The sequence below is a fragment of the Consotaella aegiceratis genome (assembly GCF_036541425.1).
In the GTDB taxonomy this organism is placed as follows: domain Bacteria; phylum Pseudomonadota; class Alphaproteobacteria; order Rhizobiales; family Rhizobiaceae; genus Consotaella; species Consotaella aegiceratis.
Window position 1 is genome coordinate 286,338 of the sequence record NZ_JAZHFT010000001.1, and the last position, 57,671, is coordinate 344,008.

The window sequence follows — 57,671 nt, forward strand, 5'->3', positions numbered from 1 at the left end:
GGTTCTTTGGTTGGTGGGCCGACGGGTCGCCGGGGGGGGGGGGGGGGGCCGGGCCCCCCCCAAGCCGATGACACTATCAGCCCTGGATGTCTTCCAGTTCGTCGTTGAACTGCTCGATCATATCTTCAGCAGCATCCTCGGCGGTCATCTGACCGTAGGCGACGGCCTCGAGCGAATCCTTGAAGATCTCGCGGATATCCGGGTTCTCATCGTGCGGCGAGGCGGTCGGACCGGTCGCGTTCATGATGATCTCGTGGGCTTCCACGACCTTCGGATCGAAGGCGTCGGCCTTGCTGAGCGCCTCGAAGGCAACCTTCGAGGACGGAATGCCGCGCGTGTCCTTGAGGATCTCGTATCCCTCGGGCTCGTTCAGCAGGCAGTTCACGATCTGCGCCGCCGCTTTCGGGTTTTTCGAGTTCTTCGAAATCGAGAACAGCATAGACGGCTTGCGATAGACGCCTTCCGTCGTGGCGCCATCGACCATCAGCGGCTTCGTCGGGGCGAGATACTGATCGCCGAGCGGATCGGCGTACTTGGCGTAGGTCGAGTCCCACTCGTAGGTGCCGGCGATCTCGCCTTTGCCCCAGATCTGCGTTTCGAAGAGTTCAACCTTGCCGTCGCTCGCCACGTCCTTCCAGGACCGGATCGTGCCCGAATCGACCAAGTTCTGGTAGAACTTGATGCCGTCGGCCAGTTCTTCGGGCGTCCAGGCAACCATGCCGGTCTCCGGGTCAACCAGATCCTTGCCGGTCTTCTGGGTGACGACCAGCGACACGACGAGCACGGCGTTCAGCTTGGCGGCTTCGAACGGATAGTAGTCCTCGCCGAGCTTCTCCTTCATCACCTTGGCGTCCGCGGTCAACTCGTCCCAAGTGGAGGGAATGGCGAGGCCGGCCTTGTCGAAGGTGTCCTTGTTGAACAGGAACACGCGACCCGTTGTGGACACCGGGATGCCGTTCAGATGCCCCTTGACCTCGGCCGCCGCCAAATCGTCCTCGGAATACTGGCTGAGATCGATCGTGTCGGAATAGTCGCGCAGATCGGCAAAGCCCGTGCCGTCGGGCGACAGCAGCGGCAGCCACGGCCAGTTGACCTGCATGATGTCGGCCTCGGTGCTGCCCGCGATCTGCGTGGTCAGCTTTTCCTGGTGGCCGGAGAAGCCCGTGAATTCGGGCTTGATCGTATGGCCGTACTTCTCGCCGCAGGCCTTGAGGGCTTCCTGCGTGGCCTGATGGCGGCTGTCGCCACCCCACCAGGACATCCGGAGTTCGGCGGCCTGACCGGCCGTCGAGAGCGTCATCGCGGCGGCGGTGACCAGCAGCATCGACTTCAGTTTCATAGGGACTTCCTCCTCAGTTGAAAGTGCGCGTTAGTGGGTGACCGGCAGCGAGATGTTCTCGCCGGACGTCCGGTCGAAGATGTGGACGGAATTGAGGTCCGGCTGCAGCATCACGGCGCCCGAGGACCGGTCGGCAGCCTCGTATTCGGCGGCCGGCACCACGGACACGGCGCGGGCCGAGCCGAGGTCGACATGCAGCACCACTTCGTGGCCCAGGAACTCGACCGTGGAGATTCGGCCCTTCAAGCCGTCTCCGCCGGCCCCGACGGGCGTCAGATATTGCGGGCGAACGCCGAGCGTGACCTCCTTGGCCCCGCCGCGCGGCACCCGGTCGGCCAGCTCCCGGCCCAGGGCCACGGACTGGCCGCCGAAATGGAACACGGGTTCCGCATCGCCCTCAAGCCGGCCCTCCAGGAGGTTCATCTCGGGGCTGCCGATGAAGCCGGCGACGAAGATGTTGGCGGGCCGGTTGAACAGCGTCTTGGGGTCGGCGACCTGCATGATGTGGCCGTCCTTCATGACGCAGATCCGGTCGCCCATGGTCATGGCTTCCGTCTGGTCATGGGTGACGTAGACGACCGTCGACGACATGCCCTCCTGCTTCAGACGCTTGTGCAGGTCGGTGATGCGCACGCGCATGGAGGCGCGCAGCTTGGCGTCGAGATTGGACAGCGGCTCGTCGAACAGGAAGACTTCGGGCTTCTTGATCAGGGCGCGGCCCAACGCCACGCGCTGTGCCTGGCCGCCGGAGAGCTGCTTGGGCAGCCGGTCGAGCAGTTCCTCGATCTCCAGGATGCGGGCGACCTCGGCCGTCGCCGCCGCGATCTCTTCCTTGGGCTTGTGCTGAAGACGCAGGCCGAAGGAGAGATTGCTCCTCACCTTCATGTGCGGATAGAGCGCGTAGTTCTGGAACACCATGGCGATGCCGCGCTGGCCCGGCGCCAGCCGATTGACGATGCGCTCGCCGATACGGATCTCGCCGCCGGTAATCGACTCCAGGCCCGCGATCATCCGAAGGGTGGTCGACTTGGCGCAGCCGGAAGGGCCGACGAGCACCATGAACTCGCCGTCCGCGACGTTCAGGTTGATCCCATGCACCGCCTTGAAGCCGTTGCCGTAGACTTTTTCGACGTTCTTGATTTCGAGGTGAGCCATCGTTTCAGCCTTTCACACCGCCGGCCGAGATGCCTTCGATGAAGTATTTCTGAGCGAGGAAGAACACGATCAGCGCCGGCGCCAGCGCCAGGACCGACATCGACAGGATGCGGTTCCAATCGAATGCTTCGGTGGTGTCGATCGAGAGTTTGAGTGCGAGCGAGACCGGGAATTTCTCGACGGAGGAGATGTAGATGAGCGGCCCCAGGAAGTCGTTCATGGTCCACATGAACTGGAACAGGCAGACCGAGATGATCGCCGGCGCGAGCATGGGCACGACGATGTAGATCAGCGTCTGCAAAGAGTTGGCGCCGTCGACGCGCGCCGCCTCTTCCATGTCGCTCGGCAGAGCCCGCAGGAACTGCACCACCATGAAGACGAAGAAGGCGTCGCCGGCAAAGGCGGAGGGCACCCAGAGCGGCAGGAAGGTATCGAGCCAGCCGAGATCGCGGAACAGGATGTATTGCGGAATGCGCGTGACCACGTTCGGCAGCAGCAGCAGCGCGATCAGGATGGAGAACAGCGCCTTCTTGCCGGGAAAGTCGAACCGGGCGAAGCCGTAGGCGACCAGCGTGCAGGAGATGGCGGTGCCCACCACCTTGGGCGCGATGATCAGGAAGGTGTTCCAGAAGAATCGTGCGAAGGTGTAGGGCGTCGAGGTCTGCCAGCCCTTGACGTAGCCTTCGAGCGTCGGATGCGTCGGGATGAAGCCGGGATTGTTGAAGATCTCGGTGTTGTTCTTGAAGGACGCCCCGATCAGCCAGATCAGCGGATAGAGCATGATGAAGCCGACCACGAGAAGCGCGATGTAGCGGAAGGCGGCAGAGATCCTCTCGCGCCGGCGCTCGCGGGTCTGGATGGCGACCGGATCGTCGGCACCCAGGACGGGAAGGTCGAAAGCGACTTTGTCGTTGCTCGCGTCCATGACTCAGCTCCTCTTGTCGCCGGCGTAGTAGACCCAGTGCCGGGACGACCAGAACGCAACCAGGGTCAAGACCATGATGATGACGAAGAGCACCCAGGCGATCGCGGACGCATAGCCCATGTCGAACTTCTTGAACGCTTCCTCGTAGATGTAGAGAGGCAGCAGGTAGGTCGACTTCAGCGGGCCGCCTTCGGTGATCACGTATGGTCCGTTGAACTCCTGGAAGGCCTGGACCATCTGCATGATCAGATTGAAGAAGATCACCGGCGTGATCAGCGGCAGCGTGACGAAGATGAAGGTCGTGACCTTGCCGGCGCCGTCGATGGCCGCCGCCTCGTAGAGCGACTTGTCGACCGACTGCAGCGCGGCCAGGAAGATCACCATGGCCGAGCCGAACTGCCACATGCGCAGCAGCGTGATGGTGAACAGCGCGTTGGTCGGGTCGCCGAACCAGTTGACGGCGTCGAAACCCATGCCCACCAGGATCATGTTGACGAGCCCGGCCTCGGCGAAGATGTAGCGCCACAGCACCGCGATCGCGATCGATCCGCCGAGGATCGACGGGACGTAATAGGCGGTCCGGAAGAAATTGATGAATTTCAGCTTGTAGTTCAGGATACCGGCGATGAAGAGCGCAAAGGCCAGCTTCAGCGGCACCGTGGTAAACACGTAGATCAGCGTCACCGTCAGCGACTTGCGAAAGGTGCGGTCGCGGGTGAACAGATCGATGAAGTTCTCCAGACCGACCCACTTGGGCGCACTGACCAGCGGATAGTCGGTGAAGCTCAGATAGAGCGAGGCCAGGAACGGCAGGCCGGTGAAGACCACCAGGCCGATGATGAAGGGGGTGAGGTAAGCCAGCCCCAGAAAGCGGCTCTGACCCATCAGTCGGCTCCTTTCCGCGAGACCGTGGCGGCAGCCTGCGGCGCCGATCCCCGGTCTTGGCTGCCGATGTCGCGGCAGGAGTTCGCATAAGCCCCGGCCACGCCGGGCGTGATGTTCGGCAGGTGATCGTTCAAAGCATTGGCCTCCCGGCTGCTCCTGATCGTGAAGAGGTGACGGACCTACCCCATTCAAAGGCGGGTCAGCATGGCGCTCCGATCGAGCAAGCCCGGTTCATGTGTTTCCTCTGACGCCCGACCGGCGGCCCGGCCATTCCATGACAGGACTCCACCGGGTCCCGCGGCTCGTGGGGATCGGCCGACACCGTCTGGCTCGCCCCCGCAAGCCAAAACAAATATTGCTAGAGAGAGTCGAAATCGTGCATCATGTCGATCGTGATTGCCATCTGTCGATGCTGACAACTCGCCGATCCAGCGCCAACTTTCGCCGCACGTTGCGATTATCGACCTCCCTACTCTCCTTTTTCTTTCTTGTCGGCTAGTATCCTGAAACGATGGCGCGAAGCCAATTGACGAATCCGGACAAAAAGATGGACAAAAGTGAAGGTCATGTCCTGTCGGGTATTCCGGCCGCCGCCGTCACCCTGTCGCTGACGCGCTCGATCATCAAAATGGAGCATTCCCGCACCTGGATGATCGACAAGACCAACACGGTCTACGACCTGATCGTCTGCCTGGAAGGCGAGGCAGAATACCGCATCGGCAACCAGCATTTTCACCTGACGCCGGGCGACGCGATGCTGATCCCGAAGGATACCCGCTTCATCGGCTGGAATCCCGGCAAACGCATCATGATCGGCATCGCCCAGCATTTTTCGCTGGATCTGTTCAACCAGCACGACCTGATCGCCCAGATGGACCTGCAGCCCATGGTTCGACTATCGCGCTGGGCGATGCTGGAGCCGCTTGCCCGTCACTATCGCCAGATCTCGCCGCCGTCATCGACGACGCTGATGCAGTTCCATCTCTTCATGGTGCTGCTGATGGAATTCATCGACGATGCCTTCGTCGCCTGGAAATCGCTGAACGTCGGACCGATGAACGAAACGCAGGGTCTACCGCTGGCCGTCATGCTGGCCGCAACGCAGATCAGTGCCGCGCCGCTCGATCCGGAGATCACCGAGCGCGTCGTCAAGGCAGCCCCCTACAATGCCGACTATTTCCAGCGCGAGTTCCGCCAGCGGATCGGCCTGACGCCGCGCAAGTTCCAGGAATTCAAACGCATGGAGCGGGCTATGCAACTGCTCCAGGCCGGCCGCTCGATCAGCGAGACCGCGGCCGCGATCGGCTATGCCGACGTCTACTACTTTTCACGCATGTTCAGACGCTATATCGGCACCAGCCCGCGCGGCTATCAGCGGGCCATGCAGCAGCATCGCGACGGCCACTATCCGCGCGGCGAGGAAGACGGGCAAATCCTCTATCCGATCCTGCCGCATTCGAGCCAACGCTGAGCTCGGCGGACGCGGGAAAGGGCCGGCGGCCCGGGGATCGGGGGCCGCGCCCGTCGTGTCAGGCCGCTCGGGCAGACAGCAGCGAAGGATCGATTTCGCTCAAGGGGATAGCGCGCTCGAAGGCCCTGCCGTCAGTATCGAAGAGGTGGCAGTCGCTGCCGTGCAGGCCGAGTTGCAGCGGCGTACCCACACGGATCGGCGCGGCACCCGGCAAAAGGGCGGTGAAGACGGTGTCCTCGCTGTCGATCGCCGTATAGGCCACGGTGTGGATGCCCAGCCGCTCGATCACCGTCGGCCTCACGTCCAGCCGCGCGTCGCCGGCATCCAGCTGCACATGCTCAGGCCGGATGCCGAGCGTCAGGATCTGGCCCTCCAGACCAGGGCGCGCCTTCACCGGCACACGCAGGCTGGCGCCGCCATTCGGCAGCGCGACGGTGACCTCGTCCTCGGCGCTGGCGGTGCAGACGACCGGCAGAAGGTTCATCTTGGGGTTGCCGATGAAGCCCGCGACGAAGAGGTTGCAGGGCTTGTGGTAGAGTTCCAGCGGTGTCCCGACCTGGCTTATCAGGCCGCCGTCCAGCACCACGATGCGGTCGGCCATGGTCATCGCCTCGATCTGGTCGTGGGTGACGTAGATCATCGTCGCGTCGAGATTGGTGTGCAGCTTCGACAGCTCCACCCGCATGTCGGCGCGCAGCGCCGCGTCGAGATTGCTGAGCGGCTCGTCGAACAGGAATACCGAGGGTTCGCGCACGATGGCGCGGCCGATGGCGACGCGCTGGCGCTGGCCGCCGGACAGCTGGCTGGGCTTGTGCTGGAGGCGCTCGTCGAGCTTCAGGATCGCCGAGGCCCGGCGCACCTTGCGCTCGACCTCGTCTCTGGACAGCCGCTCCACGCGCAACGGAAAGGCGATGTTCTCGTAGACCGTCATGTGGGGGTAGAGCGCATAGGACTGGAAGACCATCGAGATCCCGCGCTTGACCGGTTCGACGTCGTTGACGACGGTGCCGTCGATCTGCACTTCGCCCGCGGTGATGTCCTCGAGCCCGGCGATCATCCGCAAGAGAGTCGATTTTCCGCAGCCCGACGGGCCGACGAAGACGACGAACTCTCCGTGCCGGATCTCGAGGGACACGCCCTTGATGACCTCCGTCTCGTCGAAGGACTTGCGGACGTCGACCATTTTCAGCTGACCCATCGGCCACCCCCTGTCGTCTTGGTTCTGCACTTCCACAAGAAGCGCCCCATGCATGAAACCTCGGGTTCGCGCGGCCCGCTCAATCGTCTTTGGTCAGGCCATAGCTGTCAAACGTCTCCCAGGTCGGCGTCATGTCGACGACCGAGCGGGTGCGGCGCGCCTCGTCCATCTTGAGGGCGGTCAGCCCGGCCTCCAGCGCGTCGAGCACGGTCACTTTCAGCGGCACGCCGCGGTCGATATAGGCGGCGATGTCGGCCGCCATCTGGTCGTCGGCGCCGTAGTGGTTGGCCCGGCTCGGACCGACATGGGCGTTCTCGGAGATCGTCTCGGCGGTGAACGCGTCGGTCAGCTTGAAGGTGTTGCGGATGAAATCGCCCTCGGCCATACCCTTGGTGCCCATGACGGCAAAGCGGCGAAATTCGTCCGGAACGTTCATGTTGGTGTGGAAGGTCATCGAGGCGCCGTCCTCGTATTCGACGATCGCGGTCTGATAGTCGACGATGTCGCCGTCGCTTTCGAAGTCGGAGTTGCCGCCGCCCCAGCGCGGCCGGAAGCTGTGCACCCGCCTGGCCTTGTCCGGCAGGAAGCGCTCGGCGATCGTATCGTAATCCGGCGCCACCTCCGGCCGGTTTTCCGGCACGAAGCTCTTGCGTCCGCCGAAGCTCGCCACGAATTTGGGGCGCCGCCCGACCACCCCCTGGTAAAGGTCGATGTCGTGGCAGCACTTCTCCAGCATGAAGCCGCCAGAGAACTGGGTGTAGCGGCGCCAATCGTGCATGAAGAAGCTGCCGTGATAGCCGCCGATATGCTCCGACGCCTCGATCGACACGATCGAGCCGAGCTGGCCCTTGGCCTGGGCCTCCTTGAGCATGACGTAGAGCGGCGAATAGCGCAGCACGAGACCGATCATGATGCGCCGGTGGCCGCCGTGATCGCGCAGCAACCCGAGCAGCTCGAAGGTCTCTTCCTCGCTGATCACCACCGGCTTCTCGGCGAAGATGTAGGGGATGTCGGCCAGGATGCCGGCGCGCAGGTGATCGAGATGCATGTGGTTGGGCGAGCCGACCATCAGGAGCTCCAGCTCCTCGTGCCCGATCATCTCGTCGAGCGTATCGTAAGCGCGCAACCGCGTGCCGAGTTCGCCTTCGAGATAATCGCGCCCCGCCGGGGTCGGGTCGGCGAAGGCGACAAACTCGTAGTCCGGCTTCGCCACCTTGAAGAGAGCCGCCACGTGAGCCATGCGGGCGCCGAGCCCGACAATGCCAACTTTCATCCGCGTTTCTCCAGACTCGTTGCGATCGAGGGTCCGGCAGCGGCGATCGGGCGCCGTGACGGCCTGTCGCGCATCACAGGCGCTCCAGCCCGATGCCGAAGAGCTCCTCGTGCATATGATCGACGGCGACGCCCATGCCGCCGATCAGGGCGGCCCGGTTGCCGAACTTGCTGATTTCGATGCGCGGCGGGTGCGGCGAGCAGCGAGGCAGGATGGCGCGGATGGCGTCCACCAGTTCCGCTCGGGCGCCGATGCTGCCGCCCATGATCACCAGTTCCGGATCGAGCATCGCGCCGATCGCGGCGATCGCCTGGGCGACCACGCGAGCGGTCTCCTCGATCGCGGCGATGGCCGCCGGCTCCCCCGCGTCGAAAGCCGAGAAGAGTTCTTCCACGGTGGCCCCTTCGGCGCCGCCGAACCCGGCATAGCGCTGGGCGATCGCCACGCTGCCCACCGCGGTCTCCAGCGTGCCCAGCGTAAAGCCGCGCGGGTCGAACGGATCGCCGCCGACCGGCAGATAGCTGATCTCGCCGGCTGCGCCACGGGCGCCGGACAACAGCGCGCCGTTGGCGATGATCCCCATGCCGATGCCGGTGCCCAGCGCGACGAAGGCGAAATTGCCCACGCCCGTCCCGTGGCCGCGCCATTGCTCGCCGCGGGCTGCCAGGTTCACGTCGTTCTCGATGCGGATCGGCACCTGCAGCCGCTCGGCGAGCAATTGCGGCACGTCGATCGCGTCGATGCCCGGGATGTTGGGCGCCACGCCGATATGGCCGGTCTTGGGATCCAGCACGCCGGGCGTCCCGACGACGAGGAGGCGAAGATCGGCGATCGAGGCTCCGGCCTCCGCCATCAGGCCGCCGATGACGGCCTCGAACTGATCGACCAGGGCCGCGCCGCCGCGCCGATCGGTCGGCACCCTGGTCTCCGCGACGACCGTGCCGAGCAGGTCGCCCACGGCGGCCGCGATCTTCGTTCCGCCGAGATCGATGGATGCCGCCAGCCCCGCGCCAGCATTCAACTCATAGGTGATGGCGCTGCGTCCCGGTCGACCACCGGTCTGGCCACTCTCGCGCAGCCAGCCCTCCCCCGTCAGGTCGCGCACGACATCGGAGATGGTCTGCTTGGAGAGGCCCGTCTGCTTGGCGATGTCGGCGCGCGAGATCGCACCGTTGGCGAGCACGGTCCGGATGACCGCGTTGGTCGAAATCTTTCGTGCGATCGGCGTGTGCGTCAAGGAATGGGTCATCGCAGCGCCAGCATCTCCGACCCTTTCGTCAAGGATCCATACCTAATTCTGTCACAACCATGCCAATTCACCTGCAATAACGTGGGGTTGCAGCCGGATAATGGCGATTTTTCAGGGTCGACCTTAGGCTCTATCAGGAAGTTTGTCTACGACCTTGACAAAAGTTCTGCCGCATAGGTAGGCTTGCCTGATCGTTGCTCTTTTTAAAGGCTTTCTGCCGATGGGAATGGAGTCCGACAGGAACGAGATGCCGGGTCGATCGCGGCCGCATCGACCTCTCCTGCTCGCCGATCCCGTCGCTATCCCGACGAATGCCGCCCGGCCGAACCGCGCCCATCGCCGCGCGGTCTGCCATGACGCCCCCGGTCCGATGGGAGTGCCGGCGTCATGCTGAGCCCCACGCTGGACGGCCTGGTGGAGGGCCGCGATCCCCTTCTCCTGCCGATCATGGCGCCCCGTCTGCAAGCCGATTGTCGGCCGGACGGCGCGATCGACCTTGCGCTTTGGGGTACGGGCAGCCTGGGCCGGCTGCGGTTTTCGCCGCTCGCCGGTCCGTTCGTCTATGGCCCGAACCGGGTCGTCGCCAAAGACGGGGGCGTGTTCGTGGCGCAATCGAAACCGGTGCTCCTGATCAAAGGAGCCACGGCGAAGAGGCTGTATCCGGCCCGCCGGTGCGCCTGGTGGCATACGCCGCCCGCCGACGCCGCCAAGCCGCATGTCGCGATCGAGGGCGGTCGGCAGATCGCCATGCTCGCCTGGGGCACGATCATCGCCGAGACCGAGGGCGGCGACATCCGGGTCGCGGTCGGCACCTCGCGCGAGGAGGCCGAGGCGGCGCTGGACCTTTCGAGCCAGGCGATCGTCGACGAGGCGAACGCCTATGTCGCCCGCTGCGACGCCATGCCGGACGCCGATCCCCTGTTGCGCAGCATGGTGGTGCAGGGCGTCCATGCCGCGCTCTCCAGCATTCGCCAGGACGAGCATGGCGCCTTCGCGGGTCTGGCGGCCGGGCAGGCCTACAGCGCGCCGGCCCGGACCTATTACCGTGACGGCTATTGGACGCTGCAGCCGCTGCTGACGCTTGCGCCCGATGCGGTTCGCGATGAAATCCGCCTCCTGGCCAAGGGGATTCAGCCCGACGGCGAAGCCCCGAGCGGCGTGATCCTCACCGGACCCGCGCAGACGGAGGCCTGGCAGCGCTTCGTCGCCCATTGCAAAGCCCACCCCGAAGAGCGGCGCGGCCGGGCCTTTCCGAGCTACCACAATCGCCCGCAGGATTGGTGGAGCGACCATTTCGACAGTCCGCTGTTCTTCGTCCTGGCCCTCGGCGACTATGTGCGCGCCACCGGCGACCATGCCGAAGCGATGCGGCATTGGCCGGTCGTGACCAGCGTCGTCGAGCGGTACCTCCGTCTCGCCGGTCCCGACAGCGTGTTGCCGCTGAAGCCGCGCAACGACAGGGACTGGGCGGACAATGTCTTTCGCGAAGGCCTGGTGTCCTACGATCTGGGGCTCTTCGTCGGTGCGTTCGACATGGTCGCCGAATTGGGTGCCGACCATGACCCCGACCTCGCCGAACGGGCCCGGCAGGTCGCGAAGCGTTCCCGCACTGAGATCGGAGACGGCCTCTTCGTTCCTGCTCGCGACGGCTATGCCGACTACGCCACGCCGGACGGCTTCGTCGAGGATCACCTGGTCATCGACAGCCTGACCCTGGCCCGCTACGGCGCGATTTCCGAGGATCGCGCGCTCCGCCTGCTGAAGGCGATGGAAGCCACCCTGGAATCGCGCAACAATGCCGAACAGCCCTATGGCGACTGGGGCGTCCTGTGCGCCTATCCACCCTACAAGCGTCCCCGCGACCTGCGCGCCAAGACCGCCTTCGCCTTCCGCTATCACAACGGATCGGACTGGCCCTATTGGGATGGGGTCTACGCCGAGGAACGGCTGCGCCGCGGGTTGGGAAACGTCCGCTACGCGCTGACGCGCTGGTGGCAGAGCTGCCTCGACAATGGCTGGGTCGGGCCCGTCGAATATTTCTCGCCGCCCTTCGGGCGCGGCTCGCTGCTGCAAGGGTGGAGCGCCATGCCGGCGGCCACCGCGCTCAAATACGGCCTCGCCGCCGTGAACGCCGGCGCGACGCCATGATGAAGGCGGCTCGGAAGACAGTGTCTGCCGTCCGCGCCGCCGCGCGTCGCGCGCTGAAAGAGATCGAAGCCATCGACGGGCGGACGAGTTTCGCACGATACGCCGGCCCGCATATCGGAACGGCGCGGAAAACGACCGGCGCAGACGGCGCGAACGCGCCGGTCGGCAATACCCAAACAGTGCCAACACCAACCGGGATGGGTAAGCCAATGCTACGAGATACACTGCACCAGGTTCTGTCGCCGACGCTCAGAAAAGCGGGAACGGCGGCAGCCGCGATGGCCATCGGCCTCAGCCTGTCGGCTGCGGCTCGCGCGCAGACGCTCGATGTCTGGGACGACTACACCTTCGCCGAACAGAGCGAAGTCATGCAGCAGCTCAACGCCAACTTCGCAGAGGCTCACTCAGGCGTCACGGTCAATCGCACCCAGCGCACCTTCGACGACCTCGCGCTGACGCTGAAGCTCGCCGTCTCTGCCGGCGACGGACCGGTGGTCACCAAGGTGAACCAGGGCGTCGGCGACATGGGCACGATGGTCAAGGAAGGCCTGCTGATTCCCGTCGATCCCTATATCGAAAAATATGGCTGGGGCGAGCGCCAGTCCGACAGCGTGCTCGCACGCGACCGCTGGTCGAGCGACGGCGAGTTCGGCGTGGGCGATACCTACGGCATCTCCAGCCTCGCCGAGATGGTGGGCCTCTACTACAACGAGAAGATCCTGAAGGACGCCGGCGTCGAGCTGCCGATCAAGTCGTTCGAGGAGTTCAAGGCGGCGCTCGACAAGGTCAAGGAGGCCGGCGGCGCGCCCTTCATGATCGGCACGTCCAAGCAGCACATGGCGCTGCACATGCTGGCGGCGGTCAGCCAGGCCCATATCGACGCCGCCGACCGCAAATCGCTGGACGATCTGGTCTATGGCCAGGGCGGCGACTGGAACACACCGGGCAATCTGGAGTCGGCCAAGCTCGTGCAGGACTGGGCGACTGGCGGCTATTTCTTTCCCGGCTATCAAGGCATCTCGGGTGACGACGCGGTACAGCTGTTCATCGCCGGACAGGGCGCCTTCCTGATCTCGGGTACCTGGTACCTCGCCGACATGCAGAACAATCCCGACATCCACTTCATGCCGATCCCGGCGCCGGAGGGCGTCAAGGCGCCGCTGACGGTGGGCGGCGTCGACCTGGCCTGGGCGATCACCAGCCTCGCCAAGGAGCAGGACATGAAGGATCTGGCCGGCGAGTACATCAACTACATCGTCTCCGACGAAGCCGCGCTGATCTGGGCCAAGGCCGGCTATCTGCCCGCCGTCTCGATCCCCGACGACGCCGACATCGAGGTCTCGCCGATCCTCAAGGAGGCGCTCGCCATGTGGAAGGATCTCAACCGGAAGAACGCGCTCGGCCACTATCCCGACTGGGCGAGCCCGACGATGCTGAAGACCTTCGACGACAACACGCCGTTCCTGCTCTCGGGCGACGAGACGCCGGACGCGTTGGTCGAGGCTCTCGACAAGGACTACCAGGCCTACATGGACAGCAAGAAGTAGGGTCTGCACCGCTTGCCGGCCAAGGTGGCTCGCCCTTGCGACGTCAACTTGGCCGATCCGACATCTTCGATCGCATCGGTCCGGACGGCGTGCCTGTCTTGATGGCTCGCACGGCGCCCGGCCTTCCTGGAAGGATGGTATGAAGCGCTCTCAGCTCGACAGCCGGACCGGCGGCACCGCCAGGAATCTGATCTACGTCCTGCCGGCGCTGCTTGTCTATGCGGCCTTCGTCTTCGTGCCGATCCTCGCGGCGCTCGGCATCAGCCTGACCGAGTGGAACGGCATCAGCATGCCGACCCTGGTGGGCCTGGGCAACTATCTCAAGCTGTTTTCGGACGAGCGGTTCTTCCTGTCGCTGCGCAACAACGCGGTGCTGATGCTGTTCTATTGCGTGCTACCGCTGTCGATCGGCATCGTGCTCGCCGCGATCCTGTGGCGCCTGCGGCAGCGCGAGCAGCTGGTTCTGCGCACCTTCCTGTTCCTGCCCTACATCATGCCCACCGCCGTGCTCGGCATCATCTGGGCGTGGCTCTACAATCCGGCCTTCGGCCCGATCAACCAGGCGCTCAAGCTGGTCGGCCTGGGCGCGATCGCCCTGCCCTGGCTCGGCGATTTCACCTTCGCCCTGCCCGCCGTCGGCATGGTCGCCTCCTGGTATTTCTTCGGCTTCTGCATGGTGGTCTTCCTGACCGGCATGCAGCGGATCGATCCGTCCCTGTTCGAGGCGGCGCGCGTCGACGGCGCCAAGGGGCTGCGCACCTTCTTCTCGATCACCCTGCCGCTGCTTCTGCCGGAGATCCGCATCGTTCTCCTTTTGACCGTGATCGCATCGATCAAGAGCTTCGACCTCGTCTTCACGATGACGCGCGGCGGCCCGGCCAACACCACGCTCGTTCCCAACATCTACATGTACCAGCTCGGATTCCAGCTGAACCGCTACGGCTATGCCGCGGCCGTCGCCATCGTCGGCGCCATTCTGATCTTTGCCGTCAACTACGCGATCCACCGGCTGATCCGGCCGGCCGACGGAGGAGCCCGCTGATGGCGCACTCGGCAAGTGCCGGGCTGACGAAGCTGCCGCTTCGCATGGTCCTGTGGCTGTTCGCGCTGATGACGATGTTTCCGTTCGCGCTGCTGCTGCTCACCTCGATCAAGAGCCAGCCCGACCTTTTGCGCGGCGCCTTCGTGCTGCCCGACTATCCGCATTTCGAAAACTACTGGCACGCCTGGGTCGACGGGCATTTCAGCGTCTATTTCTGGAATTCCATCATCGTGGTCATTCCAGTGGTCGTCGTCAGCGTCTTCCTGGGAACGCTGGCCGGCTTCGGCTTCGCCTTTCTGAGCTTTCCGTTCAAGCGCACGGCCTTCGTCATCCTGACCATCGGCATGATGGTGCCGACCGAGGCCTTCATCATCCCGCTCTATTACGAGATGCGCACTCTGGGCCTGCTCAACGGCTACGCCGCCATCATCCTGCCGCAGGTCGCCATGTCGATGCCGTTCGCGACGATCTTTCTCGCCAGCGCCATGCAGCAGTTGCCGGGCGAGATCCTGGAAGCGGCGGTGCTCGACGGCGCCTCGCGCACCTACATCCTGCGGCGCGTCATCCTGCCGTTGATGGTGCCCGCCATGTCGACGCTGGCCCTGTTCCTGTTCATCTGGACGTGGAACGAGTTTCTGATCCCGCTGATCCTGGTCAACGACGACGCTTATCGCACGCTGCCGATCGGCATGCTGTTCTTCCAGGGCCGCTATACGGTGAACACCCCGGTGCTCACGGCCGGAGCGGTTATCGTGATCGCGCCCCTCATCGTGACCTACTTGGCCTTCCAGCGGAAATTCATCACCGGGTTGACCGCCGGCGCCACAAAATAGACAGCCGGGCCCGCCGTCCGGCATTGCCGGGCGATGGCATCAGGCGCAAAACGAGACTGGGCGGCCCTGCGGCCGCCCAGTGTGTGCCTGCGTCCATCCGGGAGGGAGAAGAGGACGATCAGGCTGCGACCCGGACTCCGGCAAGGCGCTCGACCAGGAGGAGCATTGCCAGCGCCTGGCCATAGGGAGCCGGGGTGTTGCGGATGCGGCGATAGAAGTCGAGGTCGTGGCCCATGGGCGTGCCGTCGGAGACATCGGCGACGATGCCGTCCTCGCCGATCCGCTCGATCACGGCGCGAAACGCCTTCTCGGCGATCGGGCGGCAATCCTCCGGCAGCAGACCCTGCGCCATGCCGCGCAGGATGCCATAGGCAATGCCGGCGGTCGCCGAGGCCTCCACTGGCGAGGACTTGTCGTCGAGGAGCGTGGAGAACATGCCGTCCTCGTGCTGCATCCGGGCGAGCGAGCGGACCTGGGAACGCAGCACCGCGCCGAGATAGGCTCGGGTCGAGGCGGGCACGTCGTCGATCAGGAATAGGAGCTCGGGAATCGAGACCGTGATCCAGGCGTTGCCCCGCGCCCAGAAGGCGTTGGCGAAGTTGTGCCGGCCGTTGAAGGTCCAGCCGTGATACCACAGGCCGGTGACGGGGTCGGACAGATAGCGCGCATGGATCAGGAACTGATAGAGAGCCTGGTCGATCCAGTCCTGACGGCCGAACCGCTGGCCGGCCCGCGCCAGAAACAGGCAGGTCATGAACAGCGTGTCGTCCCAGAGTTCGCCGTCGTTCATGCGCTCCTTGACCACGTGCTGAAAGCCGCCGTCCTCGGTCTTGGCGAGGTCGTCGACCAGCCAACCGGCCCAGTCGCGCACCAGCGCTTCCCAGTCCGGCCGATCGACATGATCGATGAGAATGCTCAAGGGGAGCATGGGCGAACTGGAGTTCACCTGTCTGGGCGGCAGGCCGCGGGAGATCTGCCAATCGTACCAGGCGGCGATCGACTCGATGAGCTGGCGGTCGCCCGACGCCTCGGCATGGCGGATCAGCCCGTAGAGGCCGACGCCCACCTCCCAGTCCCATTCGTCGAACTGGATGGTGAAGCCGCCTTCGGCGAGCGGAGCGGTTTCGTCCATGCCCTTGAGGCGCGCGAGGCCGAGGGCGACATCGGCTAGCAGGCGGGTGAGGCGGTCGGCATCGGCGATCGTCATCGGTCTCAAGACTTTCCTGCAGCGCCCGAGCCGATCGTCGGCAGGGCGGAAACGGTGGACTCGCCGATCAGCGGCTCGAGGTCCGGATTCGGGAAGCGATAGTGCCTGCCGTCGATGGCAAGGCCCTCGGCGTAATCCAGGCAAAGCGTCGGAAGGCCGGGTCGATCCAGGCGAAGCCGCATCCGCTCGGCATCGAAGCCGACGGCGACGCCGTCCAGCATCGCGCCGACCGTGTCGAGGCCGGCGCCGTCCGCCAGGTCGCCGACGATGCCGATCCACCCTATGCGCGCACCATGGACGCGATATTCCAGGCCGGCGCCCGGCCCCTCGGTGACCGCCGACAGCGGGGCGGCGGCCGTCAGCGCGGCAAAGCCGCGGCCGGAGCGCAGGATCAGCCAATTGTCGCGCAATACGGTCTCGTCGAAGCCGTCGCGCGGTGCGAAGGCATGGGTGAACGGAATCGCCGGCTCCTCGCCCAGATCGTAGAGCATGAGAACCGCGTTCTGATATTGGCCGACGCGCGGCATCACGCCGTTGCCAGCCCAGTAGGACGGCCGCTGGCCGCCCCAGGGATCGTCGTCGCCGGGATGGTTGACCCAGGCGCGCGCGAACGGGTGGCCGGCAAAGCGGATGTCGACGAGATGCTGCTGATGGCCGTGGCGGCCGGGCACGCCGTCGACGGTGGCCGAGAGCTGCACCCATGCGGTTTTGTAGAGCGCCAGATTGGCCGCGTGGCCATAGCCCTGTTCGTAATGAGCCGTGACGGCCAGCCCCTGGGACGGCCGCGCGTAGCGCTCCAGTCCCAAGGGCGGTTCGTAGTCGCCGGCGCAGAACATCGGCAGCGCCGCCACGCCGTCGTTGAGCCAGCCTTCGCCGAAGGCGACGGTGGCGAACGGGGCGAGCTCCGTCAGCGGCCCGGCGCGAAGCTCCTTGTCATAAGCCCGCCCCATGCTGCCGGCGGCGACCCCGCCCAGTGTGTGCAGAGCCAGCATGGTGAAGAGCCGGTCGAGGAGGGTTTCGGTGCGGCGCTTGATGGCGCCGTCCGCCCAGCGCTGCAGAGCGAACAGACCGATGAAATCGACCGGATAGTAGGCCGCCGAATTCCACTCCGCGAGGCCGTGGTCCTCGGTCGAATCGAACCATTGGCCGAGTCGCTCCTCGGCCAGGCGCGCCTGCTCCGCGCCCGTCCGGCCCGACGCGGAGAAGACCTCGTCCGGCAACAGGCGGCCGGCCAGAAGCTGCGAGACGTGGAAGCAGAGCACGTGGTTCTCGCTCCAGAACCACATGACGTCGTTGCCCGGCTCGTCGACCCAGTAGCGGTAGCCGAGGATCGCCCAGTGGATGCGCTCGGCCATCGCCTCTGGCAACGCGTCGCGGTAGGCGCCGTAGATCCACAGCAGCGGCACCATGATGAAGTCCGAGCAGTCCTGGCGTTCCTCGATCGCCTGCAGCGTGTCGGCGATGATCGTCTCGAAAGCGGCGTCGAGCGGCCGGCCGAGCGCCAGCATGGCGAGCGCCCGCCCGATCCGAAGTTCGCCATCTTCGGCCGCATGGGCGAGCACCGTGCGCTTGCGCTCGCCGAGATCGCCCGGCTGGGCCGGCGGCGCCGTCTCGCGCAGCAGCGCGAAGGCGATGTGGCGGTCGATGCGCGAGCCGTCGACCTCGAAGACGAGGTCGAGCGGATGATAGGCGTCGGCCAGACCGTCGAGCGCGGCCAGATCCACCCTATCATCGCCAGCGCGCAGGGTCGCTTCGGCCTCCAGAAGGGGTGCCTTGCCGCGTCGATGGACGCTCGGGCGGACCGTGGCACGAACCCGTACGTCCTTCGGCGCCGGACGGTCGAAGACGAGGACCAGCCGTCCGCCGGTCAGAACTTCCCGTTCGGGGCGCACCGAAGCGGCCAGCGCCATCAGGAGACCCATGCCGTCCGCCCCGGCGCCGGCCACCTGCGCCTCCAGAACGGTATCGGACAGAAGCGTCAGTTCGACCGTCCAGCGCGTATCGCGCTCGGCCAGGTCCTCGCTCAACATGACGACGTCGCTGCCGTCCGCCTTGAGCGACAAGACGATCTCCGCCGCCTGTTCCGCGTTGCGGCTGAACGGCTCGAACGTGGCGGCCAGCGCGCCGTCGACCCAGATGTGGACACCGCCGCGCGTCGCCACCCGGAATCGATAGTCGCCGGCCTCGGGCGGCATGAGGCGGGTCCGGCACCAGCGGGACAACCGCGTCGGACGATGCCAGAAGTCGGAAAAGTCGAGTTTGCGGTTGGAGCCGGGAAGATTGACGCTTTCGACCGGCCAGTCGGTGACGAGCGCAACCTCCCGTTCCGCGACCTCGCGCCACAACGCGATACGGCACGGCAGATCGCCGACATCGACGAAACCGTTGATGAAACGATAGCCGACGCGGTCTTCGGCCGGCGCCGGCGCGCCGGGATAATAGCGTGCGTCGACCGGCGACAGCTCCCAGGCCGTCACCGTCTGGCCCGGATGAACGGCGAACCCGCCCAGAGATTGCGCTATGTGGTCCATGCTCGTCATATCGCTTCGCCGGCTTCGCGCCGAGGTGTCCGACCCAGGCGATGCCGCTCGATCAAGTCGAGCAGCGGCGCCAGATCGGCAAGGTTGGTGATGGTGAAGTCGGGCTTCTCGCTGGCGTCGGCGGGTATGTGGCTGCGCCGGTCCGACCAGGCGAAGAACACCGACCGGATGCCGGCGGCATTGGCGCCCTTGATGTCGCGGGAAAGATTGTTGCCGACCATGACGACGTCGCAGGCCTGCCCGGCGCCGATGCCGAGACCGGCCATGGCGGCGGCGAACATCTTCGGCGACGGCTTGGTCTCGCCGATGTCTCCGGAAATCACATGGGCGTCGAAAAGGTCCCACAGGCCGTGGGGCTTCAGCACGTTCTCGAAGGTCTCGCGCGGGCCGTCGGCCACCAGGGCCAGAGGGTAGCCGCGGTCCTTCAAGGCCTGGACCGCCTCCCGCGCCCCGGCGATCAGCTCGGCCTCCAGCACCACGTCGGTGCCCGGCCGCTTGTTTTCCGTGCCCTCGTCGACCAGCGTGTCGCCGCTATCGAGGAACACCGCTCGCAGATGCGGCACGCTCTCCGGCAGGCCTGCCATCAGGCGGCGCACGCGGGCCGGGATCCAGGCTTCCAGCAGGGGCCAGGGGACGAGCGCCGGACCGCCCTGCTCGTCGCCGTCGCGGGTGAAGGCGAAGCTCGGCGTGAAGCCGTCGCGCGCCAGCTTCAATTCCGCCAGACGATCGTCGAGCGGTGTCGGCGCAAAGGCTCCGGCTTGGGCGAAGCGATTGCCGGTGTGAACCCGGTAGCGCCCGGCCAGCAGGCTGCACATGGCCCAGATTTCGCTGCCCGCCCGGTCGCGCATCAGCGCGCCGTCGGCCCAATGCGCATGCTTGCCGGGTTCGCAATAGAGGATCGGGCGTCCGTCGCGCATCTCCGGCAAGCCGTCGGCATGGACCATGTCGAGCCGTTTGCCATGGAAGGAGGCCTCCACGGCCAGGACCGTGCCGGCCGCGTCGAGATGCACCCAGACGTGTTCGAGGTCGTAGAGATGCTGGATGTCCCAATCGTACCAGACCGCGTATTCGACGGTCACGGCACCACGCGGAACGATCTCGAACTTGGACGACGGCGACGGCGCGGGCTCGCGGAACACGGTGTAGCCGAGGGCGCTGGGCCGATAGGGCTCGTTGGCATCGAGCCGGAGCAGAGGCCGATGCCGGTGGACCACGTCGAAATCCGGACCTGGCGCGCCGCCGAGGTCTTCCGGCCGCCCCTCGAGGTCGCCCGCCGCCGTCATCTTCGAACTCCGGCGAGTTCGAGCTCTTCGGCGAAATGGCAGCGCACCTGGCGCGCCTCGCCGAGCGGCCGCAAGGCCGGCACGTCCGTCGCACAGCGATCCTGCGCATAGGCGCAACGCGGATGGAACGGGCAGCCCGGCGGCGGGGCGGCGGCATTGGCGATCTCGCCCTTCAACGGCACGCGCTTGCGCGCCCGGTTGCCGCGCGGATCGGGCTGCGGCACCGCCGCCATCAGCGCCTCGGTGTAGGGATGCAGCGGCCTGGAAAAGAGATCCGCGGTCGGCGCCGTCTCCATCAGCCGGCCGAGATACATCACGCCGATCCGGTTCGAGATATGCTCGACCATGCCGAGATCGTGGGTGATGAAGAGGTAGGTCAAGCCGAACTGGTCCTGCAGATCCTGGAGCAGGTTGATGTTCTGAGCGGCGACCGACACGTCGAGCGCGGACACCGCCTCGTCGGCGGCGATGAAGCTCGGATTGAGCGCCAGGGCGCGGGCGATGCCGATGCGCTGGCGCTGGCCGCCGGAAAAGGCGTGCGGATAGCGCCTCAGATATTCCGGCCTGAGCCCGACGACGCGCAGCAGTTCGGCGACGCGGTCGCGGATTTCCGCCGGCGTTCCGGCGCCGTGGATGACCAGCGGCTCACCGACCAGATCGAGCAGCGTCATGCGCGGATTGAGCGAGGAATAGGGATCCTGGAAGATCATCTGCATTTCGCGGCGCAGATCGCGCATCTCCGCCTCGGCGAGCGAGGAGATGTCGACGACCTCGCCGCTGGAGCGGCGGAACAGGATTTGGCCGTCGGTGAGCGCGTAGGCCCTGAGGATCAGCCGCGCGACGGTGGACTTGCCCGAACCGCTCTCGCCCACAAGGCCGAACGTCTCGCCCCGCTTGATGTCGAGCGTCACGCCGTCGATCGCCTTGATGTCGCCGATATGGCGCTGGCTCCAGCCGGCATGGATCGGGAAATACTTCTTGAGATCGCGCACCGCGATCAGCGTGTCGTCCGGCATCGAACCGTTCGCGGCCGGAGCCTGGGCAAGAACCTCAGACATGGGCCGCCTCCCGAGCAAGATCCTCGGCGAAATGGCAGAGCGAGACCTGGCCGTTGGCAAAGGCATGCTGCGTCGGCACCTCGCGGTCGCACAGGCCGGGACGGGCGCGCGAACAGCGTGGATGAAACGGGCAGCCGGGCGGCACCGAATAGGGATCCGGCACCATGCCCGGAATGGTCGGAAGCCGGTTTCCCTGCTCGCCGCCCAGCAGCGGGATCGAGCGCAGCAGCGCCTGCGTATAGGGATGTTTGGGCGCGTAGAAGATATCGTCGACGCTCGCCGTCTCGACGATGCGGCCGAGATACATCACCGCCACCCGGTCGGCGATGTCGGCCACCACGCCGAAATTGTGGGTGATGAAGATGATCGCCATGCCGACCTCGGCCTGGAGATCCTTGAGCAGCTCCAGAATCTGCGATTCCGTCGTCACGTCGAGGGCGGTGGTCGGCTCGTCGGCGATCAAAAGACTCGGATTGCACGAGATCGCCAGGGCGATCATCGCGCGCTGGCGCATGCCGCCCGAAAGCTGGTGCGGATAGGAATCGACGATTTGTTCGGGGCGCGGCAGCCGCACCTTGGCCAGAAGCTCGATCGCCCGGGCGCGGGCGGCGGCCGGGCTCAGCTTTAGGTGCAGGCGCAGCGTGCGCATGATCTGGGTGCCGATGGTGTGGACCGGCGACAGCGCCGTCATCGGCTCCTGGAAGATCATGCCGACGTGCTGGCCCCTCACCCGGCGGATGGCCCGGCTGTTGCGCTGAAACGCCGACAGCTCGAACTCCTCGCCCGAGCGCGGCCGCAGCCGGATGGTGCCACCGGCCTCGCGTGCGTTGCGCGGCAGGAGGCGCATGATCGAGCGGGCGGCAATCGACTTGCCCGAGCCGCTTTCGCCGACGATGCCCAGCACCTCGCCCTTGTCCACGTGGTAGGAAACGCCGTTGACCGCCTTCACCAGCCCCTCGCGCATCGGGAAATGCACGTGGACGTCGTCCAGCTCGATCAGGCGCTCGTCGGACAGCGGCGGCGTTTTCATCAGCATGGTCTCATTGCCCATAGGGGTCGGCGGCGTCGCGCAGGCCGTCACCCAGGAAGTTGAAGGCAAGCACCGTGAACACCACGGCGACGCCCGGCATCAGCAACCAGGGCGCGAGCGAGATCGACCGCAGGTTCTGCGCATCCTGCAGAAGCACGCCCCAGCTCACCACCGGCGGCCGCAGGCCAAGGCCCAGGAAGCTCAGCGCCGTCTCGCCGAGGATCATCTCCGGAACCGCCAGCGTCAGCGCAGCGATGATGTAGGAGGTCATCGCCGGCAGCATGTGCTTGGTGATGATGCGGAACGTCGAGGCGCCGGAAAGCCGCGCGGCGAGCACGTAGTCCTCCTCGCGGATCGCGAAGAACTGGCCGCGCACCACCCGGGCGAGATGGGTCCAGCCGATCAGCGCCAGGATCAGGGTGATCAGCACGTAGACGACCAGCGGGTCCCAGGCGATGGGCAGCGCCGCGGCGAGCCCCATCCATAGCGGGATCGTCGGGATCGAGCGGATGAACTCCATCAGGCGCTGGATAGAGGTGTCGATCCAGCCGCCGAAATAGCCGGAGATCGACCCCAATGTCAGGCCGAGGACGAAGGCGAAGATCACCCCGACGATGCCGGCCGACAGCGAGACCCGCGCGCCGTGAATGAGGCGGGAAAACACGTCGCGCCCGAGCTTGTCGGTGCCCAGCAGGTTGATCTGATCGCGCCGTCCGCCTTCGACGCCGAACAGATGCAAATCGGTCTCGACGAGACCGAGGAGATTGTAGTCGCTGCCGTGCACGAAGAAGCGCAGCGGCAGGACCGTCCCGGTATCGGTCTCGTAGCTGACGCGGGCCGTCTCGGGATCGCGCGTCCGCTTCAGCCCATAGACGAAGGGTCCCTTGAATTCGCCCTGGTCGAACAGGTGGATGCCCGTCGGCGGCGACAGCGTGCGCAACCGGTTGAAGTCGTCCGAGGCGTAAGGCCCGACGAAGTCGGCAAACAGCGCCGCGAGCCCGAGCACGATCAGGAACCACATGGAGATCAGCGCCAGGGTGTGCTTGGAAAACCGTCGCCAGATCAGCGTCCACGGCTTGGCGGTGTAAAGGTCCTCCTTGGCCGCGTTGAAATCGTCGGTCGGCACGTCGATGGCATGGTCGGACATGGCGCGCTCCCTCACGAATACCGGATTCTGGGGTCGAACAGGGCCAGCAGAATGTCCGACAGAAGCGTTCCCACCACCGTGAACACGCTGAGAATGAGAATGAAGCTGCCGGCGAGATACATGTCCTGCATCTTCAGCGCCTGCAGAAGCAGCGGCCCGGTGGTCGGCAGGTTGAGCACGACGGCAGTGATCACATCGCCGGAAAACAGAACTGGCAACGACCAGCCGACGGTCGAGATGAAGGGGTTGAGCGCGACGCGCACCGGATAGTGCCACACCACCTGGCGCTCGCTCAGGCCCTGGGCGTAGGCGGTCTCGACATAGGGCTTGCCGAGCTCGTCGAGCATGTTGGCGCGCATCACGCGGATCAGTCCGGCGGCGCCGCCCGTGGCCAGCACGAGGACCGGAATCCACAGGTGCGACAAGAGGTTGGCGATCTTGGCGAGATCCCATGGGGCGTTTTCGAAGCGCGGCGAGACCAGGCCACCGACATCGATGTGCATATAGACGAAGGCCACCCACATCAGCACGAGGGCGAGCATGAAGTCGGGGATGCCCTTCCCCAGGAAGCCGAACACGGTGAAGATATAGTCGAATAGCGAATATTGCCGGGTCGCCGAGTAGACGCCGACCGGGATGGCGATGATCCAAGTGAAGATCAGGCTGAGCGACGACAGCGTCAGCGTCAGCGCCAAGCGGCCCCAGATCAGGTCCGACACCGGCTTGTTCCATTCGAGCGAGAAGCCGAAATCGCCGTGAAAGACGATATTGGTGATCCAGCGCCAGTACTGCACCAGGATGGGATCGTTGAGGCCCATGTGCTCGCGCATCAGCGCTTCCTGGGCGACGGTGATGTACTCGCCCTGCTGCTTGAGCTGCGCGACATAGGCGGTGACGTAGTCGCCGGGCGGCAGCTGGATGATGACGAAAGCAATGAAGGAGATGAACAGGAGGGTCGGGATCGCGAGCAGGGCTCTGCGAACGATGAAGCTGACCATCGCTTCCTCCCCTGAAGCTCAAGGCAAGAGCATGATGCCGAAAAGTTGCAGACTATTCAGAACGACATCATGCGACGAAACAAGAGGCTGGAGCGACAGGGTGATTCAACCTGAACGCATGTCGTTCCAGATGGGCGCCGCCGCCAGGATGCGGCAGCGCGAAACGGACCGGGCGGCCGCAGCCGCCCGGCGACGGAGAAGGGCTATTCCTGCCCGATCCAAAACTGCTGCGGACGGGCCAAGCCGATGCCGCGGGTCACGTCGTCGACCACCAGACCGGTCGCCACGTTGTGGAAATTGTCGGCGACGATGTTCGGCACCTTGGTCTCGCCGACCACGCCGATCACCCAGCCCTGGTCGACGAAGGTCTCGATCAGGTGGTTGACGTTCTTGTCGGCTTCCTCGACCGAGGGCGCCTGCGACGCACTCTCCCAGTCCTTCCAGAGCGTGCGGATCTCGGAATCCGCGGGCGGCTCGATGCCGGATTCGCCGCCGGTCTTATACCAGACGAACCATTGATTGGCGTAGCTGTCGTCGCCCATCATGATGCGCGGGTCGGCCGGCACGATCGACAGGCGGTCGAAGCGCGTCCATTGCATCTGGTAATCGTTGTTCTGCCGGTTGTTGTCCCACTGCGTGCGGTCGATGATGCGGGTCAAGAGCTCGACGCCAACGTCCCGCATGTTGTCCGCCAGCAGCTCCAGCGCATCGGACTGGTCCGGCTCGTAGGCCTCGATGACGATGCTCAGCCGCTTGCCGTCGGGACGCAGCCGGAAGCCGTCGCCGTCGCGCTTGTCGAGGCCGATGCCGTCGAGCAGGTCGTTGGCCGTGTCCGGATCGTAGTCCGCCCAATGCTTTTCGAGTTCGGCATCGAAATAGGGCGAACCGGAAATGGGCGATGCCTGACGCGGCTCGGACAGTCCGGAAAACGCCAGCTCGTTGATCAGGTCGCGATCGACGGCGATCGACAGGGCGTGCCGGAAGTCGATATTTTCATAGAGCGCGTTGAGCCCTTCGTCCGTCACCGTCATGTTCGGGACCATCGAATAGGTGGTCGCGTCGACCCAGTCGTTGACGTGGTAATGGCCGCGCTCGGCGTTCTCCTTGTAGAACGTATAGTTCGCCGCCGTCATGTAGCGGCCCTGCATGTCGATCTGGCCCTGGGCGACCATCAGGCTGACCGCCTCGGGGTCCTGGAACAGGCGGTGCTCGATCTTGTCGATATAGGGCAGCTGGTTGCCGTCTTGGTCGACCGCGTAATAGTAGGGATTGCGCACCATCGTGACGTTGTTGGCCGACACCGAGGGTGCCGTATCCATCAGCCACGCATTGATCGTGGGCAGGTCCGGATTGTCCCACCACGACGTCAGTCCGCCGTGATAGTCCCAGAGATCCGCCCATTTCTCCACGTTGTACTTCTTGGCCGCGGCCGCGAGATCGTCATCGCTCGCATAGTGGTTGTTGTACTGCTTCAGGTAATGCTTGGGGAACAGGAAGCTCGGCCGGGCAAGGCTCGGCGAGCCCGTCGAATCCTTGGCCAGGATCTGCAGGAAATAAACGTAGGGCGCGGCGAACTTGATCTTGAAGGTGCGCTCGTCGACCACTTCGAGCTTCATCGGCTCGCCGCCCGGCGCAAAGGTCGGATCGATGGTCGGGGTGATGTCCTTGTTCATGAAGACGTCGTCGTACCAGAACTGGACGTCCTCGGTGGTGACCGGCTCGCCGTCCGACCACTTCAGGCCCTCGAGCAGGGTGAAAGTGTATTCGGTGGAATCGTCGTTGACCGAGTAGGATTCGATATAGCCCGGCTCCAGCATCGCCGTGCCGTTGTCTTCCTTGGCGACCCATTTGAGGACGCGCTCTTCCATCAGCTTGGTCGGCCCCCAACGGTCGCCCGGGCCGCTGTAGGCACGGTGCCAGGTGCCGCCGTACTGGCCGACCTCGATCGCCTGCACCACAGTGGGGTGCTTGGGCAGCCGCTCGTCGACGGGCGGAAGCTCGCCGGCCTTCACCTTCTCGGCAAGCATCGGGGCTTCCTGGAACGCCAGTGCCATCGTGCTCACGGATACCGAGGCGAGCGCGCCGATGACGACAGACGCGAGCGTTCGTTTCATGGTCATTCGATTTCCTCCCGTTTGCGGTGACCATCGACATTCACGCGGAGCCGGCGATCATGAATCCAACGGCTGCCGCGAAATGAAAAACTTTTCTTTATCGCCAATGAGTGGTCGCGTTTATTCTCTTCCTCAGGCACCAAGTAGCCTCAAAACGGATAAAATATCGCTTCAGCGCAGGTTATCTGGCAACATCTGCCGATCCGTCGCATAATTCAACTAAAAAAAGTTTTCATATTCCTGCGATTTGCCGGAGTTAAGCTGGGGCGCCCACACTGCCCCGCACGGCAATCTCGCACCCCAGTTCGAGGCGGTGGGCGGCGCGCGGCTCGTCGGCGGTGATGAGCCGCTGCTCCAGAAGATGCAGCGCCTGTGGGCCGATCTGTTCGAGCGGTACCTTGATCGTTGTGAGCGGGGGGCGGCTCAGTTCGCCCAGCACGATGCCGTCGAACCCCATGACGGAGACGTCGCCCGGCACCGACAGGCCGGCGCCATCGAGAGCGCGCAAGGCTCCCAGAGCGAGATTGTCCGCGGCGCAGAAGATGGCGGTCACGCCGCCGAGGCCGTCGTGCCGATCGAGCCAGGTGCGGATCGCCGCCTCGCCCAGCGCCGGCGCGTAACCTTCGGCGTGGAACACCTGAAACGCCTCCATCGGCAAGCCGCTGGCCTCGCCCGCGTCCAGAAATCCGTCGAGGCGGCGCCGGATGGTGGTGCGGCCCTGCCAGGTCAGATGAAGGATGGAGCGGTGCCCCTGCTTGATCAGCCAGTCCGTTGCCAGCCGCGCGCCGAACCGGTTGCCCGGGGTGACGCTGTCGATGTGCATGTCCTGGTCTTCGCCGTTGATCAGCACGGCGGGGATGCCGGAGGCACGAATGCCGCGCAGCAGGTCCGGCCGGTCGTCGTTGATCAACACGACGCCGTCGGCCGAATTGGCCTGGACGAAGTCGACGATGCCCCGCGCCGTCAAGGATCCGTTGCCGGTGATCGGCATCAGCCGGACGCCGCGGCGTTCGCAGTCGCGGCTGAGGGCGCTGAGCACTGTCCACGAAAACAGGTTGATCTCGTTCTCCGGCATGGCGTCGTCTGGCACCGCGAGCACCACCGTTCCCAGCGCCGTGGCGTTCGCCTTGGCGCGACGCCGGGCCAGATAGCCGAGCCGGCGGGCGGCATCCATGACGCGGGCCCGCACCTGGGGCGAGATCGAGGCCGTCCCGTTGAGCACGTGGGAAACGGTCGAAATCGCCACACCCGCTTCCTGCGAGACCTCCTTGATCCCCACCTTCTTGCCGGCCATCGCGTTGCGCTCCTCCCTCGATCCTTCGCACGCCGGGTCGCGGCGTCGATCCGAGCCTGACGCTTTCTCAAGCCGGCACGAACAGCTTATTGAATTTTTTCATGATTGTGCAGAATGCATAGGGCAGGATTATGGCTTGAAGCCACTGCCGTTCGGGCATACTGGAACGATAGCCTCCTACGAAAAACGTGGAAGGTATGAATAAAAAAATTTCGAGATCCGCCATGACTGCCGCTCCGGACCTTCCCGTTCCTGCCGAAGAGGGCGATGCGACCCGGCGCCTGCAGTCGGCGATCAATGCCGCCCATGCGGCCGGCGGCGGACGGGTTCTTGTCGAAGCCGGACGCCACGACTGCCACGGCCTCTGGCTCAAATCGAATGTCGAACTGCATCTTGCGCCGGGAGCCGTTCTGCAGCCCCGGCCCGATTACGAAGCCTATGCCGAGACGCGCGTCGATCATGTGGCGGAGGACAGCGACCGCGGCATCCTGGTGGCGCGCGAGGCGGAGAACATCGCGATCACCGGCACGGGCACCATCGAAGCCGGGGGCGAGGCTTTCATCGCCGGCGACGATCCGGTGATGGGGACCTGGATTCCCGCCCCGCTGCGCCCTCGCACTATCATCTTCGATCGATGCCGCAACGTTCGGCTCGAGAATTTTACGATCCGCAACTCGCCGATGTGGACGATCCACGCCATCGCCTGCCGGCATCTGGCGGTAAAGGCGATCGCGGTCGACAACGACCGCCGCATGCCCAACACCGACGGCTTCGTGGTCGACGCCTGCGAGGACGTGACGATCGAAGACGCCGACATCCGCACCGCCGACGACGGCGTGGTGCTGAAGACGACGGCCACGCCGGACGGACGACCGATCGGCGCCTGCCGCCGCGTGCGCGTCGCCAACAGCCGCATCGAAAGCCGATCGTGCGCGCTGAAGATCGGCACCGAAACCTATGGCGACGTCGAGGACATCGTCTTCGAGGATTGCGAGATCGTCGGTTCGAACCGTGGCCTCGGCATCTTCTCGCGCGATGGCGGGCGCATCGCCCGCGTCCGCTTCTCGCGCATCGCGGTGGATTGTGCCGAGACGCCGGACGGCTTCTGGGGCTCAGGCGAGGCGCTGACCGTCAACGTCGTTGACCGCCGTCCGGACCGGCCGGCCGGCGCCGTTACGGACCTCGTCGTCGAGGACATCACCGGGCGGATGGAGGGGGCGATCAACCTGGTCGCGCTTCGTCCCGGCAGCATTGCCGGGGTCCGGCTCGATCGGATCGACCTCGTCCAGCATCCGGGGCGGCTGGGAACGGCCCTCGCCTACGACCTTCGGCCGACCTCCGCCGATCTGGCGCCGGCGCCCGAAGCGGCCGGACGCGCCAACGCCTGGGTCAAGGATGCCGAGGGCAAGGTCGTCGGCCTCGCCGCCTATCCGGGCGGGATGCCGGGCCTGTTCGCCAGTTCGATCGCCGACCTCGACCTCGGCGATGTCGTGATCCGCCGGCCAGAGCCGTTGCCGGCCAGCTGGAACCCGGCGCCGATCGTCACTGGCTGACCGGTTGGGACGTTCCCTACTCGCCCGCCGTCCCTCGCTGTTCGACCAGACGCGCCAGGAGGCTCGCGCCGACCGGCAGGATCGCATCGTCGAGGATGAAGCCGGGATTGTGCAGCGGCACGGTGCCGCCATGGCCGAGATTGCAGAAGGCGCCGGGAACGACCCGCAGGAGGTCGGCCATGTCCTCGCTGCCCATGGTCGCGCTCTCGCCCAGCTGGGCCTTGTCTCCGACGACGTCCTGGCCGACCGCGATGAGGTCGCGGGCGCGCGTCTCGTCGTTGACGAGAACGTCGAAGACACTGCGGATATCGATGTCGATCTCGACCTCGTAGGCCAGCGCGAAACCGTCGCAGAGATGCCGGATGCGGTCCCAGATCATCTCCCGCACCGCGCTGTCGAAATGGCGCACCGTGCCCGACAGGCGCGCCGTCTCGGGGATCACATTGTAGGCCGAGCCGGCGTGGAACTGGGTGATGGAGACGACCGCCGGCTTGGTCGGGTCCATGTTGCGCGACACGACGCTCTGCATCTCCTTGACCAGGCCCGCCCCGATGACGACGGGATCGCGCGAGGCCTGGGGCATCGCCCCGTGGCTTCCCCTGCCGCGGATGTCGATATCGAAGAAGTCGGCCCCGGCCTGGGCCGGTCCCGGCGTCACCTTGATTTCGTCCGCTTCCAGATAGGGCGAGTTGTGGATGCCGTAGAGCTCGTCGCAGGGAAAGCGCTCGAACAGGCCGTCGGCCAGCATCGCCCGCGCGCCGCCGAGCCCCTCTTCGGCCGGCTGGAAGATGAAGACCGCGCGGCCGGCGAAATCCCGTGTTTCCGCCAGATAGCGCGCGGCGCCGAGCAGCATCGTGGTATGGCCGTCATGGCCGCAGCCGTGAAAGACGCCCGGATTCTTCGAGGCGTAGGGGAGGTTGGTCTGCTCGTCCATCGGCAGCGCGTCCATGTCGGCACGCAGGCCGATGGTGCGCCCGGTCCGCGCGCCGTCGAGCACGCCCACGACCCCGGTCCCGCCGATGCCCCTGGCCACTTCGATGCCCCAGCTCTCCAGCATCTCGGCCACCCTGGCGCTGGTGCGCACCTCCTCGAAGCCCAATTCGGGATGGGCATGGAAGTCGCGGCGGATGGCCGTCAAATCGTCGGTGAAACCGGCGATGCGTTCAAGAACCGGCATGTGGCATTCCTTACCTGATCGTCCCCAAGGCTCGTCCTGGAGTGAGCTGCGTTCAGGTTAGATCGCAGTGTCGCTCCAGCCTCTTGTTTTCCCGCATGATATGGATCCGAAAAGTCTGCAACTTTTCGCCATCATGCTCTAATCGTTCAAGACGACGAGATCGTCTTCGTCCCAGGACGCCGAAACGGCCTCGCCGGCGGCAAGCGCGGTCTGGCTGGTGTTGGAGGTCCGGGCCAGGATGTGGCGGCCCTCACCGAGTTCGACCCTGTAGAGGATCGAACCGCCGAGAAAATTCGCCGTCTCGATCCGTCCCGCTACGCCCCTTTCGGGATCGGCTTCGCCGGCGCGCGCCAGCACGACCTTCTCCGGCCGCAGCGCGCAGTCGACCCGGCCCGATGCGCCGGCGGGAGCGGGCAACAGGATGCCGTCGTCGCAGCGCAGACGCAGAACTCCGTTCTCGGTGACGATCGTGCCGCTCATCAGATTGGTGTCGCCGATGAAATCGGCGGCGAAGCGCGTGCGCGGCTGATTGTAGATCTCGGCAGGCGTTCCGATCTGCTCGACCCGGCCGCCGTTCATCACGGCGATCCGGTCGGACATGGCCATCGCCTCTTCCTGGTCGTGGGTGACGAAGACAGTGGTGACGCCCAGGCTCTTCTGCAGCTCCTTCAGCTCGAACTGCATCTGCTGGCGCAGCTTCTTGTCGAGCGCCCCCAGCGGCTCGTCGCAAAGCAGCACGCGCGGCTCGATGACGATGGCGCGCGCCAGCGCGACGCGCTGTTGCTGCCCGCCCGAAAGCTGCGACGGGCGGCGTTCGCCCATCGCCGACAGCGACACCATCTCGAGGGCACGATCGACCTTGGCGGCGATGGTCTTCTTGTCGACGCCGCGCATCCTGAGGCCGAAGCCGACGTTCTCGCGCACCGTGCGGTGGGGAAACAGCGCATAGTTCTGAAACACCATGCCCATGTCGCGCTTGTGCGCCGGCACATGAGTGACGTCCGTGCCGCCGACATGGATGGCGCCTTCGGTCGGCATCTCGAAGCCGGCGATCATGCGCAGCGTGGTGGTCTTGCCACAGCCGGACGGTCCGAGCAGGGCGAAGAATTCGCCCTGCTCGATCGTCATGTCGATGGCGTCGACGGCGCGCACCGCGCCGTCATAGACCTTGGTCGCGCCGTCGATGCGGATCGAGGCGCTCACGTGCGGAAGATCCGGTTGACGCGCATGTCGATGGCGTCCTTGTTGGCGTTGTACCACTGCCAGTCGACCTGCACGAGCTTGGCGACCTTCTCCGGCGTCGTCAGCAGTCGCTTCTGGTACTCTTCCGACAGGGTGACCTTCTTGTTGGCGGGCGAATACCAGACGGCCTCGGCCATCAGCTTCTGCACGTCGGGACGCAGCATGAAGTTGATGAAGGCGTTGGCCAGCTCGCGCTTCTGCGTGCCCGGCGTCACGGTCAGCACCTGTTCCAGCGCCAGGACACCCTCTTCCGGCGTGCAGAAGCCCATCTCGTTGGGCGTGTCGAAATAGCGATAGACACCGCTGTCGTGGATCACACAGATCTCGACCTCGCCGGAGAGCAGCATCTTCTCCATAGAGCCGGTGAAGTCGACCAGCTTGACCGGCTTCAGCTTCTCCATGGCCTCGTAGGCGGCGTCGAGATCGTCGTAACCCGAGCCGTAGACCGCACCCGCCATGGTCAGGAAGGCCTGGCCGAGGGAATTGACCGGAATGACGTAGGCGCCGCGCTTATCGGCATACTCGTCCTTCCACAGATCCTTCCACGAGGTCGGAGCCTCGCTCACCAGGTCGGAACGGTAGCCCATGCCGATGGCCGAGGTGAACATCGACACGCCGACGATCTTGTCGGAGGTCGCATAGTCGTAGAGATCGGCGAGGTTCGGAATCTGGCTCTTGTCGAGTTCGGGCTCGACCAGACCCATCTTCACCGCAGCCCACTGCTCGTTGGAATTGGTGTGCAGCACGTCGTAGATCGGGTTCGAGCGCGACGAGGACTGGAGCTTGGGCAGGAACGGGAAGGAGGTGTCGCGCACCAGCTTGCCGCCGAACTCCTTCTCGAACATGGGCGCCAGGGTCGAGTCGAAGATCTCGCCCCATTTACCCCCCCAGCCGGTGATGTTGAGCTCGCTCGCCTGGGCGCGCGCGATGTGTGGCATGGCCAGCGAGACGGCCGCGCCGGCCGCAACGGTGCCCAGGAACCGGCGGCGACCGGCGTCGAACTTGTCAGTCTTCTTTTCCATGCATTTCTCCTTGTCGTGGCGGCGGGGATCAGAGCTTGGCGTAGGACTTCAGCCCAACCGTGCGGTCGAGGCCGAGGACGACGATGAAGGCGAGCAGGATCGACACCACCGAAGCGGCCGCGATCCGTCCGTCCATCTCGAACTTCAGGTAGTTGAAAAGTGTGATCGGCAGCGTTTCCGAGCCCGGCGCGATCAGGAACAGCGACACCGGAAACTGGTCGAAGGACACGATGAAAGCGAAGATGCCGCCGGCGATGACCCCGGGTTTGACCAGCGGCAAGGTCACCTCGAAATAGACCCGCAGCGGATCGGCGCCGAGATTGGTGGCGGCCTCCTCCAGCCGGGTGTCGAAGTTGTGCAGGACGGCTAGCGTCGTGCGGATCACGTAGGGCGTGGTCACCAGCACGTGGCCCATCACCAGCCCCCACAACGGCCGACCGACGTCGAGCAGCATGTAGGCCTGAAACAGCGCCAAGCCGGTGAGGATCGCCGGCAACATCAGGGGCGACAGCACGAAGGCGGTGATCAGCCCGGCGCCCGGCAGATTGCCGCGGGCGATCGCCAGCGACGCGGTCGAGCCGATGAAGGTCGCCAGCATCGTGCTGACGACGGCGATCTCGATGCTGAGCCACAGCGCCGACATGAACACGTCGGAGGTGAAGAACGCCTCGAACCACATCAACGAGAAGCCTTCCGGCGGAAACTTGATGTAGGGCGTCGGATTGACCGCGAAGACGAAGATGATCGCGATGGGCGCCAGGATGAAGATGAGGATCGCCGCGTTGATCGCGCCATAGAGGAAACGGCCGAGCTTCATCGCACTGCCCTCACTTCATCGTCCGGTCGCCGCTGACGGCGGCGAGGACACGGTTGTAGGCGACCACCAGCACCAGCGAGATCACCAGGAGGATGATCCCGAGCGCGGCGGCGAAGCCGATGTTGAAGGAGGCCGAAATCTGCTGGTAGATCAGCAGCGGCAGCGTCATGATCTGGAAGCCGCCCATCAGCAGCGGCGTCACGTAGGACGAGATCGCCAGCGCGAACACCAGCAGCGAGCCGGCCAGAATCCCCGGCACGGACAAAGGCAGCGTCACCTCGAAGAAGGCGCGCAAGGGGCTCGCGCCGAGATTGATCGCCGCCTGCTCCAGCCGTTCGTCGATGCGCCCGATCACGCCCGACAGCGTCAGCACCATGTAGGGGATGAAGATGTGGGTGAGGCCGACGACGATGCCGATCTCGTTGTAAAGAAGGGCGAGCGGCTTATCGATGAGGCCGAGCGACAACAGCAGCTCGTTGATGACGCCGGTATCCGAGAGGATGCTCATCCAGGCGAAGGTGCGCACCACGATGCCGGTCAGCATCGGCGCCAGCACGGCGATCAGCAGCAGCGCGTGGATCGCCCGGCTGTGGGTGCGCGCCATCAAGTGCGCCAGCGGATAGCCGAGAAGCAGCGCCGCCACGGTCGTGGCGATGCCGATGCGCAGCGTCACCCACAGGACGTCCCAATTGTAGCTGTCGGTCGCGAACCGCAGGTAGTTCTGGGCGGTGAAGTGAACGTCCGGCTCGAACACCGGATTGCCGGTCAGCACGCTCAGCATCAGCATCATGGCGAGCGGCAGGATGAAGAACAGCGTGAACAGGAGCAGGCAGGGCAGGATCAGCCACGCCATGGCGTTGGGGCCGGTCCTGGCCGGCCGGCTCCGCGGTACGGCGGTCTCGGTCGCAGCCAAGGCTTCGCTCGCGGGATAGGTCATCGTCTCACACCACCTCCGCGACCAGCTTGGCGATGAGCGCGCTCGACAGGATCAGCGGCAGTCCGCTCGCGGCGGTGGCTGCGCGGCGGTGATGCTCGACGAAGCCCATGCAGTCGGTCATCAGGATTTCGGCGCCACGCCCGCGCAGGTCGCGGGCCGCCGCGGCGACCGCATCGTCGCTCTCCTGATAGGGCGAGACCGCCGCGCAGATGGGAGCGGCTGAGAAATTCGCCCATTTGCTCTGTTCGGCTTGGATCTGCTCGGGGAGCGGCACCAGGATGCCGACGCGGCGGCCCTGCGTCAGCGCGGCAAGGCACGGCATCAGGATCTTCTGCGGCTCGATCAGCGCGGCGCGTCTCGCTTCGAGTTCGGCGAACTTGCCCGTGCACCACAGCAGAATCGTGGTGCAGCCCGCCGCCTCCAGCTCTTCGACCTTGCCCTGGACGGCGGCCTCGACACCGGCCTTGTCCATCACCACCGACGTGCCGTCGAGAAGCCGCGAGATCAGCACCGGTTCGCCCTCGCGCACCGGGAAGCGCTCGGCGATCGCCGCCTTGTCCATGCCGTCGACGACGCCGACATGGAGGCGCGGCAGATCGGCGGGGAGCGCCGCCTCCAGCATCGGGGTCAGGTCCGGCCGCGGCGCCTGGCCGAGGGTGATGGTGCCGAGTTTGCGCGTCATCGCCTCACCCATCCTCATGCCTCGACCGACTGACGTGGCTTGGCCGAGGACGGAGTTTTCGAGGCGGCCGGGTAGTCGCGTCCAGCGCTCTCGGGCGTCACCAGCCCGAGCCGCAGATCGGCCTCGACCGAGCCCGCATCACGCTCGGCCGGATCGCCGAAGCCGGAGCCGCCGGCAACCGCCACCTCGACGATCCGATCGATCGCCGTGACGCGCACGGCCTCGCCGGTGCCGCAATCGTGAACCTCGTTGCCCTCGGGATCGAGGATGCGGCCGACCGCGCCACTGCCCGGCGCGCCGCCGAACAGGCCGGCCACCCGGCTGCCGACGCCTTCCGGATAGACGGAGATCAGCGCGGGCAGGCCGTCATCATGGAGCTTGCGCATGCGCACCCGCTGACCGAGACCGCCGCGATGGCGGCCCGGACCGCCGGTATCCGGCAGGTAGCACTTCTCGACCACCAGCACGGGCGCGCGGGATTCGAACACCTCGACGGCGGTGTTCGAGGCAGAGGTCGGCCACAGAAGCCCGGACTTGCCGTCGGCATGGGCAGAGCCGCCCTGACCGCCGCCCATGAAGATGTGGTTGGAATAGCTCTGGCCGTCGGCCTCCTCGCCATAGACGTTGACGGCCACCGGCAGGCCGGTGTGGGCCTGGACGTTGTCGGGAGCGGCTTCGGCGAGCGCCTTGAAGATGTTGGGCGCAAGATACCAGCCGGTGCGCGTGCGCATGGAGACGGAAGCCGGATAACGCGGATTGAGGATCGAGCCCTCCGGCGCCTTCACTGTAAAGGCGCGATAGCAGCCGGCATTGCCGCGCACATTCGGCGTCAGCATGCATTTCAGCGGATAGGTCGCATGCGCCGTGGTGTAGTTCAGCGTCGAATTCAGCCCGCCCTGCGGAAGCTGCGCCGGCGCGCCGTCGAAATCCAGCGTAATCTCGTCGCCGGCGACCGTCAGCTTCAGCGGGTAGCACAGCTCCTCGTCGATCGGCCGGTTGCTGATCTCGGAGAGGTAGTCGCCATCCGGGATCGCCCGGATCGCATCGCGCATCGCCTTTTCCGACAGGCCTTGCACCAAGGCGGCCAGCGCCTTGAGGTCGTACATGCCATAGTCGCGCATGAAGCTCGCCAGGCGCTCCGCGCCAAGCTGGTTGGACGCCACGAAGGAGTGCAGGTCGCCCAGCGTCTGGTCGGCGTTGCGGATGTTCTGGCGCATCATCGCCAGCAGCGTCTCGTTCGGCCGACCGGCGTCGTAGAGCTTCATCGGCGGGATCTGCAGGCCTTCCTCGAAGACCTCGCGGGCGCGCATGGCATCCTTGGTGCCGCCGATGTCGGAGACGTGGCCGACGGTACCGGCAAGCCCCACCACGCGGCCCTCGACGAAGACGGGCGTGACGACGGCGATGTCGAAGAGATGGCCGGCGCAGATCCAGGGATCGTTGGTGATCAGCACGTCGCCCGGCTTCAGCGTCTCGGCCGGATACTTCTCCAGAAGCGCCTTGACCGCGCGCGGCAGCGTCAGATTGAAGACCGGCATGGCGCGCGGCGAGTGGGCGAGCGTCTCGCCCTGCGGGTCCAGAAGCTCGCAGGCAAAATCCTGGGATTCGGAGACGGTCAGCGAAAACGCGGTGCGGACCACGGTGATCCACATCTCCTCGGTCACCGTCACCAGGCGCGACCACATGATCTCCAGCGCGATCGGATCGTCCTTGATCCGAGCGATGGCCTGGTCGAGGCTCATGTCGTCGGTGACGACGTCCCCGGCGACGGCTGCCGGCGCGACGGCGATGCGCAGATTGAGATTGTCGTCGACGGTCAGCCTGTCGGACGGCGGCACGACGGTGGTCGCCTCGCGCTCCTCGATGATCGCCGGCCCGGCGATTTCGGTGCCGGGAGCGAGCGCATAGCGGTCGTAGACCGTCGCCTCGACCCACTCGGTTTCGAAGAAGGCCGGCCGCGTCCCCTTCACGGCGGATGCCGTGCCGGCACCACCGCTCGCGCCGGCCAGCGAAATCGACGGCTTCGGTCCGGCGCATTGAACGCGGAAGCTGATCGCCTCCATCCGGGCGTTCTCGTAGATCGTCGTGAACCGCGCCGAATAGGCGGCGGCGAAGGCGTCGCGCACCGCGTCCAGGCTGTCGGCCGCCAGTTCATGGTCGGGCAGGCGCACCGCGATCTCGTGCATCTGGCCGACGAGGCGCATGTCCGCCCAGCGCTCGACCGTCACGTCGGTCTCCGCAACGCCCGCCTCGGCGAGATGGCCGCGCGCTTCGCCTTCCATTTCGGCCAGGAGCGCGTTGATCGCCACGGCATCGAAATCCGGTCCGAGTTCGACAGGGTGAGAGCGCACCGTCTCGAAGGACAGCGGCGCCGTCAGGAAGCCGACGGCGGAGGCCGCGCCGGAGGCCGGCGGAATGATGACCTCCCGCACGCCGAGAACGCGCGCCACGTTGGCGGCATGCGCCGGGCCGGCGCCGCCGAAGCCCACCATGGAATAGCGCCGCGGATCCTTGCCCTTTTCGACCAGGTGGACGCGCGCCGCCGCCGCCATGCTTTCGACGACCACCTTGTGGATACCCCAGGCGACGCCCGTCGCGTCGAGTCCCAGCGGCTCGCACAGCGTGCCGAGCGCCGTTTCGGCCGCCGCCTTGTCGAGCGCCATGCGCCCGCCCAGGAAGAAACCCGGATCGTAGTAGCCGAGCGCCAGATTGGCGTCGGTGACGGTCGGCTGGGTGCCGCCCATGCCATAGCAGGCCGGGCCGGGGTCCGAACCGGCCGACTGCGGGCCGATCTTGAGCAGCCCGACCGCGTCGACGCCGGCGATCGAGCCGCCGCCCGCGCCGATCTCGATCATGTCGATCACCGGCGTTTTGATCGGCAGACCGGAGCCCTTGCGGAAGCGGGAGACGCGGCCGGCCTCCAGCTCGGGCGCAATCTCGATGCGCCCGTCCTCAACCATGCAGGCCTTGGCGGTGGTGCCGCCCATGTCGAAGGCGATGACGTCGCTCTTGCCCGCCAGTTCGCCGAACAGCGCGGTGGCGAGACCGCCGCCCGCCGGGCCGGATTCCAGGAGGCGGATCGGGAAGGCGCGGGCCGTCGCCGGCGACAGCAAGCCGCCGGCCGAATGCATGAGCCGCAGCGTGCCGGAAAAGCCGCGCGCCGCCAGGCCGCCCTCGATGCGCTTCAGGTAGCGGTCGACCAGCGGCTGCACATAGGCGTTGGCGCAGGTCGTCACCATGCGCTCGTATTCGCCGATCTCCGGCACGACCTCGCAGGAGAGCGAGACGGCGAGATGGGGAAAGGATTCGCGGGCGATCTCGCCGATCCGAAGCTCGTGCGCCGGGTTGCGGTAGGCGTTGATCAGGCAGACGCCCACCGCCTCGACACCGGCCGCATCGAGCCGGGCGAGCATCTCGTGCACCGCCGTCTCGTCGAGCGCCGTGACGATCCGGCCGTCGCGGTCGATGCGCTCGGGCACCTCCAGGCGCCAATCGCGCGCCACGAGCGGGTCGGGGAAGCTCAGGAACAGATCGTAGATGTCGTAGCGCTGTTCGAAGCCCATCTCCAGGATATCGCGAAAGCCTTGGGTGGTGATCAGCCCCAGCCTGGCGCCTTTCCGCTCGATGACGGCGTTGGTGACGAGGGTCGTGCCGTGCAGGATCTCGCCAACCTCGGCCAGACCGATTCCGGCGGCTTGCGCGATCTCGTCGAGCCCCTGCATCGCGGCCTGGGACGGATCGTGCGGCGTGGTCAGCACCTTGTGGAGCCGGACGGTCCGGCCCTCGGCGTCATAGAGGATGAAGTCGGTGAAGGTCCCGCCGATATCGAAGCCGATGCGATAGCGGCCGTTCGTGTCCAACATTCTCGATCCTCATGCCATTGCGGTGACGATGGCTGGCCCGCCGCATCGCCTGACGAGGAGGCTAGAGGGTGTTTTGATGGCTTGGAATCCGGGCGCTCCCCTATGAAGAATTTCAGTGCAGGGCTCGATCGCCTATTTTTTAGGCTACGCCTTATAATTGGTCATCCACGAGAGGGCATCGACGCGCCGGTCAGCACAGCACTGATCAGGGCCGCCAGAGACGGGGCCTCCATCTTGGCCATGACGTGGGAGCGGTGGACTTCGACGGTCTTTGGGCTGATGCCGAGTTCCTCTGCGATGGCCCGGTTGGACAGGCCCTCGCAGACCAGTGCCAGCACCTCTCGCTCGCGCGGCGTAAGCCGGGCGAGCCGCTCCTGAGTCGCGGGGGAGACCGCATTGCGCGGCCCCATCGGCACCCGCTGCAGCATCAGCCGGATGGAACTGGCGATGATCCGGCGCGCCAGGATGACGGGCTTGCGGCTGGCCTTGGCGACGATCTCGCGGTCGGCCTCTGTGTAGCTGATGGAATGCAGCACGATGATGTCGCAATCGGCCACGTCCATCACCGCGCGCGCCAGCGAATCCCGGTCGCCCTCCTTGGCATGGCTGGCGGAGACGGAGAAGCGGTGGAGCACCGGCAGATCGATCTCTCCCACCTGGCGCTGCAGCGGATGGATCAGGCCGATCGAGGCGTCCCGCGACACGAGCGAGAGGATCGCGGCCTCTACCGCCCTTTGCGCGTTGATCATCGGGCAGGTGCAGGTGAAGTCGCGCGGCAGCCCGGTGGACAGGATGACCACGAGGTCGAACTCGTGGGGATGGAAGCCCTGCAGGATCTCCTCGACCCGTGCGGTCACCGCGGGCTTCGACAGAACGATCCGGATATGCTTCGACAGGTAGGTCGAAAGGCTCTGCTCTCCCTCCGCGATCGACAGAGCTTCGATCTGCTCGGACGAGAGATTGTCGAGGACGCCGATTTCCAGCGGCTGGATGGGCATGTCCAGGAGATCGAGGATCTCCGGCACCACATCGTCGCGCGGCGCCTTGCCCATATTGACGAACATCACTCGGGGCAGAGCGACGGACGGCTCGTTCGGCGAGGCATGATCGAACGTGGCGGTCAGCCTCATCCCGTTGCTCATCCAATCGTTACCCGCACAATCTCTGCCGCCTTTGCCGCCCTCGCTCCGGCGCGATCTTCCTCGCGACGTCTCTAGGGGATTTCCCTTATACCATACTCACTTTTTTCGGCGGCGACATTTTTTCCCGTCACTTTCTGCCACGAGAGCCGTCGGACTCTCAATCGACGATGAAGAGCTTCACGCCGGTCGCCGTGCGTGACGCATGCGCCTCCGCATCGTCGGCGACCTGATAGCTCATGCCCGGCTTGAGCCGGAACACCGAGCCATCCTTGAGATGGGTCTCCAACTCGCCCTCCAGGCAGTAGATGACATGGCCCTTGACGCACCAGTGATCGGCGACGTAGCCGGGCGAGTATTCCACGATACGCACGCGAATGCGGGCCTCGCCCTCGCCGAAATACTGGGTCCGCCAGAGAGCGTGGCCAACCTCGCCCTCGTGACGAGTCGGCTCGACCGTCTCCCAGTCGACGACGGTCAGGGGAAATCCGGAGAGCTTCATGCGGGCGATCCTTTCGTCTCTGCAGAGGGGGCGCCGCCGATGGCCGAGATGCGGCCCGCCACCCGGGCGCGGACGCGCAGCGCCCCGCCCGGCAGATAGGCGAGCGGCATATCCTCGACCTCGACGGTCACCAGGCCGTCGCGCTCGGCGCCGGCCGCCACCGCCCGATCCTGAGCCTGGGCGATGGCGGCGGCCATCGCCTCGTCCCGCGACAGGCCGGAAAACACCTGGTCGGTCTCGCCGGAAACCTGGGCGATGGCAGCGCCCACCGCATTGGCGCAATCGCCATGCTCGACACGGCGAACCTCGGAGACGCCCGCCAGCCGATCCGGCACCAGGAAAGCGCCGCCCCCGACCGCGAGCAGCGGGACCTCGCCGCTGCCCGTCTTCATCCGGTCGACATTCTCCTCGACCTGCCGGCGGGCATTCGCCAGGGCGCCCTCGACCACGGCGGCGGGGATCTCGGCGACGCGCGAGCGATCGCCGAGATCGAGCAGGCCGGCGGCAACCGCGATGTCGCTCGCCGTCATCTGGTCCCCGCCGAAGATCATCGCCTTCTCGGGCAGCCGGAAGCCGACCGATTGCGGCCCGACGCGCGGCGGCGTTCCCTCGACGTGGCTGCCGCCGCCGAGACCGATCGACAAAAGGTCCGGCATCCGGAAGAGCGTGCGCACCCCGCCGACCTCGACCACGGCGTTGGCCTCGCGGGGGAAACCGTTCTTCAACTGGCCGATGTCCGAGGTCGTGCCGCCGACGTCGATGACCATCGCATCGTCGAGGCCCGACAGGTAGGCCGCGCCGCGCATCGAATTGGTGGCGCCGGAGGCGAAGCTCATCACCGGGAAGGCGATGGCCAGCTCGGCCTGCATCACGGTGCCATCGTTCTGCGTCAGATAGAGCGGCGCGTCGATGCCGCTCTGCGCGATGGCGGAGCGGAACGCGTCAACCGTGGCCATCGCCAGATCGTGCAGCGAGGCGTTGAGCAGCGCCGCGTTCTCGCGCTCCAGAAGCCCGATGCGGCCGAGATCGTGCGACAGGGTGACCGCCACGTCCGGGCAGATCTCGGCGAGGACGTCTCGGGCGGCCAGTTCGCAGGAAGGATCGAGCGGAGAGAAGGACGAACTGACGCCGACGGCGCGCACGCCGGCATCGGCGATGGCGCGAGCCGCCGCCTTCAGCCCGGCGATGTCGAGCGGCATGAAGGGCCGGCCGTCATAGTCGTGGCCGCCTTCCAGCATGAAGACGCCGCCGTCGACCATCGCGGCGAGATCCTGCGGCCAGTCGCAAAAGGGCGGCAGCGAGGCCGAGGCCGGCATGCCGATGCGAATCGCGGCGGTCTTCATCAGATGGCGGCGCTGCACCACCGCGTTGATGAAATGCGTGGTGCCGATCACCACCGCGTCGATCCTCCCGGTGCCGGCCGGGTCGGAGCGCACCGCCGCCAGCGCGGCGAGGATGCCGCCCGTCACGTCTTGCGTGGTCGGCCGCTTGACGGCGAAGACGACGCGATCGTCTTCCAGCAGGACGGCGTCGGTGTTGGTGCCGCCCACGTCGATTCCGATGCGTCTCATGAGGCGGCCCGATGCGATTCTGCGAAGACGGAAACAAAGTCGAGGTCATAGCCGAAGGCGCGCGGGCCCACGAAGGAAAGCCCCCGTTCGGAGGTCAGCACGTCGGGCGCCGGCATGGCGAGGATCGAGACGCGCTGGCCGTAGCGGATCGTCTCGGTGCCGATGCCGTTGCCGTCGACGCTGTCGAGGACGCAGATCAGGTCGGGGCTGGTCGCGATAGCGCGCCCCTCTGGGCGAGGACCGTCCCAGGCGACGACCCATTCGTTCTGAAACGATAGCGTCAGCTCCGAGCCCTTGTCCTGGTCCATGCCCTCAAGCCGCGCAGTGCCGCGCAGGAAACCCTCAGTGGTGCGCCGTTCCACGTCGGCCACTTTGCCGGCAAACAACCTCTTGGCGCTTTCTGAGCGGATCAGCGCCTCGATCGGATCGTCGTGGCGGCGCTTCGCTTCGGCCAGGGTGCGGCCGATGCCGATCGCCTTGGACGTGGTGAAATGGATGCCCCATTGCTTGATTTCGGCACCGGTGCGCGGCGCCTTGCAGGTCGAGCTGGTGGATCCCATCTCGGTGCACACCTTGCGGCCGACCCGTTCCACCCACTTCCAGCTCGGTGCCTTCTGGATCACCACCTCGATGCCGCGCGGATCGCACAACACGTTGGGCACGGGCGCGAGATCGCCGATCGCCGACGACGTCATCTGCGCCTCCGGATAGGCGCGCCCCATGAAGTCGGCATCGACGACGGGGATGCCGAGATGGGCGGCGGCCATCAAGGCCTGAACGCCGTTGCCGCCGCCGATCTCAACCGACATCACGGCATCGAACTTGAAGCCCAGATACTCCTCCTGCACGCGCACGGCGCGGGCGGCGTTGCGGCTGTCGGCCAGCCGTTCCTGCCCGACCAGCGGCGCGCCCATGTTGGAGACGACGGCGACATGGGCATCGTCCGGCAGATCCATCGGCGACATCAGGCGGACGCGAATGCCATCGGCATAGAGGCGGCGCATGTTGAGCAGCGCCAGATAGGGGCTGCCGCCGCCGCCGGTGCCGAGCACCCAGGCGCCGACCGCCAGATATTCGATCTCCTCGGCGGAGAGTTCCCGCGACGGCAACCCGCTCATGCGACGAGTTCCTGCATCATCCGGGCCGTGGCGCTGACGGCGAGCACCACCGGCCCGTCGAACTGGCGGCGCAGCCGCGCCTTGTCCGTGGAGCTGTAGCCCATGCAGTCCATGACGATCATGTCGGGCTTTCGCGCCACCAGGGTCTCGACCACTTCGTCGATGGTGGCGTCGTCGGAACCGGGCTGTAGCGCTTCGGCGACCACGTCGACGCCGTCGCGGTTCCAGCGCTCCGTCATCGTTCCGACCTGCTCGGCCAGCGGCACCAGAACGCCTAGACGCCCGCGGCGAAAGCTGGTGCCGACGACGCCGAGGAGCACGCCGGACGGGAGCAGCAGCACGCCGTCGTAGCGCAGATGCTCGAAGCTGCCGGTGCAGGCCAGATAGGCGACGTCGATGCCTTCGGCAGACAGTTCGTCGAGGCGGCGCTGAACGCCGGCATGGACCACCGCCTTGGAGATCGAGACCGGCGTGCCGTCGGCCAGGCGCGTGAACAGCGCATCGTCGTCGCTGACGGGTTGCGCCGCTTCGATCTCCGGCCGGCTGAGGTCGTCCAGGGCGCCGCGCTGGACGATGGCGAGATCGCCGGGCACGATTCGGCGCAGTTCGGCCTCCGTGTCCTGTCGCGGCGCCTGCCCGATCAGGATCAGGGCAACGGTCTTCTTCATGATGTCTCGTCTATTTCGGTTTCAGGGAAGGGCGCTCAGCCGCGCAGAGGTAGGTTCATCGTCAGGCATTGCTCCAGCGGCTCGCGCTGCGAGACGGGGACCTGGAGCGATTCGGGCAGATTGCCGAAGCCGATCATCGTCGCCACCAGAGAACTTTCCGGGATGCCGGTCAAGGCGCGAAGCTCCTTGTCGCGGCGATGCTCCTCGCCCCAGTTGAGCATCACCGCACCCAGCCCTTCGGCATGGAAGCCGTAGGCCAGGCTCATCGCGAACATGCCGGCGTCGACCCAGCCCTGATAGCGCTCCTCCACCTCATGCCAATGGGTGAGTTCGCTCGCCACCACGGCGACGCCCGCGATCTGATCGCCGAAACCGCGATTGCCGGATTGCAGCGCCAGCACCCGGCGCACCAGGGCGGGCTCCGTCCAGATATAGACCCGGCAGGTCTGCCGGTTGCAGCTCGACGGCGTCTGCTGGGCGACACGCACGGCGCGATCGATCTTTTCCTGCGCCACCGGTCCAGGCGCATATTGCCGGATCGAATGGCGGGCCTCGGCGAAATCGAGGAAGTCCATCATGCCACGCCGCTGGATCTCCTCGCGCGTCACCACCTCCGAGCCGCCGCGAAGGCCGCTGGCCGCCGGTGCCGGCAACTGGGCCAGCCGCGCCTTCAGCCAGGCGAGGTCGACGTCCGCCCCATCGTTGAAGGCGATATAGGCTTCCAGCGTGCGGATCATGATTTCGGCCGTGGAGTCCGCTTCATACCGCGCGCAGTAGGTTTCCAGGTCGGCGATCAGCGTCTCGACGCGATCGAGACCGAAGCCCCGGCGCGGATCCTTCAGCGACATGCCGTATTCGAGAAAGTGGCCGGTCATGTGCATCCGGCCGCGCAATTGCTCGCGCTCGCGCGCGCCCGTCAGGAAGGAGTGCGTCCAGAAACGATGGGCATCGTAAAACACGTTGCGCCCGAGGCTGGCCATGAGGCGCAGCCGCCGGCTCAGTCCGAGGCGAGGCGTCGCCGGGCGTGCGGGAACCGTGGACGACGTGGGCTTCGCGCCGCTCTCCACCGTTCGCGGCTGCGACGAGGTGACATCGGATTGAAGGGTGGACATGGCAAACCTGTCGACCTGCGGGGTGAAACGAGGGCCGAAGCCATCTCCTGGCCGCACGGACCCGTCGCGGTCTCGACAACGCCCCGGCCTGGAAACGAACGGCATGAACGGGCACCGAGTGCGCGCCGCCGAGGCCAACATTCAACACTCTCCGCAGCTTAGCAACGATCGCGCGGGCCGCGCGAGACCTCCGCAGCCCCAGGTGTCGAGGTGTCGAGGGAGCAGATGCCTCGCAGGCGCGATGCAAAACTGGGCATTCTGCCGAGACCTTGACCGATGGCGGCCAAATCCCGGGTTCGACGACGGGCGACCCTATCCGAAAGGATGGGCCACGGCCGCAGCCGGGCTTCGCCGCCACTCCTCCGATAAGCCGGCCCCCTATCTGAATTCCGGGATTTCCAGCTGCCGCCTTGTCGCTCACTCTTCGGCTTATCGCACAACGAAGAGGAACGGCGATGCTGCCTGAAAGCGTTCACGTCCGCGTTGTTTCGCCCATCACCACCAAGGGGTTCCGCCGGGTCGAGGACCTCGAAGCGCTCGGCGGTGCCGGTCTGATCGTCAGCGGTTCGCAGATCGACGAGGGGCCGGGCTCGATCGAATGCGAGTTCGAGGCGGCGATGTCGGTGCCCGACACCATTCGCAAGATCGTCGAGGCCGAGCGGGAGGGCGCGGACGCCGTCGTCATCGACTGCATGGGCGATCCGGGTTTGCGCCCGGCCCGCGAGATGGTGCGCATTCCCGTGGTCGGACCCTGCCAGGCGGCGATGCACGTCGCGGCCATGCTGGGCCACCGCTTCAGCGTCGTCACGGTTCTGCGCCGCCTGCGCAGCCAGTTCGAGAACGCGGCCGCCGTCTACGGCCTCGCCGGCCAGATGGCCTCGGTGCGGCACGTCGACATCCCCGTTCTTGAGCTCGAAAAGGATCTCAATGCGACAACCGCCGCCTTGATCGAGCAGGGGAAGCTCGCGGTCGAAGCGGACGGTGCCGAGGCGATCATCTTCGGCTGCACCGGCCTGTTGGGCTGTGCCAGCGCGGTGAAGGAGGGACTCGCCGCCCTCGGCATCGACATCCCCGTCATCGACCCCATTCCCAACGCGGTCAACGTGGCGGCCTCGCTCGTCCGCTCCGGCCTGACCCAGAGCGCGCTCACCTATCCGGCGCCTCCGGCCAAAGAGCTCGTCGGCTATCCGGCCCTGAAGGCCGCCCTGCCGATCGCGGCCGAATAGAGGACCGGACCGATGGCGCTGCCCGACACCATGGCTCGAAGCGAGAACCGCAGGACGGCCAGCAACGCTGCGCGGCCGCCGCTCAGCCTGCCGTTCTGGCTCCTGGTCGTCCCCGCCGCGCTGTTCTTCCTGGTCTTCTTCGTACTGCCGACGGTCTCACTCTTCGCCATCTCCTTCAACAAGAGCATCGCCGGCGTCGTCACCTTCACCTCGCAGATCACCGCCGCCAACTATGTGCGCATCTTCACCCGGTCGATCTACTACGGCGCGATCCTGCGCTCGGTGGGCATCGGCGTGCTGGTCTCGCTGATCTGCCTTCTACTCGGCTACCCGCTCGCCTACGTCATCGCCAAGACGCGCCATCCGGGACGCAACGCACTGCTGATGATCCTCGTGCTCTCGTCGATGCAGCTCGACATGGTCATCCGTCTCTACGGCCTGATGGTGCTCCTCGGCGACAACGGCCTGATCAACGCCGCGCTGCTGGCGTCGGGCGCCGTCAGCGAGCCGCTGCCGCTGATGTACAACCTCTTCGGCGTCGTCGTCGGGCTGGTTCAGGTGACGCTGCCCTTCATGGTGATCTCGCTGATCGGCATCATCCGCGCCATCCCGCCCTCCTATGAAGAGGCGGCGCGCTCGCTCGGCGCCTCGCGCGGCGCCGCCTTCCGCACCATTATCCTGCCGCTGTCGATGCCGGGCATCCTGTCGGGCTCGCTGCTCGTCTTCGCCCTGTCGATCTCCTCCTACGTGGTGCCGGCGCTGATCGGCGGCTGGAAGGTCGTCACCCTGCCGATCCACATCTACCAACAGATCGCCGAAGCAGGCCGCTGGCAGTTCGGGGCGGCGGTCGCCGTCGTGCTCTTCGTGACCAGCCTGATCGCGGTCTTCATCTATCAGCGCGCCGCCGCGCTCTCCTCGGGAGGGCGCGCCTGATGCGGGACGACGAACCCATCGCCCTGCCGTTCAAGCTGGGCGCCGCCTTCGCGCTCCTGGTGCTCCTGGTTCCGGTCGCGATCGTCATTCTGACTGGGCTGAATTCCGGCGACTACATGACCTTCCCGCCGCAGGGGCTGTCGCTGCGCTGGATTAAGTCTTTCCTGACCTCGCCCACCTTCGTGCCGGCCTACATCTTCTCGTTTCGGCTGGCGCTTGCCGCGACCCTGGTCGCGACGATCATCGGCACGGCCGCCGCGCTCTGGCTGGTGCGCACGAATACCGTCTTCGCCAAGGCGTTGCGTGGGCTCTTCGTCCTGCCGCTGGTGCTGCCGGGCGTCGTCCTGGGCCTCGCCCTCTACGTCTTTTTCACCACCAGCGGCATCGGCCTGGCGCGCACTTTCTGGGGCCTGCTCATCGGCCATGTCATCGTCACCACGCCGCTGGTGATCGCCACGGTCTCGGCTTCGCTGGTCGATTTCGACCGGTCGCTCGAGGACGCCGCCCGCTCGCTCGGCGCGACGCCGTTCGGCGCCTTCCGGCGCATCACCCTGCCGATCATCTCGTCGGGAATCGGCGCCGGCGCGCTCTTCGCCTTCATCGTCTCGTTCGGTCAGTTCGAGGTGTCGCTGTTCCTGGCGACCCCCGACCAGCAGCCGCTGCCGATCGCCATCTACACCTCGCTGCGCTACCGCTTCGAACCGACGGCCGCGGCCGCCGGCATCTTCGCCATCCTGCTCGTCGTCACCTCCACCATCCTCTCCGCCCGCCTCGTCAACTTCCGCCGGCTGTTCGGCGGACGCTGAGCCATCCGTCCTCTCGTCGACAAGGAACCCGATCGAATGACCGACACGCCTGAAAAGTCCTTCATTGCGCCGAACCGTCGGCAGATTCTGAAAGCCAGCGCGGGCTTCGGCCTGGCGGCGACCGGCGTCAACCTGTTCGCCATCAATCACGCCTGGTCGCAGGACGTGACCTATGACGGCACGCCGTTCGACGCCGGCGGTGCGACGATCACCATCGCCGAATGGGGCGGCTTCTGGCAGGAAACCATGCGCAAGCTCCTGCTCGACCAGTTCGAGAAGGACTTCAACTGCAAGGTCCAGTACGACAGCTCCTTCCCGTGGTTCCCGAAATTCGTCGCCGGCGGTCCGAAGGACCCTGCCTTCGCGGTGACCAACTGGAACCTGCCGGAGATGTTCAAGACGGCCGGCGCCGGCGACTACTTCCTGCCCCAGGACGAACTGATCGCCAATGTCCCCAACGCCAAGGGGCTCTGGCCCTTCGCCTCGCAGAACAAGCTCGGCCTGACCTGGGCGTTCTCGCGTTACTGCTACGTCTACCGCACCGACACCGGCGTCGACGCACCGACCTCGTTCAAGGATTTCTGGGACGAGCGCTACGCCGGCAAGCGCGGCACCTACGTCACCACCAACACGCTGCAGATGATGTTCTTCCTGGTGGCCGCCGGCGCCTTCGGCGACGACCAGTACGATCTGGAAGCCGGCTACGAGGCCATGCGCCAGGCCGTGCCGATGAAGATCAGCGACTTCACCGGCAACATGCAGGCCCTGGTGGAGCGCGGCGAGGTCGAGATCGCCGTCCAGAACGATGGCGAGGTCTATCTGCAGAAGACCAAGGGCGTGCCGGTCGACGTCTATCTCTGGGACGATCCGCGCCCGGCGCTGACCCAGACCAAGACGGTCAGCCGCTACCTGGATCCGACCGAGAAGAAGCTGGCGCTGGCCCTCGTCGACCGCACCATGGACCCGGAGTTCCAGACCGCCGTCGGCGAGGTGTTCTTCTATCGCCCCACCGCCAAGGAGGCCAAGCTGCCGCAGGGCCTCCTCGACCAGGGCGTCACCAACGACGAGAACGCGCTGGCCGGCATGTGGATTCCCGATTGGCCATCCTACCTTGAAAACGAGGACGACGTGGTCGAGACGGTCAACGAGATCTTCGCCTCCTGACCGACCGGGCGCCGGCCGCCGCCGGCGCCCATTCTCCAAAGAAGCCCGTGCTTCAGGAACCCTCCGCCGTGACCGACATCCGCCTCATCAAGCTCACCAAGGCTTTCGGCCCCTCGCGCGCCGTCGACAACGTCGAACTGCACATCCAGGACGGCGAGTTCTTCTCGCTGCTCGGGCCTTCGGGCTGCGGCAAGTCGACGACGCTGCGCATGATCGCCGGCTTCGTCGCCCCGAGCGAGGGCCGCGTCTGGTTGGGCCAGGACGACGTCACCGACCTGCCGCCGGAGCGGCGCGACATCGGCATCGTGTTCCAGAATTACGCGATCTTCCCGCACATGAACGTCGCCGACAACATCGCCTTCGGCCTGAAGATGCGGAAGGTCGCCAAGGCCGAGATCGCCTCGAAGGTCGCCGCCGTCTTGGAGCAGGTCGGCCTCAAGGGCTACGACGGTCGCTATGCGCGCGAACTCTCCGGCGGCGAGCAGCAGCGCGTGGCGCTCGCCCGCGTGCTCGTCACCGAGCCGCGCATCCTCCTCCTCGACGAGCCGCTGTCGGCGCTCGACAAGAACATGCGCGAGGAGATGAAGTTCTGGATCAAGGATCTCCAGAGGTCGCTCGGCATCACCACCGTCTACGTCACGCACGACCAGGACGAGGCGCTGACCATGTCCGACCGCATCGGCGTGATGGAGCGCTCCAAGCTGGTGCAGGTGGGTAGCCCGGAGGAAATCTACGAGCGCCCGAAGACGCTGTTCGTCACCAGCTTCATCGGCCATTCCAACATCGTCGATGTCGCCGTGGTGAATCGCTCGGCGGAAAGCTGCCGCGTCGCCTTCGCCGGCCACGAGTTCGAGGCGCCCACCGCTGGCCTGCCCGACGCGCAAAGCCGGGCCAAGCTGGTGGTGCGCCCGGAAAACGTCATGGTCGACGCCGCCGCCCTGCCCGCCGGCGCCATCCCCTTTCCGGCGACGGTGCTGGCCGAGACCTATCAGGGCCCGATCGTGCGCTACCGGCTCGATGTCGGCGGCCAGGAGATCGTGGCCGAACGCCAGAACCAGATCCACCAGCAGCGCTTCGCCCCCGGCACCGCAGTTCTCGCCGGCTGGGACCCGAGACGCTGCGAGGCCCTTGCCGGCTGATACACCCCTTCTACGAACAGGAATCAACGGATGCGGATCGGAATCGACGTCGGCGGCACCAACACGGATGCCGCCCTGATGGACGGCTTGCGCGTGGTCGCGGCCTGCAAGTCGCCGACCACGGCGGACGTCTCGTCGGGCGTGGTCTCGGCGCTGCGCCAGGTGATGAGTTCGAGCAGCGTCGAGGCGTCGGCCATCGAGGCGGTGATGATCGGCACCACCCACTTCACCAACGCCGTGGTGGAGCGCCGGCGCCTGCTTCAGGTGGCGGCGATCCGGCTGGGCCTGCCGGCGACCAAGGCGCTGCCGCCGATGACCGACTGGCCGGAGGACCTTGCCGCAACGCTGGGCCGGCATCGCTACATGGTGCATGGCGGTCACGAGTTCGACGGCCGCGAGATCGCGCCGCTCGACGAGGCCGAGATCGCGCGCATCGCCCTTGAGATCAAGGCGAAGGGCCTGAAGACCGCGTCGATCACATCGGTCTTCTCGCCGGTGACGCCGGTGATGGAGCAGCGCGCCGCCGAGATTCTCCTGAACGAAATTCCCGATCTGAGAGTCTCGCTCAGCCACGAGATCGGCCGGGTCGGCTTCCTGGAGCGCGAGAACGCGGCGATCATGAACGCCTGCCTCGCGGACCTGTCGCGCCACGTCGTGGCGTCCTTCCGCCAGGCGCTGCGGGACATGGCGATCACCGCGCCCTTCTTCGTCAGCCAGAACGACGGCACGCTGATGACGCCCGACCATGTCGAGCGCTATCCGGTGCTCACCTTCGCCTCCGGCCCGACCAACTCGATGCGCGGCGCCGCCATGCTCGCCGGCGAAAAGGAGGCGATGGTCGTCGACATCGGTGGCACCACCTCCGACGTCGGCATGCTGATGCAGGGTTTCCCGCGCGAATCCGCCGTCGCCGTCGATATCGGCGGGGTGCGCACCAACTTCCGCATGCCCGACGTGCTCGCCATCGGTCTCGGCGGCGGCTCGCTGGTGCGCGACGAGGGCCGGCGCATCGGTCCGGACTCCGTCGGCTACGAGATCACCTCGAAGGCCCTGGTCTTCGGCGGCGACACGCTGACCACCACGGACATCGTCGTGGCCGCCGGCCTGGAGGACATCGGCGACCGCTCGCGCGTCGCCCATGTTCCCGCGGCGACCGTCGAGAATGCGCTGGACACCATGCACCGCATGGTCGACGAGGCCGTCGACCGGATGAAGACCAGCGCCGATCCCCTGCCGGTGGTTCTGGTCGGCGGCGGCTCGATCCTGGTGTCGCGCGATCTCCCGTCGGCGTCCAAGGTCATTCGCCCCGAAAACGCCTCGGTCGCCAACGCCATCGGCGCGGCGATCGCCCAGGTGGGCGGCGAGGTCGACCGCATCTACTCGCTGGAAGGCACCTCGCGCGACGCGGTGCTGAACGGCGCCAAGGCCGAGGCCTCCGACAACGCCCGCCGCGCCGGCGCGGCGGCCGAGACGGTGAAGATCGTCGACATCGAGGAGGTGCCTCTCGCCTATCTGCCGGGTTCGGCGACGCGCATCCGCGTCAAGGCCGTCGGCGATCTGGTGATCGGCTGAAGGGGCGTGCGATGAAGCTCGACGCGAACGATCTGAAGGACCTCGCCGTCGGCGCGGCCTTTCTCGGCACCGGCGGCGGCGGCGACCCTTACGTCGGCCGGTTGATGGTCCAGCAATGCCTCGACGAGGGACTGGAGGTCGAGTTGATCGACCCCTCCGAGGTGCCGGACGAGGCGCTGGTGATCCCGACCGCGATGATGGGCGCGCCGACCGTGCTGGTCGAAAAGATCCCGAGCGGCGAGGAGGCGGTCAACTCGCTGCGGCGCCTGGAGGCCCATCTCGGCCGCAAGGCCTTCGCCACCATGCCGATCGAGATCGGCGGCATCAACTCCACTATTCCGCTGGTCGTCGGCGCGCGCTGCGGCCTGCCGATCGTCGACGGTGACGGCATGGGCCGCGCCTTTCCCGAACTCCAGATGGAAACCTTCGGCGTCTACGGCGTCTCGGGCAGCCCGATGGTCGTCTCCGACGAGGACGGCGACCAGACGCTGATTCTCGCTCATGACAACAAGAACATGGAGTGGCTGTCGCGCGGCGTCGCCATCCGCATGGGCGGCTGCGCCTACATCGCCGAATATTCGATGAGCGGCGCCGACGTGAAGCGGACCTCGATCCCGCGCACCCTGTCGCTCGCCATGCGCATCGGCCGCTGCCTCCGCGAGGCCAAGAGCCGGCACATCAACCCGTTCGAGGCGCTGCTGGAGCTCCTGCCGCAGACGCTCTACCATCACGGCCGCATCATCTTCACCGGCAAGATCACCGACATGCAGCGCGAGACCCGCAACGGCTTTGCCATGGGGCGGGCGTGCATCGAGGGCCTGGGCGCCTTCTCCGGCGTGATGGAGATCGAGATCCAGAACGAAAACCTGATCGCGCGGGTCGGCGGCGAGGTGCGCGCCATCGTGCCCGACCTCATCTGCGTCATGGATTCAGAGACGGCCGAGCCGATCACCACGGAAAACCTGCGCTATGGCCAGCGCGTCCTGGTGATGGCGGTGGCGGTGCCCGAGATCATGCGCACGCCCGAGGCGCTCGCCGTGTTCGGGCCGAAATGCTTCGGCCTCGACCATCCCTTCGTCCCGATCGAGAGCATGGCCTGAGCGATGGACGCGATCACCCTTTCCGACCTCGACGACCTTGCGGCCGGCGCCGCCATTTTGGGCACCGGCGGCGGCGGCGATCCCTATATCGGCAAGCTGGTGGCCAAGGCGGCGATCGAAGCCTCCGGCCCGGTGCCGCTGCTGGCGCTCGACCAGGTGCCCGACGAGACCTTCGTCATCGCCTGCGGCGCCATGGGCGCGCCCACCATCCTGATCGAGAAGTTGCCGGGCGGCGACGAGATGGATCTCGCCTTTTCCGCCTACGAGCGCCATACGGGCCAAGCGATCCGGGCGGTGATCCCGTTCGAGGCCGGCGGCGTCAATTCGACCGTGCCGCTGGCCATCGCCGCGCGGCGCGGCTTGCCGGTGATCGATGCCGACGGCATGGGCCGCGCCTTTCCCCAGCTCGAGATGGAAACCTTCAACGTCTACGGCGTGCCGGCAGCCCCGGTCGCCGTCGCCGACGAGAAAGGCAATGTCTCGATCATCGAGACGCTGGATGCCGCCAAGTCGGAATGGATCGCGCGCGGTCTCACGATCCGCATGGGCGGCCAGTCCTATATCGCCAATTACGGGATGACCGGCGCCGAGGCGCGGCGGGTCTCGGTGCCTGGCACCGTGTCGCTCGCGGTCGGCATCGGCCGCACGCTGCGCCAGGCCAAGGCCAAGCGCCGCGATCCGCTGGAAGCGCTGATCGACTTCTTCGCCGGCACCCACTACGAGACCGCCCGGCTGATCGGCTCGGGCAAAGTCGCCGACGTCTCGCGCAAGGTCGAGAACGGCTGGTCGGTGGGCATCGCGCGTATCGAGCCGTTCGCGGCCGGCGCCGAGCCCATCTTCATCCGCATCCAGAACGAAAACCTGGTCGCCGAGCAGGGCGACGAGGTTCTGGCGGTGGTGCCGGATCTCATTTCCATTCTCGATGCCGATACCAGCGAGGCGATTCCGACCGAGCGGCTGCGCTATGGCCAGCGCGTCAACATCCTGGCGGTGCGGGTGCCGGAGATCATGCGCACGCCCGAGGCGCTCGCCGTGTTCGGGCCGGCCGCCTTCGGCCTCTCCCACCGCTACCAGCCGCTCGCCTGACACGCGGCCCTTGCCATACCGCCGCCGATGGCCCCATCCTGCACCGATCGGTTTCTTCGAGAGCAAGGTGAGGACGGCATGGCAAAGACATCCACGGGTCTCGCCGAGCGGCTGAGGCCGCCGCGGCGTGTCCCCGGCGGATGGGACCGGCCGTTCCTCCAGGAAAAGCTGCTGATGGGGTTGGAGGGGCAGCTCGTCCTCGTCTCCGGTCCCGCCGGCTACGGCAAGACCGAGCTGATGGCCTCGGTTCTCGACATCCTGCAGGGTCAGGGCGAGCAGGCCGCCTGGCTATCGCTGTCGCCCGCCGAGACCGAGGCCGACGCGCTGGGCCTGGGGCTGGCCACGGCGTTCGGCTTCACCGGTCCAAGGTCGGAGGTGCCCTACCGGCTCGACGAGGCCCTGGAGGCGATCGCCGCCATCCCCACAAAGCGGCTCGCGCTGTTCCTCGACGGCGCCGAGCCCGGGCATTGCCATTCGCTCGGCGCCCTGCTGCGGCACATGCCGGACAAGCTGCGCCTCGTCCTGGCGACGCGCGGCGAGACCGGCATTCCCTTGTCGCGCCACCGCATGCGCGGTCTTCTGACCGAGATCGACGCCGCCGATCTGGTCTTCACGCGCTCCGAGATGCGCCGCCTGATGGGCCAGCTCAACGTGCCCGAGTTCGACCGCTTCCAGCAGCTGACGCTGGGCTGGCCGGCGATCGCGCGCCTGGCGGCGGCCCGGCTTTCGTCAAGCCTTCAGGCCGACGAGCGCGAAAGCCTGCTGTCCGGCACCCACCGGGACTACCGGGCGTTTCTGCGCGAGGAAGTGTTCGTTGGTCTCGAGGACGATGCGGCGAAGCTGCTCGGCGCCTCGGCCTGTCTCGACGAGATACCGCCGGCCCTGGCGCATCGCCTCGCCGGTCTGGGCGAGGCCAACGCGGCCGAGCGGCTGGAGCGACTGTTTCCGCTGATGACCGCCCTGCCCCAGCGGCCCGGCTGGTTCGCGCTTCACCCGCTGGTGCGCGCCGTGCTCGCGGCCGAGGCGGACGCGGGCGATCTCCGACGGCACCATTCCCAGGCCGCCGGCTGGTTTGCCGCCCATGGCCAGATCGAGAAGGCGGTTCGGCACGCCGGACAGGCCGGCGATTTCGACCTTGCCGTCGAAACCATCAAGGCGGCGGGCGGCGTCGACGTATTCCTGCGGTTCGGCTACACGGTGCTCAGGCGGCTGGTCCGCGACATTCCGCCGGACGTCATCCATGCCTCGCCGGGCCTGCGGCTCTGCTCCGCGCTGGTGCTCGCCAAGGAGGGCCAGATCGCCTCGGCGCGCGAGGTCATCGACGAGTTGAAGGCGCTCGCCCGCGAAGAGGGACTGGCCGACATCCCCGAACGCGTCCTGATCCACATCGACAGCCTGATCGACATCTACGAGGACTGCCTGTTCGGCGACGAGCAGATCGACAAGCTGGAGGCGAGCGTCCGCTCCTATCGCCTGAAGGACACCTGGGAGCGCGGCTGGCTGCACAACCATCTGTGCATCGCCCACACGCGGCAGGGCAATCTGCGGCTGGCGCGCCTGCATGCGCTGAAGGCGCTCGACTGCTATCGCGAGGAGGAGGCCGCCTACGCCCAGGCCTTCATGCTGATCCACCTCGCGCTGGTGAACCTCCTGGGTGGGCGCCTGGCGATGGCGACGAACTATGGCCGTCGCGCTGAGGACCTGATCCAGCGCACCCAATGGAGCGACGACAACCTTCTGTCGATCGCCCGCATCCCGATGGCCGAGACCCTCTACCAGCAGGGCGATATCGAGGCCGCCGACGCCATCCTCGCCGAGGCGATGCCGATCGTCTCGCGGGGCGAGGGCTGGGTCGACGTGTTCGCGCGCGGGTTCGTCACCTTCGCCCATTGCCGGCTGCGGCTGAAGGGGATCAACGCCGCGATGGCCGTCGCCGACCAGGCCGAGGAGGTCGCGCAGGAACGCTCGCTGCCCCGCCTGCAGCTCGTCACCGACATTCTGCGCATCGAGCTCTTGACCGAGGCTGGCCTGTTGGCGGCGGCGACGGAGCTCGCCTGCCGGCTGCCGGACGTCGCGGACGAAACCGCCTGGCCGGCCCGGCGGGAATGGCGCCACGCCCAGATCGTCCTGGCGCGCCTACGCCTGCGCTGCACCGACATCGAGGGCGCCGGAAGCGATCTCCAGGCTTTTCTGGCATCCAGTACCGAAGAGGACGACGCCCTGGTCGGCCTGACGGCGGAAATTCTTCTGGCGCAGGTGGCGCACGAAGCCGACGACATTGCCGGCGCCCTGCGCCACCTTATACGCGCCATGACCGCCGCTCAGCCGCAGGAGCTGATCCAGCCCTTCGCGGTCGAGGGCGAGCCATTTCGCGACCTGGTGCGGGCCGTCGTGCGCCGGCACGGCCTGACGGCGTTCAGTCCGGACGCGGCGATGTTCATCAACCGCATCGTGGCGATCGGCAACGACGGCCTGCGCGCCCAACGCACGGGGATGCTGTCGACACGCGAGGCCGATGTCCTGACCCTGCTGGCAGCGGGGCGCAGCAACAAGGAAATCGCGCGCGAACTCGGCATCACCGAAGCCACCACGAAGTTCCACCTGAAGAACCTTTTCGCCAAGCTGGGCGCCAGCCGCCGCACCATGGCCGTTTCGGTGGCCAAGACCATGGGTCTTCTCGACGCGGACTGAGACGGGCCAGCTTTCGGCCGTTTCAGCACGCGACCGGCGCACGGCCGGAAGCCGGCCCCCTATCCGTCATGCGATCGACAGGCGCACTTCGATGTTGTTGCGGGTCGCGTTGGAGTATGGGCAGACTTGGTGTGCCGTATCGACCAGGCGTTGGGCGTCGGCCTCGGCAAGGCCGGGAAGCGCCACGACGAGATCCACCTCGAGGCCGAAGCCACCCTCGGACCGCATGCCGATCCCGACCGTGGCCGTCACCGACGCCTCGTTCGGCACTCGCAGCTTGAGTTGGCTGCTGACGGCTTTCATCGCGCTCAGGAAGCAGGCCGAATAGCCTGCGGCGAACAGCTGCTCGGGATTGGTTCCCTCGCCACCCGGGCCGCCGAGTTCCTTCGGGCTCGATAGATTGACATCAAGCCTGCCGTCCTGCGTGCGGCTGCGGCCTTCGCGACCGCCGGTGGAGACGGCCGAGGTGCGATATTTGACGTCCAGAGACATGAGTTCTTCCTTTTTCAACGATTGCAGATTTGTTCTGCGACTGGGTTGATCGGGCAGACCGCCACTGCGGCTGCGACTTTCACCGCCTTGGCGGGATACAATCCGAAAGGCGGCGTGCTCGCCTCCGGCAAGACTGAGGAGGCGAAACATCGGTGTGTCGGCGTCTGGCGATGCGTACGGGCGACGATCGAAATCTTCGCTCGCCCGTGCGGTTCTGTCAGACCGACGCGGTCGCCCTGGCGCGACGGGCTTCGCTCACGGTCAGCCAGATCGCCGAGACGAGGAAGTAGAACGCCCCGAATGCCGCATAGGGCGCGATATCG

46 protein-coding genes (1 of these 46 only partly in view) are annotated in these 57,671 nt (G+C 66.3%); 15 read left to right on the top strand and 31 right to left on the bottom strand.

Going from position 1 to position 57,671, the window contains the following annotated elements:
• Positions 1-76 precede the first annotated feature (76 nt).
• Genes SMD10_RS01320 through SMD10_RS01335 form a run of 4 tightly spaced genes read right to left on the bottom strand, consistent with a single transcriptional unit; the run spans position 77 to position 4,304 of the window.
• Positions 77-1,339: an ABC transporter substrate-binding protein gene (locus tag SMD10_RS01320; RefSeq protein WP_432757147.1), complete on the bottom strand. Its 1,263-nt coding sequence runs from the start codon at positions 1,337-1,339 to the stop codon at positions 77-79.
• A 30-nt stretch (positions 1,340-1,369) separates the two neighbouring features.
• Entirely contained in the window at positions 1,370-2,494 is a 1,125-nt protein-coding gene (locus SMD10_RS01325) for an ABC transporter ATP-binding protein (RefSeq protein ID WP_331683822.1), read from the bottom strand.
• Between the two features lie 4 nt (positions 2,495-2,498).
• Complete coding sequence (locus SMD10_RS01330) at positions 2,499-3,419, bottom strand: carbohydrate ABC transporter permease (RefSeq protein WP_331683823.1); 921 nt, start codon at positions 3,417-3,419, stop codon at positions 2,499-2,501.
• A gap of 3 nt (positions 3,420-3,422) precedes the next feature.
• A complete protein-coding gene (locus SMD10_RS01335; RefSeq protein ID WP_331683824.1) occupies positions 3,423-4,304 on the bottom strand; it encodes a carbohydrate ABC transporter permease in 882 nt (293 codons plus the stop codon).
• A 547-nt stretch (positions 4,305-4,851) separates the two neighbouring features.
• On the opposite strand from SMD10_RS01335, the gene SMD10_RS01340 reads away from it, so the two are divergent.
• Positions 4,852-5,775 (top strand): AraC family transcriptional regulator, encoded by a 924-nt coding sequence (locus SMD10_RS01340; RefSeq protein ID WP_331683825.1) that lies wholly within the window; start codon positions 4,852-4,854, stop codon positions 5,773-5,775.
• 58 nt (positions 5,776-5,833) lie between these two features.
• Here SMD10_RS01340 and SMD10_RS01345 read toward each other — a convergent pair whose 3' ends face one another.
• From SMD10_RS01345 to SMD10_RS01355, 3 genes are all read right to left on the bottom strand, one after another.
• Entirely contained in the window at positions 5,834-6,973 is a 1,140-nt protein-coding gene (locus SMD10_RS01345; protein ID WP_331683827.1) for an ABC transporter ATP-binding protein, read from the bottom strand.
• 79 nt (positions 6,974-7,052) lie between these two features.
• The gene (locus SMD10_RS01350) at positions 7,053-8,246 is read right to left on the bottom strand and encodes a Gfo/Idh/MocA family protein (protein ID WP_331683828.1); all 1,194 of its coding nucleotides are present in this window, start codon (positions 8,244-8,246) and stop codon (positions 7,053-7,055) included.
• Positions 8,247-8,319: 73 nt separating this feature from the next.
• The gene (locus SMD10_RS01355; protein WP_331683829.1) at positions 8,320-9,495 is read right to left on the bottom strand and encodes an ROK family transcriptional regulator; all 1,176 of its coding nucleotides are present in this window, start codon (positions 9,493-9,495) and stop codon (positions 8,320-8,322) included.
• 387 nt (positions 9,496-9,882) lie between these two features.
• On the opposite strand from SMD10_RS01355, the gene SMD10_RS01360 reads away from it, so the two are divergent.
• From SMD10_RS01360 to SMD10_RS01375, 4 genes are all read left to right on the top strand, one after another.
• Positions 9,883-11,643: a glucosidase family protein gene (locus SMD10_RS01360; protein WP_331683830.1), complete on the top strand. Its 1,761-nt coding sequence runs from the start codon at positions 9,883-9,885 to the stop codon at positions 11,641-11,643.
• Between the two features lie 278 nt (positions 11,644-11,921).
• On the top strand, positions 11,922-13,190 hold the full coding sequence (locus SMD10_RS01365; protein WP_331683886.1) for an extracellular solute-binding protein: 1,269 nt from the start codon (positions 11,922-11,924) through the stop codon (positions 13,188-13,190).
• 139 nt (positions 13,191-13,329) lie between these two features.
• Positions 13,330-14,232, top strand: a complete 903-nt coding sequence (locus SMD10_RS01370; RefSeq protein WP_331683831.1) for a carbohydrate ABC transporter permease — start codon at positions 13,330-13,332, stop codon at positions 14,230-14,232.
• Positions 14,232-15,065 (top strand): carbohydrate ABC transporter permease, encoded by an 834-nt coding sequence (locus SMD10_RS01375; RefSeq protein ID WP_331683832.1) that lies wholly within the window; start codon positions 14,232-14,234, stop codon positions 15,063-15,065. The genes SMD10_RS01370 and SMD10_RS01375 overlap by 1 nt, the downstream gene beginning before the upstream one ends.
• A 118-nt stretch (positions 15,066-15,183) precedes the next feature.
• On the opposite strand, the gene bglB is transcribed toward SMD10_RS01375, so the two are convergent.
• The 9 genes from bglB to SMD10_RS01420 form a co-directional block, all read right to left on the bottom strand.
• The gene (gene bglB / locus SMD10_RS01380; protein ID WP_331683833.1) at positions 15,184-16,272 is read right to left on the bottom strand and encodes a beta-galactosidase BglB; all 1,089 of its coding nucleotides are present in this window, start codon (positions 16,270-16,272) and stop codon (positions 15,184-15,186) included.
• Between the two features lie 5 nt (positions 16,273-16,277).
• A complete protein-coding gene (locus SMD10_RS01385; RefSeq protein ID WP_331683834.1) occupies positions 16,278-18,803 on the bottom strand; it encodes a hypothetical protein in 2,526 nt (841 codons plus the stop codon).
• A gap of 5 nt (positions 18,804-18,808) precedes the next feature.
• Positions 18,809-20,095 (bottom strand): HAD family hydrolase, encoded by a 1,287-nt coding sequence (locus SMD10_RS01390; protein WP_331683835.1) that lies wholly within the window; start codon positions 20,093-20,095, stop codon positions 18,809-18,811.
• On the bottom strand, positions 20,092-21,153 hold the full coding sequence (locus tag SMD10_RS01395) for an ABC transporter ATP-binding protein (RefSeq protein WP_331683836.1): 1,062 nt from the start codon (positions 21,151-21,153) through the stop codon (positions 20,092-20,094). The genes SMD10_RS01390 and SMD10_RS01395 overlap by 4 nt, the downstream gene beginning before the upstream one ends.
• Positions 21,146-22,183, bottom strand: a complete 1,038-nt coding sequence (locus SMD10_RS01400) for an ABC transporter ATP-binding protein (protein WP_331683837.1) — start codon at positions 22,181-22,183, stop codon at positions 21,146-21,148. Before SMD10_RS01400 ends, SMD10_RS01395 begins: the two co-directional genes overlap by 8 nt.
• Before the next feature lie 10 nt (positions 22,184-22,193).
• Complete coding sequence (locus SMD10_RS01405; RefSeq protein WP_331683838.1) at positions 22,194-23,330, bottom strand: ABC transporter permease; 1,137 nt, start codon at positions 23,328-23,330, stop codon at positions 22,194-22,196.
• Positions 23,331-23,341: 11 nt separating this feature from the next.
• Complete coding sequence (locus SMD10_RS01410) at positions 23,342-24,328, bottom strand: ABC transporter permease (RefSeq protein ID WP_331683839.1); 987 nt, start codon at positions 24,326-24,328, stop codon at positions 23,342-23,344.
• Positions 24,329-24,531: 203 nt separating this feature from the next.
• Complete coding sequence (locus tag SMD10_RS01415; RefSeq protein ID WP_331683840.1) at positions 24,532-26,448, bottom strand: ABC transporter substrate-binding protein; 1,917 nt, start codon at positions 26,446-26,448, stop codon at positions 24,532-24,534.
• Between the two features lie 250 nt (positions 26,449-26,698).
• Positions 26,699-27,736 carry a LacI family DNA-binding transcriptional regulator gene (locus tag SMD10_RS01420; RefSeq protein WP_331683841.1) on the bottom strand — a complete coding sequence of 346 codons (1,038 nt, stop codon included), beginning with the start codon at positions 27,734-27,736 and terminating at the stop codon, positions 26,699-26,701.
• 224 nt (positions 27,737-27,960) lie between these two features.
• On the opposite strand from SMD10_RS01420, the gene pglB reads away from it, so the two are divergent.
• Positions 27,961-29,289: a polygalacturonase PglB gene (gene pglB, locus SMD10_RS01425; protein WP_331683842.1), complete on the top strand. Its 1,329-nt coding sequence runs from the start codon at positions 27,961-27,963 to the stop codon at positions 29,287-29,289.
• 16 nt (positions 29,290-29,305) lie between these two features.
• On the opposite strand, the gene SMD10_RS01430 is transcribed toward pglB, so the two are convergent.
• The 13 genes from SMD10_RS01430 to SMD10_RS01490 form a co-directional block, all read right to left on the bottom strand.
• A complete protein-coding gene (locus SMD10_RS01430; protein WP_331683843.1) occupies positions 29,306-30,466 on the bottom strand; it encodes a M20 aminoacylase family protein in 1,161 nt (386 codons plus the stop codon).
• Between the two features lie 138 nt (positions 30,467-30,604).
• Positions 30,605-31,669, bottom strand: a complete 1,065-nt coding sequence (locus SMD10_RS01435; protein ID WP_331683844.1) for an ABC transporter ATP-binding protein — start codon at positions 31,667-31,669, stop codon at positions 30,605-30,607.
• Positions 31,666-32,730 carry an ABC transporter substrate-binding protein gene (locus SMD10_RS01440; protein ID WP_331683845.1) on the bottom strand — a complete coding sequence of 355 codons (1,065 nt, stop codon included), beginning with the start codon at positions 32,728-32,730 and terminating at the stop codon, positions 31,666-31,668. The genes SMD10_RS01435 and SMD10_RS01440 overlap by 4 nt, the downstream gene beginning before the upstream one ends.
• Before the next feature lie 28 nt (positions 32,731-32,758).
• Positions 32,759-33,547, bottom strand: coding sequence for an ABC transporter permease (locus tag SMD10_RS01445; RefSeq protein WP_331683846.1), 789 nt, complete (start codon positions 33,545-33,547; stop codon positions 32,759-32,761).
• Between the two features lie 10 nt (positions 33,548-33,557).
• Complete coding sequence (locus tag SMD10_RS01450) at positions 33,558-34,400, bottom strand: ABC transporter permease (RefSeq protein WP_331683887.1); 843 nt, start codon at positions 34,398-34,400, stop codon at positions 33,558-33,560.
• An 88-nt stretch (positions 34,401-34,488) separates the two neighbouring features.
• Positions 34,489-35,166 (bottom strand): AroM family protein, encoded by a 678-nt coding sequence (locus SMD10_RS01455; RefSeq protein ID WP_331683847.1) that lies wholly within the window; start codon positions 35,164-35,166, stop codon positions 34,489-34,491.
• 14 nt (positions 35,167-35,180) lie between these two features.
• Positions 35,181-39,029, bottom strand: coding sequence for a hydantoinase B/oxoprolinase family protein (locus SMD10_RS01460; RefSeq protein ID WP_331683848.1), 3,849 nt, complete (start codon positions 39,027-39,029; stop codon positions 35,181-35,183).
• A 161-nt stretch (positions 39,030-39,190) separates the two neighbouring features.
• Positions 39,191-40,159, bottom strand: coding sequence for an AroM family protein (locus tag SMD10_RS01465; RefSeq protein WP_331683849.1), 969 nt, complete (start codon positions 40,157-40,159; stop codon positions 39,191-39,193).
• A 169-nt stretch (positions 40,160-40,328) separates the two neighbouring features.
• Positions 40,329-40,670 carry a DHCW motif cupin fold protein gene (locus SMD10_RS01470; protein WP_331683850.1) on the bottom strand — a complete coding sequence of 114 codons (342 nt, stop codon included), beginning with the start codon at positions 40,668-40,670 and terminating at the stop codon, positions 40,329-40,331.
• Positions 40,667-42,241, bottom strand: a complete 1,575-nt coding sequence (locus SMD10_RS01475) for a hydantoinase/oxoprolinase family protein (protein WP_331683851.1) — start codon at positions 42,239-42,241, stop codon at positions 40,667-40,669. The genes SMD10_RS01470 and SMD10_RS01475 overlap by 4 nt, the downstream gene beginning before the upstream one ends.
• On the bottom strand, positions 42,238-43,359 hold the full coding sequence (locus SMD10_RS01480) for an S-methyl thiohydantoin desulfurase family protein (protein ID WP_331683852.1): 1,122 nt from the start codon (positions 43,357-43,359) through the stop codon (positions 42,238-42,240). The genes SMD10_RS01475 and SMD10_RS01480 overlap by 4 nt, the downstream gene beginning before the upstream one ends.
• Complete coding sequence (locus tag SMD10_RS01485) at positions 43,356-44,027, bottom strand: AroM family protein (RefSeq protein ID WP_331683853.1); 672 nt, start codon at positions 44,025-44,027, stop codon at positions 43,356-43,358. Before SMD10_RS01485 ends, SMD10_RS01480 begins: the two co-directional genes overlap by 4 nt.
• Before the next feature lie 35 nt (positions 44,028-44,062).
• The gene (locus SMD10_RS01490) at positions 44,063-45,139 is read right to left on the bottom strand and encodes a nitroreductase family protein (protein WP_331683854.1); all 1,077 of its coding nucleotides are present in this window, start codon (positions 45,137-45,139) and stop codon (positions 44,063-44,065) included.
• A gap of 455 nt (positions 45,140-45,594) precedes the next feature.
• Between SMD10_RS01490 and SMD10_RS01495 the strand changes: the two genes are divergently transcribed.
• The 9 genes from SMD10_RS01495 to SMD10_RS01535 all read left to right on the top strand — a co-directional run bounded on the left by SMD10_RS01495 (position 45,595) and on the right by SMD10_RS01535 (position 56,856).
• Positions 45,595-46,365, top strand: coding sequence for an aspartate/glutamate racemase family protein (locus tag SMD10_RS01495; protein ID WP_331683855.1), 771 nt, complete (start codon positions 45,595-45,597; stop codon positions 46,363-46,365).
• Positions 46,366-46,377: 12 nt separating this feature from the next.
• The gene (locus SMD10_RS01500) at positions 46,378-47,298 is read left to right on the top strand and encodes an ABC transporter permease (RefSeq protein WP_331683856.1); all 921 of its coding nucleotides are present in this window, start codon (positions 46,378-46,380) and stop codon (positions 47,296-47,298) included.
• Positions 47,298-48,104, top strand: coding sequence for an ABC transporter permease (locus SMD10_RS01505; RefSeq protein WP_331683857.1), 807 nt, complete (start codon positions 47,298-47,300; stop codon positions 48,102-48,104). Before SMD10_RS01500 ends, SMD10_RS01505 begins: the two co-directional genes overlap by 1 nt.
• A gap of 36 nt (positions 48,105-48,140) precedes the next feature.
• On the top strand, positions 48,141-49,268 hold the full coding sequence (locus tag SMD10_RS01510) for an ABC transporter substrate-binding protein (protein ID WP_331683858.1): 1,128 nt from the start codon (positions 48,141-48,143) through the stop codon (positions 49,266-49,268).
• 68 nt (positions 49,269-49,336) lie between these two features.
• Positions 49,337-50,407 (top strand): ABC transporter ATP-binding protein, encoded by a 1,071-nt coding sequence (locus tag SMD10_RS01515; RefSeq protein ID WP_331683859.1) that lies wholly within the window; start codon positions 49,337-49,339, stop codon positions 50,405-50,407.
• Positions 50,408-50,437: 30 nt separating this feature from the next.
• Complete coding sequence (locus SMD10_RS01520) at positions 50,438-51,979, top strand: hydantoinase/oxoprolinase family protein (RefSeq protein WP_331683860.1); 1,542 nt, start codon at positions 50,438-50,440, stop codon at positions 51,977-51,979.
• Positions 51,980-51,990: 11 nt separating this feature from the next.
• Entirely contained in the window at positions 51,991-53,079 is a 1,089-nt protein-coding gene (locus SMD10_RS01525; RefSeq protein WP_331683861.1) for an S-methyl thiohydantoin desulfurase family protein, read from the top strand.
• Between the two features lie 3 nt (positions 53,080-53,082).
• A complete protein-coding gene (locus SMD10_RS01530) occupies positions 53,083-54,165 on the top strand; it encodes an S-methyl thiohydantoin desulfurase family protein (protein ID WP_331683862.1) in 1,083 nt (360 codons plus the stop codon).
• Between the two features lie 78 nt (positions 54,166-54,243).
• Complete coding sequence (locus tag SMD10_RS01535) at positions 54,244-56,856, top strand: LuxR C-terminal-related transcriptional regulator (RefSeq protein WP_331683863.1); 2,613 nt, start codon at positions 54,244-54,246, stop codon at positions 56,854-56,856.
• 66 nt (positions 56,857-56,922) lie between these two features.
• Here the strand turns inward: SMD10_RS01535 and SMD10_RS01540 are convergent, their stop codons facing one another.
• The gene (locus tag SMD10_RS01540) at positions 56,923-57,348 is read right to left on the bottom strand and encodes an organic hydroperoxide resistance protein (RefSeq protein WP_331683865.1); all 426 of its coding nucleotides are present in this window, start codon (positions 57,346-57,348) and stop codon (positions 56,923-56,925) included.
• A gap of 217 nt (positions 57,349-57,565) precedes the next feature.
• Positions 57,566-57,671 carry the end of a DUF308 domain-containing protein gene (locus SMD10_RS01545; RefSeq protein WP_331683866.1) on the bottom strand. The gene runs 485 nt beyond the window's last position, so the window shows 106 of its 591 coding nt (coding positions 486-591); the start codon falls outside the window, past its right edge; its stop codon occupies positions 57,566-57,568.

Bases quoted from the DNA above. Each gene is read 5' to 3' on its own strand.
- SMD10_RS01485 (WP_331683853.1), bottom strand. From the start codon at position 44,027: ATGAAGAAGACCGTTGCCCTGATCCTGATCGGGCAGGCGCCGCGACAG.
- SMD10_RS01430 (WP_331683843.1), bottom strand. From the start codon at position 30,466: ATGCCGGTTCTTGAACGCATCGCCGGTTTCACCGACGATTTGACGGCC.
- SMD10_RS01350 (WP_331683828.1), bottom strand. From the start codon at position 8,246: ATGAAAGTTGGCATTGTCGGGCTCGGCGCCCGCATGGCTCACGTGGCG.
- SMD10_RS01345 (WP_331683827.1), bottom strand. From the start codon at position 6,973: ATGGGTCAGCTGAAAATGGTCGACGTCCGCAAGTCCTTCGACGAGACG.
- SMD10_RS01330 (WP_331683823.1), bottom strand. From the start codon at position 3,419: ATGGACGCGAGCAACGACAAAGTCGCTTTCGACCTTCCCGTCCTGGGT.
- SMD10_RS01395 (WP_331683836.1), bottom strand. From the start codon at position 21,153: ATGTCTGAGGTTCTTGCCCAGGCTCCGGCCGCGAACGGTTCGATGCCG.
- SMD10_RS01355 (WP_331683829.1), bottom strand. From the start codon at position 9,495: ATGACCCATTCCTTGACGCACACGCCGATCGCACGAAAGATTTCGACC.
- SMD10_RS01390 (WP_331683835.1), bottom strand. From the start codon at position 20,095: ATGACGGCGGCGGGCGACCTCGAGGGGCGGCCGGAAGACCTCGGCGGC.
- SMD10_RS01415 (WP_331683840.1), bottom strand. From the start codon at position 26,448: ATGACCATGAAACGAACGCTCGCGTCTGTCGTCATCGGCGCGCTCGCC.
- SMD10_RS01365 (WP_331683886.1), top strand. From the start codon at position 11,922: ATGGCCATCGGCCTCAGCCTGTCGGCTGCGGCTCGCGCGCAGACGCTC.
- SMD10_RS01455 (WP_331683847.1), bottom strand. From the start codon at position 35,166: ATGACGCGCAAACTCGGCACCATCACCCTCGGCCAGGCGCCGCGGCCG.
- SMD10_RS01475 (WP_331683851.1), bottom strand. From the start codon at position 42,241: ATGAGACGCATCGGAATCGACGTGGGCGGCACCAACACCGACGCCGTC.
- SMD10_RS01530 (WP_331683862.1), top strand. From the start codon at position 53,083: ATGGACGCGATCACCCTTTCCGACCTCGACGACCTTGCGGCCGGCGCC.
- SMD10_RS01510 (WP_331683858.1), top strand. From the start codon at position 48,141: ATGACCGACACGCCTGAAAAGTCCTTCATTGCGCCGAACCGTCGGCAG.
- SMD10_RS01500 (WP_331683856.1), top strand. From the start codon at position 46,378: ATGGCGCTGCCCGACACCATGGCTCGAAGCGAGAACCGCAGGACGGCC.
- pglB (WP_331683842.1), top strand. From the start codon at position 27,961: ATGACTGCCGCTCCGGACCTTCCCGTTCCTGCCGAAGAGGGCGATGCG.
- SMD10_RS01495 (WP_331683855.1), top strand. From the start codon at position 45,595: ATGCTGCCTGAAAGCGTTCACGTCCGCGTTGTTTCGCCCATCACCACC.
- bglB (WP_331683833.1), bottom strand. From the start codon at position 16,272: ATGACGATCGCCGATGCCGACCGCCTCACCCGCCTGCTAGCCGATGTC.
- SMD10_RS01385 (WP_331683834.1), bottom strand. From the start codon at position 18,803: ATGGACCACATAGCGCAATCTCTGGGCGGGTTCGCCGTTCATCCGGGC.
- SMD10_RS01480 (WP_331683852.1), bottom strand. From the start codon at position 43,359: ATGAGCGGGTTGCCGTCGCGGGAACTCTCCGCCGAGGAGATCGAATAT.
- SMD10_RS01505 (WP_331683857.1), top strand. From the start codon at position 47,298: ATGCGGGACGACGAACCCATCGCCCTGCCGTTCAAGCTGGGCGCCGCC.
- SMD10_RS01420 (WP_331683841.1), bottom strand. From the start codon at position 27,736: ATGGCCGGCAAGAAGGTGGGGATCAAGGAGGTCTCGCAGGAAGCGGGT.
- SMD10_RS01400 (WP_331683837.1), bottom strand. From the start codon at position 22,183: ATGAAAACGCCGCCGCTGTCCGACGAGCGCCTGATCGAGCTGGACGAC.
- SMD10_RS01410 (WP_331683839.1), bottom strand. From the start codon at position 24,328: ATGGTCAGCTTCATCGTTCGCAGAGCCCTGCTCGCGATCCCGACCCTC.
- SMD10_RS01460 (WP_331683848.1), bottom strand. From the start codon at position 39,029: ATGTTGGACACGAACGGCCGCTATCGCATCGGCTTCGATATCGGCGGG.
- SMD10_RS01325 (WP_331683822.1), bottom strand. From the start codon at position 2,494: ATGGCTCACCTCGAAATCAAGAACGTCGAAAAAGTCTACGGCAACGGC.
- SMD10_RS01360 (WP_331683830.1), top strand. From the start codon at position 9,883: ATGCTGAGCCCCACGCTGGACGGCCTGGTGGAGGGCCGCGATCCCCTT.
- SMD10_RS01445 (WP_331683846.1), bottom strand. From the start codon at position 33,547: ATGAAGCTCGGCCGTTTCCTCTATGGCGCGATCAACGCGGCGATCCTC.
- SMD10_RS01525 (WP_331683861.1), top strand. From the start codon at position 51,991: ATGAAGCTCGACGCGAACGATCTGAAGGACCTCGCCGTCGGCGCGGCC.
- SMD10_RS01520 (WP_331683860.1), top strand. From the start codon at position 50,438: ATGCGGATCGGAATCGACGTCGGCGGCACCAACACGGATGCCGCCCTG.
- SMD10_RS01450 (WP_331683887.1), bottom strand. From the start codon at position 34,400: ATGGCGTGGCTGATCCTGCCCTGCCTGCTCCTGTTCACGCTGTTCTTC.
- SMD10_RS01540 (WP_331683865.1), bottom strand. From the start codon at position 57,348: ATGTCTCTGGACGTCAAATATCGCACCTCGGCCGTCTCCACCGGCGGT.
- SMD10_RS01375 (WP_331683832.1), top strand. From the start codon at position 14,232: ATGGCGCACTCGGCAAGTGCCGGGCTGACGAAGCTGCCGCTTCGCATG.
- SMD10_RS01490 (WP_331683854.1), bottom strand. From the start codon at position 45,139: ATGTCCACCCTTCAATCCGATGTCACCTCGTCGCAGCCGCGAACGGTG.
- SMD10_RS01340 (WP_331683825.1), top strand. From the start codon at position 4,852: ATGGACAAAAGTGAAGGTCATGTCCTGTCGGGTATTCCGGCCGCCGCC.
- SMD10_RS01405 (WP_331683838.1), bottom strand. From the start codon at position 23,330: ATGTCCGACCATGCCATCGACGTGCCGACCGACGATTTCAACGCGGCC.
- SMD10_RS01535 (WP_331683863.1), top strand. From the start codon at position 54,244: ATGGCAAAGACATCCACGGGTCTCGCCGAGCGGCTGAGGCCGCCGCGG.
- SMD10_RS01370 (WP_331683831.1), top strand. From the start codon at position 13,330: ATGAAGCGCTCTCAGCTCGACAGCCGGACCGGCGGCACCGCCAGGAAT.
- SMD10_RS01320 (WP_432757147.1), bottom strand. From the start codon at position 1,339: ATGAAACTGAAGTCGATGCTGCTGGTCACCGCCGCCGCGATGACGCTC.
- SMD10_RS01335 (WP_331683824.1), bottom strand. From the start codon at position 4,304: ATGGGTCAGAGCCGCTTTCTGGGGCTGGCTTACCTCACCCCCTTCATC.
- SMD10_RS01465 (WP_331683849.1), bottom strand. From the start codon at position 40,159: ATGAGGCTGACCGCCACGTTCGATCATGCCTCGCCGAACGAGCCGTCC.
- SMD10_RS01470 (WP_331683850.1), bottom strand. From the start codon at position 40,670: ATGAAGCTCTCCGGATTTCCCCTGACCGTCGTCGACTGGGAGACGGTC.
- SMD10_RS01440 (WP_331683845.1), bottom strand. From the start codon at position 32,730: ATGGAAAAGAAGACTGACAAGTTCGACGCCGGTCGCCGCCGGTTCCTG.